Source organism: Rhodobacter sp. P1_C2 (assembly GCF_056406375.1).
The window spans coordinates 281,567-324,548 of record NZ_JBFUAG010000006.1 but is presented as its reverse complement, the minus strand read 5'-3'; the positions used below and the strand labels follow the sequence as shown (position 1 = coordinate 324,548).

Genomic DNA, 42,982 nt, shown 5'->3' with positions numbered 1-42,982 from the left:
CGGCCTCGACCTCGAGGTAATCGTCGGTGATCAGCGCCTCGACGCCGTAATCTCGCGCCAGGGCACGGATCGGACGGGCCATTTCGCGGTTGAAACAGCCAAGGCCTGCCACCTCGAACCCCATCTCGTCGCGGGCGATGCGGGCGGCGGCGGCGACATGGGTGCCGTCGCCGAAGAGGAAGACGCGCTTGCCGGTGAGATAGGTCGAATCCACGCTGCGCGTCCACCAGGGCAGGCGCAGGCGCGCGGTATCGGTCCTGACCGGAAGGCCGGTGATCGTGGCGACCTCGGCCAGAAAATCCCGGGTGGCGCCGACGCCGATGGGGGTGATCTTGGTATAGGGCTGCTTGCAGGTCGTCTCGAGCCAGCGGGCGGCGGATTCGGCATGTTCGGGGTACATCAGCACGTTGAAATGGGCGGCGCCCAGGCGGGCGATGTCGGCGGGGCGCGCGCCCATCGGGGCCACGACATGCACGCCGATCCCCATGTCGGACAGCAGGCTTGTCAGTTCGGTGATGTCGTCGCGGTGGCGAAAGCCAAGTGCGGTGGGGCCGATCAGGTTGCAGGTGACCTCTGCCGTCCGCTCCATCGGGCGGGCGAGGGCGCGCACGATCTGCAGGAAGGTCTCATCCGTGCCGAAGCCTTCCTTGCGCTGGTAGCTGGGCAGGTCGAGCGCGATCACCGGCAGGCCGAGGTTCATCGAGGCGGCAAGGCCTGCGGGATTGTCCTGGATGAGTTCCGCGGTGCAGGAGGCGCCGACGATCAGCGCCTCGGGGTGGAAGCGGTCCACGGCCTCCTGGCAGGCGGTCTTGAAGAGGCTGGCCGTGTCGCCGCCCAGATCGCGGGCCTGAAAGGTGGTATAGGTGACCGGCGGGCGATGGTCGCGCCGTTCGATCATGGTGAAGAGAAGGTCGGCATAGGTATCGCCCTGCGGCGCGTGGAGGACGTAATGCAGCCCCTTCATCGCCGTGGCCACCCGCATGGCGCCGACATGCGGCGGGCCTTCATATGTCCAGAGCGTCAGCTTCATTCTGCGACCTCCAGCCGGGGGGCCAGGGGCGCAAGCAGGGCGCGGCGGCGCAGGGGGCGGGCGAAGAGCGCAGCCAGATCGCCGGCCTGTTCGTAGAAATGGACCGGGGTGAAGACCAGCTCGATCGCCCATTTGGTCGCAAGCCCCTCCGCCTCCAGGGGATTGGCAAGGCCCAGCCCGCAGACGGTCAGATCGGCGCGGGCGGCGCGGGCGCGGGCGAGTTGCCGGTCGACATCCTGGCCCTCGGACAGGGTCGGGCCCCTGGCCAGAAGGGCCAGTTCGGGCGCCATCACCTCGCGGTGCAGGAAGGGGGTGCCGACCTCCAGCGCCGTCATGCCGCACTCGCGGGTGAGAAAGCGGGCGAGGGGCAGTTCCAGCTGGCTGTCGGGGAAGAAGAAGATGGTCTTGCCGGTCAGGCTGCGCGCCGCGGCGGCCACGGCCTTCTCGGCCCGACCGCGGGGGGCTGCGGTGACGGCGGCGAAGAGGTCGGCCGGCACGCCGAATTCGGTGGCGATGGCCTGCAGCCAAAGGCTCGTGCCCTCGGCGCCGAAGGGGAAGGGGGCCGCGATGCGGCGGGCGCCGCGCCGTGAAAGGGCCGCGGCGGTATCGCCGAGGAAGGGCTGCAGCAGGGCGAAGACGGTGTTCGGGCCGACCGCAAGACCTTCGGCGCTGCGCCGGGCGGGCAGGCAGCGGACCCTTGTGATCCCCATCGCCTTCAGCAGGGCCAGGGCCTGATCCTCGACCACATCGGGCAGGGCGCCGACCAGCAGCAGCTCTTTTTCCGGCGTCGCGGCCAGGGTCGGCACCATCGCGGCAAGGCAGGCATCCTCGCCCTGGGTGAAGGTCGTCTCGATCCCCGAGCCGGAATAGTTCAGCACGCGGACATGCGGGGCATGCCTGACGCTCATCCGTTCGGCGGCGCGGTGCAGGTCCAGCTTGATGACTTCGGAGGGGCAGGAGCCGACGAGGAACAGCTGCCGGATGTCGGGGCGGCGCGCCAGAAGGCGGTCCACCTCGCGGTCAAGCTCGGCCTGCGCATCGGCGAGGCCGGCCAGATCCTTTTCCTCGAGAATCGCCGTGCCAAAGCGGGGTTCGGCAAAGATCATCACCCCGGCGGCCGATTGCAAAAGATGGGCGCAGGTGCGCGATCCGACGACGAGAAAGAAGGCGTCCTGCATCTTGCGGTGCAGCCAGATGATGCCGGTCAGACCGCAAAACACCTCGCGCTGGCCCCGCTCCTTGAGGACGGGGGTGTCTGTGCAGCCAAGGGCGGGGGCGGGGGTGGTCATGTCCGCACCGCCAGGTCCTGCGCGCCGCGGTCCTGAGGGGCCGCCTCCTGCCCCGCCATGTCCAGCCGTGCCAGGCGCAGCTTGAAGACGAACTGCGCGGCATTGACCGCATAGGTCGCATAGGCCGCCAAGGCCAGGATCATCAGGCCCAGCGGGCTCAGCGCCCCGGTCCAGAGCGCCAACAGATAGGCACTGTGCAGGGTGATCACCGCGAAGGAGAAGACATCCTCCCAGAAGAAGGCGGGGGCCAGAAGATATTGACCGAAGACGACTTTCTCCCAGATCGCGCCGGTCACCATGATGAGGTAGAGAAAGCCGGTCTTGACCAGGATCGAGATCGTCGCCGCCTCGTAGCCCGCGCCGGTGACCAGATAGCGCAGCACCAGCGCCAGCGAGGTCGCAAAGGCCAGGAATTGCAAGGGCGCCAGAATCCCCTGCACCAGGGTCCATCCCGTGGCATCGCGCCGGGCACGCTCGGCAGCCGTGTAAAGCGGGGTTCGGGCTGGTTTGCTGGGGCGAATCTTTGGCATGGCTTGCCTTTCAGACGGCGTCTCCTGACGGCAACCCTAGTCCCTCGATTCTCAATGTGTCAATTAGAACTTACACAATTTGAGTTGACACTCTTATGGGGCCCGACCGGGATAGCCCACCCCTCTGCGGCAAAAAATCCCGTGTATTGTGATGTGTTTACAGAGACTTGAATTTTCACCGCCAGCCGTTTATCTTCGGGAGTGTCAATTTTCTTTGACAATTTCGCGAAGCTAGGGAAAGGTTAACCCAAGGGATGACCCTGATCGTGCGGACAGACTCAAGCTGCGATCTTGTGGGTGACCCTGTGGGGGTGCCTTCGCATGCAAGAATTCCGCCAACAAGATCAGCATCGCACACCGCCAGGCGACATCGCGGGCGTCACCTACTTTGCCAGCCAGGTCGTCTCGCTTCTGGCGGACCGCAGCGCAAGGGCGGTTTCGGGCCTGCGCGAACCCCTGGTGACCGGCTTGATCCAGGCCTCGCTGTCGGGAACCACCCATGCCTTTGCCGCCTTGCTGGGCGAAGTGCGCCGCTCGCGGATCACGCTGGCGGCCATGGCCGACCTCTACATCCCCGAGGCGGCGCGGCGGATGGGGCACGCCTGGCACGAGGACGAGCTGTCCTGGATGGATGTGACGATCGGGGTCGGGCGGCTGCAAAGCCTTCTGCGCGAGATCGGCACGGCCTGGGTGGCGGATCAGGCCGGGGATGCCGGCAGCGGCACGGTGCTTTTGCTGCTGCCCGACCGCGAGCATCACACCCTGGGCCCGATGGTGGCCGTGGGCCAGATGCGCCGCTACGGAGTTTCGGTCTGCCTCAGAATTGCACCAAGCTTCGAAGAATTGCGCAATCTCGTGACAACGCGGCAGTTCGACGGGATTTTGATCTCGATTTCGACCAAGGACAAATTGGATCCGGTGGCCCGGACCATAAAGTATCTCAGAACAGTCATGACCAATCCATGCCCGATCGTCGTGGGCGGGGCCGTGATGGCAAAGGTGGAGGATCCGGCAGCATGCACTGGGGCTGATCTTTCCTCCAATGACATCGGCGCTGCGCTCGAGGCGATTGGCCTCAAGTTCGACGCCTCTTGCGTGCTGCGGCGCGCGTAACACACCGCTGTCCCGAAGTGATGGGTGGGCGGCAAGAATGGCGATGACTCTGGTGAACACGGACTCGAATCATTTTCTTGCGGGCATGGCCATGCCTTTGGTGGATCCGGAGCTTTTGTCCGAGATTGTCGCGACTGCGGCCGACATTTCCCTGCTGGTGACCGATGAGGGCCGCGTCGGCGCGGTCATGGTCAACCCGCACCACCCGGCGTTCGGCAAGCTGGATGATTGGGTCGGGCAGCATTTCTTCGATATCGTGACCGAGGAAAGCCGGCCCAAGTTCGTGCGGCGTCTGGAAGCCGTGATGAAGCCCGGCGCGAAGTCCATGGCGGTGGAGATCAACCATGTCGGCCTGTCGATGTGGGAGTTTCCGGTCCGCTACGTCATGCACTGCATCGGCAAGGACAAGACGGTGCTGATGCTGGGCCGCGACATGCGCCCGATTGCCGAGATGCAGCAACAGCTGGTCATGGCGCAGATCGCGCTGGAGCGGGACTACGAGACCCAGCGCGAGATGGACACGCGCTACCGGGTGCTGATGGAAACCACGCTGGATGCCGTGGTGCTGCTTTCGATGAACAACGGCCGGATCGTCGACCTGAACGCCTCCGCGGCGGCGCTGCTGGGCGGCGCACGGCTGGAACTGGTCGGCGCCGCCATCGCGCAGGAATTCGAAGGTCGCCGTCGCGGCGAGTTCCTGGAAAGCCTGACCAACATCGCCTCTGCCGACTCGATCAGCCCGGTGGAGCTGGTGGCGCGCCGGTCGCAGCGCCGTCTGCGGGTGATCCCCAAATTGTTCCGCGCCGCGGGCGAGCGTCTGATGCTCTGCCGGCTGGAGTCGCACGAACAGGCCAGCCTCGCGCTGAACGAGTCGCATGAAAATCTGGAGCGGTTCTTCCACGAGGGCGTCGATGCGATCGTCTTCCTCGATCAGGATGGCGTCATCACCCTGGTCAATGACGCGTTCCTGAAACTGACGGAAAGCAACCATCTGGCCGATGTGCGCGGGCGGTCGATGGCGGATTTCCTGTCGCGCGGTGCGGTCGATCTGCGGGTGATCCTCGACAATGCCAAGCGGTCGCGCCAGCTGCGGCTTTACTCGACCAAACTGGTGAACGAATTCAGCGGGCAAGTCTCGGTCGAGGTGTCGGCCACCTATTTCAGCGACAGGCCGCGCCCCGGCTTTGCGCTGGTGCTGCGCGATTCCAGTTGGGCAGAGCTGGTGCGGCGGCCCGGTCTTGCCGGCAGCGAGGATGGCATGCGCGGCGTGATGGAGCTGGTCGGCTCATCGACGCTGAAGGATATCGTCGCGGAAACCACCGATGTGGTTGAAAAGATGTGCATCCAGACCGCCGTGGACCTGACGCGCAACAACAGGATGGCCGCGGCCGAGATGCTGGGCCTGTCGCGCCAGTCGCTTTATGTGAAGCTGCGGAAATTCGGCCTGCTGACCCGCGACGACGAATAGGCCACGCGAAGGGCAGCGCGGGGCAGATGCACGGGAAGCGCTGAGGCTCAGGCATGCGCAGGGTCCAGCAGGGTGGCGATTTCGGCGCGGCCTTCGGTCAGGTAGATCCGCAACCAGGGGGTGAACCGGGCGGGGTCGTCCTTGATCTGCCGGGTCAGATCCTCCAGTGCGATCCAGGCGGTGTCCATCACCTCGTCCGGGTTCGGCATCAGGGCCAGCGTCAGGGGCGCTTCGGCGACGAAAAGATCGACGACCTCATGTTCGATCAACCCTTTGCCCACCGCGGCCCGGTATTCGATACCACCGACACGGCGCAGCGGCAGGCCGGTGATGCCCAGCTCATCCTCCAGCCGCCGGGTGGCGCAGGCCAGCGGTGCCTCGCCCCAGCGCGGATGGGTGCAGCAGGTGTTGGTCCAAAGGCCCGGCGTGTGGTATTTGCCGAGCGCCCGGCGTTGCAGAAGCGTGCGCGCTCCGTTCATCACGAAGACCGACACGGCCGGATGGCGCAGGCCACGGCGATGCGCCTCGATCTTTTCGACCGGCATCAGGTGGCCATCGACGAAGGCGGGAATGATCTCTGTCATACATGCTCCGGCGCGACCCAGCCCATCAGGTGCCTGAGGTTCTTGAAGCCGATCTTCAGATGCGCGAGCGGGCGGGCATTGACCAGCTTCTTGTTCATATAGGCGTCGAAGGTCAGCTTCTGCACATCGAGGTCATGGCAGAGGCTGACGAAACGCTCGCGCCGTTCGTCCGACTTGTAATAGGCGTCCTGCATCGAGCGCAGGACCTTGAAGACGGTCCCATGCTCTTTCATGAAAAGCTTGCGGGCCAGGCGCAGTTTGGCCGGGCGCCCGGTGGCAAGGCAGGCCTGGGCTGCGGTGGCGGCGACACGGCCACCCACCATGGCGTAATAGATCCCCTCGCCGGAGGAGGGCGCCACGACCCCGGCGGCATCGCCCGCAAGGATCACATCCCGCCCATTGTCCCAACGGTCCATCGGGCGCAGGGGGATCGGCGCACCCTCGCGGCGCAGGGTCTCGCAGCCCGCAAGGCCCGAGGCGGCGCGCAGATCGGCGGTGGCCTGTTTCAGATCGACCCCGTCGATCCCCGTGCCCATCCCCACGCTGGCCTCTGCGCCATGCGGGAAGACCCAGCCATAGAAATCCGGGCTGATCCGGCCATCATAGATCACATCGCAACGCGTCGGATCATAGCTGTTGGAGGCGGCCGGTGCGCGGATGATCTCGTGATAGGCGATGACATAGGGGGTCTTGTCGCCGCCCGGCACCTCGGTCCTCGCCACGGCAGAGCGCGCGCCATCGGCCCCGATCACCAGCCGGGTCGCCAGCCGCATCTCCTCGCCCGAGGCCTTGTCGCGGTAAAGGACATGGGTGCCGGTGTTGTCACGCTCCAGCCGCAGATAGGTGCCTGTGAGGCGCTTCGCCCCACCCGCCACCGCGCGCAGCCGCAGGAATTCGTCGAAATGTTCGCGGTCCACCATGCCGACGAAACCGCCCTCGATCCGGATATCCACCGCGCGCTGCGTCGGAGAGATCATGCGCGCCGTCTGGATTTGCGCCACAAGCTGCCCCTCGGGGATCGAGAAATCCACGATGAGGCGGGGGGGAATGGCGCCGCCGCAGGGCTTGATCCGCCCGGCCCGGTCGAGAAAGGCCACCTTCACCCCGGCGCGTGCCAAGTCATTGGCCGCCGTCGCGCCAGAGGGTCCGCCGCCGATGACGATGACATCAAACATCCTATTCTCCTGGAACCAGGGCGCCCGGAAGGGGCTGGCGCCGCGCCTCGATCACGACCGCTGCCATCCATGTGGCCAGGGCGAAAAGCCCCGCTTCCACCAAAAAGACCAGCCCGAAGGCAGAGGGCGTCGGCATGAGGTGCCGGGCCAGATCGACCGCCCCGGCGCCGAGCACGCCACCCAGACCGGCCGCCACCGCCTGGGCCGCCCCCCAAAGGCCCATGCGGGTGCCCTCGCGCTCCTCCCGGCCCTCGCCGGCCAGCGCCATCATCGCGCCGATGGCCGCCACCGCGAACATGCCGTTGAAAAAGCCCAAGGCCATGGTGGCGGGCTGGATCAGGCTGGCGCCCTGGGCCATCTGACCCGCAAGTGCGATGGCCAGCAGCGCCAGCGCCGATCCGGCGCAGCCGGTCATCACCCAGGCGCGCAGGGAGCCGAGGCGAAGCCCGGTTGCCGCGATCCCCACGGTCAGCATCCCGAAGAACACCCCGCCGTTCTGCGCGCCGGACAGCTGGGTGGACTGGCCCGGGGTAAAGCCGAAGGCGAGGCCGGCATAGGGCTCCAGGATCAGCTCCTGCATGAAATAGGCGACCATCGACAGGAAGATGAAGAAGGTGAAGTTGCGCGCCCGGGGTTCGGCCCAGATCTGGGCCAGGCCCTCGCGCAGGGGCAGCGCCCGTTGCGGCTCGGCTCCGCCTGCGTGACGCGCCTCGATCCCCCAGACAGCAAGGATGGTCAGGGTGACGGCAGCCACGCCGACCAGCGCCACAAGCTGCAGGAGCCTTGTCTGCGAATAGGGGTCGAGCGCCTTGCCGATGAGCGTGGCCGTCACGGCGATGCCGAAGATCATCATGAGCCAGGTGATCGTGGCCGCAGCCGCCCTGCGGCGCGGATGGGTATTGGTCGCCAGAAGCGCCAGAAGCGTTGTGCCCGAAGCGCCGGCTCCGGCGCCGATCAGCACATAGGCCAGGAGCGAAACCGCCAGCCCCGGGTAGAACATCCGCCCCATCAGCACGAAACCCGCCGCCGCCAGAAACCCGCCAAGCGCCAGGATCGCCATGCCGAGGATGATGAACCTCGTCCGGTTGCCGCCTGTGTCGGACCGGTAACCCCAGTTCGGACGGGTGATCTGCACGGCATAATGCAGCCCGACCAGCAGCCCCGGCAGCACGGCAGGCAGGGACTGTTCCACCACCATCAGCCGGTTCAGCGTCGAGGTGCAGAGCACGACGATCGCGCCAAGGCACATCTGCACCGCGCCAAGCCGAAAGATCGACACCCAGGACAGATGTTTCATGGCATGGCCTCCAGGCTGCGCAGGGCAAAGGCGGTGATCATCATGCCGCTGACATACATCCCGATGCCGGTGGCGTTGTACCAGGGCGCCTTGCCCTTGGGGTCTTGCAGCAGCGTGCCCATGGCGCGGATTTGCCAGAAGAGCAGCAGCGCGACGAAGATGGCGTGATAGGGTCGCCCCCAGACGAAGAGAAAGGCAATCACCAGCGCCTGCGCCAGCCCCATGACGGTGCAGGCCACCCGCGCCGCCACCTCTGGCCCCAGGGTCACCGGAAGCGAGCGCACTCCATAAAGCCGGTCGCCCTCCAACGCCTTGAAATCGTTGAGCGTCATGATGCCATGCGCCCCAAAGGCGTAAAGCAGCGCCATGGTGCAGACCTGGAACGAGGGCATGGCCTGCGACAGGACCGCCGCCCCGGTGAACCAGGGCAGACCTTCATAGCACAGGCCCACCAGCCCCGGCCCCCACCAGCCCGACCGTTTCAGCCGCACCGGCTCCGCCGAATAGGCCCAGGCGGCCAGCACGCCCGCCACGGTGGCGACAAAGCCCCAGCGCCCCAGCAGCCAGCCAAGCCCCAGCGCCAGTGCCGACATGGCCAGCGCAATCCAAAGGCCCCAGCGCCCGGGAATGCGGCCTGACGGGATCGGGCGATGCGGCTCGTTCACCGCATCGACATGGCGGTCGCACCAGTCGTTCGCCGCCTGCGACATGCCGCAGACGACCGGCCCGGCAAGGATGATGCCCAAAAGCACCATCGGCCAACTGGCCCAGCCTGACGCGCCGACCGAGACGATGCCGCACAGATAGGCCCACATTGGCGGAAACCATGTGATGGGCTTGATCAGCTCCAGCATGGCCCTCGGCTGCGGGCGCGGCAAGACGTGTAAGTTTTCTGATACACTCATGTGTAAACTGTGCATTACATTGTTGAGTCGATCAAGCGCCGAGTTGCAGGGAGTTCATCCTCTGGTCCTTCACCCGTCGCGGCGCGAGTCCTGCGCTGCGGGACAAGCCGGCGGGGCGATGGTTCTTGCAGGGCGCCAAGTCGCTCTGGACCCGCAGAGAATGCAATTCGTTTTGGCTGACGAAGAAGCGCAGTTTGTGCCCTTTGACGGTAAAAGTTCGAAAGCCGGGTGGCGCCAGACTGCTTTCCTGCCAGTCCACTCTGTGTTAAGTGTGTAGAAACAACCTCTTGCGGGAAGGTGCTTTGCGGCATTGCAGTTCAGGACGATGCCCTTGCACAATGCCGGCGGAGGAACGGATCTCAGCGCCCCCTAGGCTTGGGGCAAGTCTGGCTTGGCGGCGCCTGCGCCATCAAGGGCCAATGGCGGGCCGGTGCCGCCGCAGGAAAGGATTGATCTTTGACCATCGAACCGGCCGTGATCGCCCGTCTTGCCGAACTCCTCGGGGATCGTCTTTCGACCAGCGCGGGCGAGCGTGACCATCACGCGGGGCACGAGACCCACCACCTGCCGCAGCTGCCCGATGCCGTGGTCTGGCCCCTGACGACGGACGAGGTGGCGGAAATCGTCCGGATCTGCACCGCGGCCAAGGTGCCGCTGATCGCCCACGGCCTCGGCTCCTCGCTCGAGGCGCATGTGGCGGCGGTGCGCGGCGGGGTTTCGGTCGACATGATGCGGATGAACCGGGTCCTGCGGGTCTCCACCGACGACCTCGACTGCACGGTCGAGGCCGGGATCACGCGAGAGGCGCTCAACGCCGCGCTGCGCGATACGGGGCTGTTCTTTCCGGTCGATCCCGGCGCCAATGCGACTTTGGGAGGCATGTGCGCCACCCGCGCCTCGGGGACCAGTGCGGTCCGCTATGGCACGATGGCGGAGAATGTGCTGAACCTGACCGTGGTCACGCCGCAGGGCGAGGTGATCCGCACGGCGCGGCGGGCGCGGAAATCTTCGGCGGGCTATGATTTGACCCATCTGTATCTGGGGTCGGAGGGCACGCTTGGCATCATCACCGAGGTGACCCTGCGCCTGCAGGCGCGGCCCGAGGCGCTTCTGGCGGCCGTCTGCACCTTTCCCGGCCCGCAAGAGGCCTGCCGGACCGCGATCGAGGCGATCCAGTACGGGCTGAACCCGGGGCGGATGGAATATCTCGATGCCGGGGCGGTGGCGGCGGTCAACGCCTTCTCTCACCTGTCAGAGGTGGTGGCGGATACGCTCTTCGTCGAGTTTGGCGGATCGGCGGCCGAGGTCGAGGGCCGGGTGGCAAGTTTCCGCGCCCTGGCCGAGGCCAATGGCTGTGCGGGCTTTCGCTGGGCCCGCGCCGAGGAAGAGCGCAACCGCCTGTGGAAGGCGCGTCACAGCGCCTATAACGCCACGCTGGCGACCCGGCCCGGCTCGCGCGGTTGGCCGACCGATGTCTGCGTGCCGATCGGGGCGCTGGCGGAATGCCTGTTGCACGCCAAGGCCCTTCTGGCCGATTGCCCGGTGCCCTATGCGATCATGGGCCATGTGGGCGATGGCAATTTCCATGTCGTCTTTGCGCTGGACCCCGAGCGCCCGGACGAGGACGCCATCGTGACGCGGATCAATGCCGCCATGGTGCAAAAAGCGCTGGAGGTCGACGGCACCTGCACCGGCGAACATGGCGTGGGCCTGGGCAAGGCGAAATACCTGGTGGCCGAACATGGCCCGGCGCTGGCGGTGATGCGGCGGATCAAGGCGGCGCTGGACCCCGAGGATCTGTTCAACCCGGGCAAGATCCTGCTTGGGCAAGGCTGAAGGCCGCCCCGGCAGGGGCGACCTGTTCGCAGCGCCTCAGGCGACCAGCGCCTTGCCCTTCAGGTGGTCTTCCAGGAAGGGCAGGCTGTCCTGCCCCCAGAAAAGCTCCTCCCCCACGCGGTAGGAGGGCAGGCCGAACACGCCGGCCCGGCGCGCCAGATCCAGGCTTTCGGCCTTGCGGCGGGCAACCTCCGGCCCCTTGGCGAAGGCCTCGAGTGCGGCAAAGTCCTGCCCGGTCGCAGCGGTGAGGCGGGCGCGGGTGTCGGGCGCGCCGATATCCTCGGCCCGGCCCCAGAAGGCCTGATGGAAGGCGCGGGCAAGGGCCAGCCAGTCGCCGCCGCCCAGATGGGCCGCCACGACAAGATCGCTTGCCGGGGTGATATCGGACAGGCTCTCGCGGCCCTCGAACGCCAGCGTCACATTGCGCCGATGCGCCCAGCGTTTGAGGTCGGTGACCCAATAGGCCTTGCGGGCGGGGGGGCGGTTGCGGGAGTAGATGCCGCCGTTCTCCTCGATCAGCGGGATGACATGCGGGACGATCTCTGCCCCCTGCGCGCGGGCGAGGGCCAGGAAAGGCTCCAACCCGATATAGGCCCAGGGCGAGCCCAGGCCGAAAAAGTAGTCGATCTTCTGTGTCATTCCTTGGTCCGTCCTTTGTGGGTCTTTTGCGCGGCCTGATCGAACAGGGCCAGCGCACATGCTTTGGCCTCAAGCATCGGCGTCCCGCCGCCATGGACCGCGGGGCGTGCCAGTGCCCCGTCGTAAAGCAGGGCCAGATGGGCACCGATCCGGTCCGGCTGTGCCAGGTCCGCACGGGCCACGATCCGCGCGCTTTCGCCATGCTCGGCCGCCGCGAGGCCAAAGGCACAGGCGCGAAACGCCGGGTTGCCAGCTTTCTGGATGATGCGGTCCATGCCCACCGCGCGGATGCCGATGCGAAAGAAGAGGTTGCTCGCCACGTCGAGGATATGGCTGGCGAGGGTGGAGCGGAGGGCGGTGGTCATTGCGCCGCCACCGCGTCAAGCGCGCCTTTCGCCTGGGCCAGCGACACCAGCCTGTCGAGGGCAAGGTCGCCCGGCTTGCCGCCCTGTGCCGCAAGACCATCGGCCAGACGTTGCGCGGCCTCGTTCCAGGGTGCGGCCAGCCCCAGCAGCCGGGCCTGCAGCACGATCTCGCCGTTGAGGAAGTCGACCTCGTGGCGCGCGCCGCGCACGAAGCTTTGCCAGGTCGATTGCCCGCCCGGATCGTCGGGATCGCGCTGCACCTGCCAGCCGGCGAGGCTGACCTTGCGGTCCCCTTCGGTTGCCGGATCAAAGCCTGCGGCGCGCAGCACCGCCTCTGCCTCTTGCGAAAGGGCATCGGCGACCCGCAGTGCCGCGGTCGGGGTGGCGGCGAAAAGTTCCACCACGTTGCGGACGTTGTAGGTCAGTTTCTGCGCCTTCCAGCGCAGGATATCGGCCCGCTCTTCCACCAGCGCCCCGGCCCGGGTGAGGTCTGTCGCCAGCCGGGCCGAGACCCCGTCGCGACCCTCCGGATAGCGCCCGATGGTGATGGCGGCAAACTGCGGGCTGGCCAGAACCCGCACCTTGCCGACCTCGGTATAGATCGCCGGCGTGCGCACCACGGCGGAATAGAGGTGCGGGAAGCGGCGGGCGACGATGCGTTCGGCCTCCAGCCCGTTTTGCAGGGTCACCACGGGCAAGGAGGTGGCGAGGGGGACTTGCGCCAGCCGCGCGGTCAGATCCTCGACATCCTGGGCCTTGACGGCCAGCAGCAGGATATCGTCGGGCGCAAGATGCAGGCTGTCCAGATCGGTGAGGTTCAGCGCGATCTGGCGGGTGGCGTCGGGGCGACGATAGGACAGGCCGTGGCGCCGCAGATGCTCCAGCTGGGCACCGCGTCCGACCAGCATGTTGGCAAGTCCGGCTTGCGAGAATTGGGCGGCAAGGGCCGAACCCACGGCACCGGCGCCGAGGATCACATAGGTCATCGTCAGACCGCCTTTCGCAGGGGATCGGGCTGCGCTTCGGCGCCAGAGGCCTTGAACCGGGCAAAGGCGCTGCGGCCGAGGATGGAGAGGACGGTATCCTCCTGCGGCGCATGGATCAGCACGGCCTGGATGTTGCGGAAGTGCCGCTCCAGCCCCAGATCGGCGCTGAGGCCGGGATTGCCGAGCGCCTTGACCGCCAGCGCCACCGCCTCTTGCAACTGCCGCCCGACGATCATCCGCGCCCGCATCAGATGCAGCGCGTCGTCGCGGTGATGGTAAAGCGCGTCGAAGAGGAAGGTCCGCGCCGAGCCGACCAGCAGGTCGATCTCGCCGGCGATGGTGATGATCCGCTCGGTCTCGGCAATCGGGCGGCCCAGGTTGGCGGGGACGCGGTCATGGGCAAAGCGGGCGAAGGCCTCGGCGGCGGCCTCGGCGACGCCGAGGTAGATCGAGGTCAGGCCAAGGGTCAGCACCGCGTGGCCGAGGTTGTCCTGCTGGCCCTTGCCCGCCTCGACAAGGTCAAGCACATGGCCTGCGGGCACCGCCACATTGTCATAGACCACGTCATGCGACGCGGTGGCGCGCATCCCCAGACTGTTCCAGGTCTTGACGATGGCAACGCCGGGCGTCTCGCCGGGGACGATGAAGGTGCCGACGCGGGCCGGGGTTTCGTCGGTGGTGGCCCAGACAAGGTGATGCGTCAGCCCTTCCGAGCCGGTGACGAAGCGTTTCACCCCGCTGATGGCCCAGCCCGTTGCGGTGCGCCTTGCCCTCGTCTGCGGCAACCCGCCCCGCGCGGGGGAACCGAGGTCAGGCTCGACCCGCGCGGCGTTCAACAGGATCGGGCGGCTGCGGCCCTGTTCGACGATTTGTCGGTAATAGTCCTCGGGCCAGTGGCCGCGCTCGGCCTGCGCCAGATGGTTGGCCAGCGTCATGGTGACGATCAGCGCCACCGAAGGGTCGGCGGTGCCGATCTGGGCGATGATGCGGACGAGATCCTCGATCGTGCCACCCGGCCCGCCATAGCGGCGCGCCACGGTGGCCTGCAACAGGCCGGCGTCCTGCAGGGCCGCTATCCCCTCGACAGGGAAGCTGCCGGTGCGGTCGGCCTCCTTCGCGGCGAGGGCGATGCGGGCCAGGGTATGGGGCGGGACGGTGAAGGGTGAGAGGGTCACGGCAGCTCTTTCTTGCAAGGGAAGGCCGGGGTCGGCGGGTCTGGCGACCCCGGCAAAAGGCTCAGGCGGGCTCGTTGACTTTCGCCCGGGCGGCCTCACGCTCGGCCAGACCTTCGCGGACCAGGGGCAGGACGTAGCGGCCGTAATCCACCGCATCGTTGTAATTGTCGTAGCCGCGGATCGAGATCAGGTCGGCCCCCAGATCGACATAGTCCAGAAGCGAGGCGGCGATGGTCTCGGCCGAACCCACGAGGGCGGTCGAGGCGCCGGAGGCGTTGGTTGCGGTGACGGTCGGATACCAGAGCGCGCGGTCCTGCACGTCGCCCCGCTTGGCGATTTCCAGAAGACGCTGGGAGCCGACGTTCAGCGGCGCCCCGGCGCTGGCGGGTTTGCGCGCCAGACCCTTGTCGCGGGCGGCGTTGAGCTGGTCCAGCACGGCATGGGCCTTTTCCCAGGCCAGCTCATCCGTGGCGCCGATGATCGGGCGGAAGGTCACCCAGATGCGCGGGCGGTCGCTGCGGCCGGCGGCGGCGGCGGCTGCATTGACCTTGTCGATCTGCTCGCGGGTTTCCTTCAGCGGTTCGCCCCAGAGCCCGAAGATATCGGCCAGCTCGCCCCCGACGCGGTAAGCCTCGTCCGAAGAGCCGCCGACCGAAACCGGGATCGGCTTGACCGGGCGGACCTTGCTGGCGAAACCCTTGAACTGGTAGAATCTGCCCTCATGGTCGAAGGGCTCGGTCGAGGCCCAGGCCCGGCGCAGGATGCGGATATATTCGGCCTGGCGGGCGTAGCGGTCTTCCTTGTTCAGGAAATCGCCCTCGCGCGCCTGTTCTGCCGGATCGCCGCCGGCGATGAAGTGGACGACGATGCGCCCGCCGCTCAGCTGCGACAGGGTGGCCAGCGCCTTGGCGGCCACGGTCGGATAGACGGTGTTGGGCCGCAGCGCCACGATGGCATTGATCTGCCGCGTGTTGGCAAGGATCGTCGCCGCCACCGTGAATGGGTCGAAGGAGGAGGAGTGGTAGGGCACCAGCGTGTAGTTGAAGCCGTAGTCGTCCAGCATCTTGGCATAGCGCACCAGATAGGCCGGGTCGATCGCCGCCTCGGGCAGCGGCGCGATATCGGTCGAGGCATTGGGGAAGGTGACGGAGATGAATTCGGTCGGCATGGGGGTCTCTTTCGTAGGACAGGTTCCCGCGGGCGAGGGGCCGCCCGCCGGTGGTTCAGGCGGGCTGCCAGCCCAGGGCGGGGGCCACGGTTTCGGCAAGATCAGTCAGAAGCCGCAGGTTCTGTGCGAGGTCGAAGCCGGGCGGCAGGAAGAAGATCAGCTCGTCGGCAAGGCTGAGGCCGGGGTCGGCCAGAACCGCTGTCGTCACCGCCTCGGGCGTGCCGTGCAGGACGGGCGAAATCTGCGCGCCTTCGGGGGCGTTGGTGCGGGCGGTTGGCTCCAAAGCGCCTTGGGGGCGCGAGGCGGCGATTCCTTGGGTGCGGCGTTCGTGGTCATAGGCGGCGTAGGTGTCTCGCAGCGCCGGTGTCGTGCCGGGCAGGATCGAGGCGGCAACGGCGACGGGGGGCGGGGGCGTGCCCCAGAGGCGCGCCCAGGTCTCGCGGTAGGTGGTGATGATCCGCGCCTGATGTTCGGGGAAGCTTTCGCCGGGGGCCTGACCGTGCTGGACGGTGCCGGTGGTCAGGGGCAGGCCAAGTTCGGCGGCGTGGATGGCCGAACCGAGGCTGGACACGCCCTGTCTGATCCTGCGGTGCAGCGTCGGGCTATGCGGGGTCACGCGCAGTTCGGCGCCCAGCGGCGCGCCCTGACCCTCGGTGTCGACCCGGTGCAGCACCTCGCCGCGCAGGGCGGCCAGAAAGCGGGCCTGCCGCCGCTTGGCCTCGGTCCGCGCATCGGTTTCGACGGTGCCGAAGACCGCATCGAAGGCCGCCGTGGCGCCGGTGGAGACGGCAAGCTCCAGCCGCTCGCCGACCAGAAGGTCGGTGGTGGCCGCGGCCTCGGCCAGCAGGATCGGGTCCTGATAGCGCAGCGGGATGACGGCAGAGCCAAGGGTGATGCGGCTGGTGTGCTGGCCCACGGCGGCAAAGAAGGGCAGGGGCGAGGACAGGTAATGATCGAAATGGCGCTGATAGGACCAGCCGGATTGATAGCCCAGCCGCTCGGCCCCTTGATAAAGGGCGATGCCGTTGCGCAGGCCCTGCGCCGGGCCTTCGCTGTCGCTGAACGCCACGCGGGTGTTGAAGCCGAGCCGGGCCTTGCGGCGAAAGCCGCTTTGCGGGATGGGTCTTGCCAGCGTCATGCCGCCACCTCGGGCACCGGGGCGGCACGGCCCTTGGGGATCGCGTCCAGAAGGGCCCGCGTATAGGGCTCCACCGGGCGGTCGAAGATCTCGCTGACCGTGCCATGTTCGACGATCCGCCCCCGGTGCATGACCGAAACGCTATGCGCCAGTTGTCGGACCAGGGCGAGGTCGTGCGAGACGAAGACATAGGTCAGGCCCAGCCGGGCCTGCAGCGCCAGAAGCACTTCGACGATGTCGGCCTGTACAGAGACATCGAGGGCCGAGGTCGGCTCGTCCAGCACGATCACATCGGGCTCTAGGACCAGCGCCCGGGCGATGGCAACGCGCTGGCGCTGGCCGCCCGACAGGTCGGTGGCGCGGCGCGACACGAGCGCCGGGTCCAGGCTGACGCTGTCGATGGCCTCGCGCACCCTTTGGGCACGTTCTTCGCGCGTGCCGATGCCGAAGCGGTCCAAAGGCTCGCGCACCAGGGCCTCGACACGCCAGGTCGGGTCGAGCGAGGTGAAAGGGTTCTGGTAGACCAGTTGGAGATGGCGCCAGGCCTGCCGCAGGCTGGCCGGATCGCGGCCCGAGACCGAATGCCCCGCCACCTTGATGCTGCCGCGGTCGGGCTGTTCCAGGCCCAGAAGCAGGCGGATCGTCGTGGTCTTGCCCGAACCGGATTCGCCGACCAGGGCATGGGTGGTGCCCGCCGGAACCGAGAAGGACAGATTGTCCACCGCCGTCAGACGGCGCCCCTCGACGCTGAAGGTCTTGGAGATGCCGGCGACCTCGATCTTCGCAGCGCTGGTCTTGGCAAAACCCGGATCGCGGAGCCTGGCGTAACGGTCAGCGTTCAGGGCCGGAACATCGGCCTGCAGCTTGCGCGCATAGGCCGAGGCGGGGGCGGCGAAGACCGCGGGCGTCGGCCCGGCCTCCTGCACGGTGCCGCCCTTCAGCACGATCAGCGCATCGGTCCGCTCTGCCGCGATGGCAAGGTCATGGGTGATGAGCAAGAGGCTGATGTCCAGATCCTCCCGCAGCCGCGACAGAAGGTCGAGGATGCGCTTCTGGATCGTCACATCGAGCGCCGAGGTCGGCTCGTCCGCCACCAGCAGCGCCGGGCGTGGCAGGATTGCAAGGCCGATCAGCACGCGCTGCAACATGCCGCCGGACAATTGGTGCGGATAGCTGTCATAGACCCGCGCCGGGTTGTCGAGGCCGACCTTGGCGAAGGTGTCGAGGATCAGCTCCTTGCGGTGCTCCGGTGCGGTGTCGGCCAGAAGCGCCGCCGCCTCTTGCGCCTGCGCGCCGATCCTGCGCACCGGGTTCAGGGCATGGCCGGGGTCTTGCGGCACAAAGCCCAAGGTGCGGCCGCGCAGCGCGCGAAAGCGGCGCTCGGGCAGGGAAAGGATCTCTTGCCCGGCAACCTCGACCCGGCCCCGCGCGTGGCCAAGGCCGGGCAGAAGGCGCAGCACCGCGCGGGCGATGGTCGATTTGCCAGAGCCGGATTCGCCGATCAGCCCAAGGCTCTGGCCGCGGCCGAGTTGAAAGCTGACATCGCGGACAACCTCGGTCCTGCCATAGGCGACGGAGAGGTTTTCCACCCGCAGCAAGGGAAGGTGCGGGGTCAGTTGGTCTTGCGCAGCCATCTGCTGATCCTGTCGAGTGAAAGAACGGTGAGGATGGTGACGAGGGCGGGGGCATAGACCAGCCAGGGCCATTTCAGGTAATCCTTGCCGATGGCGATCAGCAGGCCCCAGTCCGCGGCGGGGGGCGGGTCGCCGTAGCCCAGGAAGGCGAGGCTCGCGATCACCAGGATCGACAGGCCGAATTGCAGCACGGCGAGCGTGATCACCGACCGCGAGGCATTGGGCAGCACATGGCGCGTCAGGATATGCCAGCGCGATCCACCCGACAGGAATGCCGCCTCGACGAAGGCCGCCGCGCGGGTCTTGATCACCTCGGCGCGCATCACGCGGGCAAAGATCGCGACGGCAGAGATGCCGGTGGCGATGGCGGCATTGGTGGTGTCAAAGCCCAGGGCGGTGACGACGATGACGGCCAGAAGAAAGCTCGGCACTGCCAGCAGCACATCGACCAGGCGGGCCAAGGCCACATCGACCCAACCGCCGAGAAACCCCGCCAGAAGGCCGATCAATCCGCCGGCCACCAGCCCGATGCCCACGGCGATCAGCGCGCTGGCGACCGAGGAGGCGGTGCCATAGACCACCCGGGTGAACAGATCGCGGCCGAGGTGATCGGTGCCGAACCAATGCGCGGAACTGGGGCCCTGCAGCTTGTCCGCCGGGATGCCGATGGCGGGGTCAAGGCTGGTGAAGAGGCCCGGCGCCACCGACCATGCCACCACCACGGCGAGGAAGACGAAGGCAAGGGCGACGGTCGGCGGCAGACCGGCGAGGGTGACAGGGTCGGAGCGGGAACGAAAGGTGGAGAGGGTCATGCGCTCACCGGGGCAGAGGGGGAGGTGGCAAGGCCGCCCGCCGCCGGGGCGGTGCCCGGGGCAGCACCCAGCAGCTTCACGCGCGGGTCGAGCAGCGGGTAGATCAGGTCGGCGATCAGGTTGATGGTCACGAAAACCAGCGCCGCGAGCGAGACCACGGCCTGCAGCACCGGCAGATCCTGGGTGACCACCGAACGTTCGACCAGACTGCCGATCCCGGTGCGGCCAAAGACGGTTTCGGTGATCAGGGCGCCGGACAGAACCTCGCCGATGGTCAGGCCCAGAACCGTGACGACCGGCAGGGCAGAGGGTTTCAGGAGGTGCAGGAAGAACAGCCGCGTCTGCCCCACCCCGCGGGCGCGGGCGACGGCGGCATATTCCTGGCGCGCCTCGTTGTCGATATTGGCGACCAGAACCTGCGCGATCTGGGCCGAGATCGGGATGCCAAGCGCGATGGCGGCAAAGAAGGTCGCTTGAGCGCTTTCCGGGTCGATGACGCGAAACAGGCCCAGCTGAAAGCCGAAGACATGGATCAGCACCAGCCCGATCACGAAATTCGGCACCGATAGGAACAGCGAGGGCAGGCCGCGCACCGCGCCCTGACCAAGGGCGCGCGGCAGGAACTGGCTGGCATAGGCGATCGCCGCCGCCAGAACCAGCGCCACCGCCAGCGCCGAGGTGGCCAGGTGCAGGGTCGAGGGCAAAACCTCGGCGATCAGCGTCGCCACCGGGCGGCTGGAGCGCATCGACAGCCCCAGATCCCCGGTGACAAAGCTGGACAGCGCGGACCAAAGCTGCACCAGAACCGGACGGTCCAGCCCCTGCGCCGCGATGATCCGGGCAATCTCGTCCTGGGTGAAGCCGTTCTGCGGGTTCTGCAGGACCGAGGTGATCGGGTCCCCCGGCAGGATCGACACCACGACGAAGGTGAAGACATAGGTCAGGAACAGCGCGACCAAAGCCTGCAACAGGCGCTTGGCGGCATAGGACAGGTAGGGATGGCGCATGCGGGCTCTCCTGCGTCGGAAGGGGATGTCTGCCGGGATCGGTCAGGCGCGGGCGCTCTTGGTCGCGGTGTAGTAGCTGGCATAGGCCACGCCGTTGTAGGCGACGCCCTTCACCTCGGGCGATTGCACATAGATGCGCTGGACCATCTGGGTGCGCGGGATGAAATAGCCCTGATCCAGCAGATAGGCCTGCAATTCGTCCAGAAGCGGCGCGCGGGCTTCGAAGCTGGCGGAGGAGGCGATCCTGTCGCGCAGATCGACCAGCCTGGCGTCGGTTTCGCCCAGGGCAAACCAGTTCTCGCCCTTGTTGGCATCGGTCAGGATGGCGGCCACGATGCCGGGGTCGATGAAGCTGCGGGTGACCTCGTAAGCCGGCACATTGTCGCCGCCATAGCGGACCTTTTCGCCGAAGGTCACCACGTCATAGGCGCGGATCTCGACCTGCCAGCCGATCTTGCCGAGTTGCTGGGCGATCAGCTCGTCCACGGCTTTCGCGGTGGCGAGATAGGGGTTGGAATGCAGGACGATCTTCAACTTCGTGCCGCCCTTGGCCCGGATGCCATCCGCGCCCTTCACCCAGCCCGCCGCATCCAGCAGCGCCTCGGCCTTGGCCGGGTCATGGGCGAGGGCGGCGCTGTGGTCGGTGGCGCCGGGCACGTTGCTTTGGATGAACGAGGTCGGCAGCAGCCAGTCGGGGGTATAGACCGTGTCGATGATCTCTTGCCGGTTGATCGCCACCTGCAGGGCCTGGCGCACCTTGAGGTCGTTGAAAGGCGCCAGACGGGTGTTGATCGCCCAGCCGTTCACAAAGCCCAGATAGCGCGGGGTTGCGACGGTGAAGCCCTCGTCCTTCAGCGATTGCAACTCTTGCGGCGAGGCGTTGTAGGCCACATCGGCCTGACCCGATTGCACCGCCGCCACCCGCAAGGAGGATTCCGCTACGATCTTGTAGGTGATGCTGTCCAGATGCGCCGGGCCGGTCTGGCCCAGGGCGGCGGGCCCCCAATTGTAATCGGGCCGCTTCACCAGCTTGACGAAGTCGCCCTCTTTCCAGCTGTCCACCAGATAGGGGCCGCTCGCCACCGTCTTGGACAGGTTGGCCTGTTCGGAGGCCGGGCTGGCCAGGGTCTTGGGCGAAATCAGGATCGAGCCGTGGTAGCCCAAGGTCGGGATGAAGCCGAGGGTCGGCTTCTTGAAGGTGACCTTGACCGTGGCGGGATCAAGCGCCTCGGCATGGTCATAGGTCTTGGGGAACAGGCCGATCGGGTTGATCCCGTCCTCGGTCCGCCCTGCGTACCAGATATCCAGATTGGCCACGACCGCCGCCGCATCCAGCACCGACCCGTCCGAGAAGGTGACCCCCGGCTTCAACTTCAGGGTGAACTCGGTGGCCGTGTCGTTCTGCGTCCAGCTTTCCGCCAGCCAGGGCGATACGGCGCCCTTGTCGTCGACATAGACCAGCTTGTCGGCCACATGGCCCCAGACATGGCCCTGGAAACTGGAAATCGAAGAATTGTTCGGAATCCAGGTCGGCCCGAGCGAGTCGATCAGGAAGACAAGGTCGCCACCGGCCTCTTCGGCCAGGGCGGCACCGCCAAGCGCGGCAAGGCTCAGTGCGGCAGAGCCGGCCAGAAGGCTGCGGCGGGTCAGGCGAAGGGAGGCGGGAAGCTGTGTCATGGTATCATCCTGAGGGGGAGGGTCTGCGGGGCCTCCGGTGCAACCGGGGCCGGGAGGGGCTGTGGAACGCGTCAGGCCCAAGGGCCCGAGCTTGCGAAAAGGCTGAGCTTTTTCAGGGGCCTGAAGGGGGGTTCCCCTCAGGCCTTTGGCGTGGTGTTTCCTCTTGGCCCGCTTTTTGTCCGGGGGAGGCCGTGGCTTCGGCCTGCCATCCCGGTGTCGAAACCCTCGCAAGCATCAAGCGGTTTCGATGGGTCAAAGATAGACGGACCGGTTCGTATTGTCTATTTTGTAGATCGACAATTACGGGATTGTCCGTGTCGTCGTTTTCGTCAGGACGACAGCTTCATTCTATTAACGATCAAATCGGTCGTGATTATGATTCGACCGCTTCGTCACCGCGTTCCCGCAGCAGGCCGAGGAAGAATCACCTCATGCGGCACCACCGGCGGCGCGTCGGGCAGACGTTCGACCGAGACGAGCGCCAATTGCCCGGCGGAACCCTGGCTCAACCCAGAGGCGCCGATGTCCGATGTCACCGCATTGGGATTGCCGTTCACGCAATGCGGCCCGAGGCCCGGCAGATCGACCGGCGCATACCAGGACCCGGTTGCAAGCTGGATCACCCCCGGACGGACCGCCGCGGAGGGCGCAGCCACGGCCAGAACCCCGCCCCGGTCATTCCACAGCCGGATCGTATCGCCCGCGGCGATCCCCAGCCGCGCGGCATCCTGCGGGTTCAGCCGGGCCACCTCTCGACCCTGTTGCTTGGCGGCCATGCTGGTCGCGCCGAAATCGAGCTGGCTGTGCAGGCGTCCCGCCGGTTGGTTGGCGACCAGCTGGAACGGGTGACGCCTGGCCAGGGCCGCGCCCAGCCATTCGACCGGGGGCTGCCAGACCGGATGTCCGGGCAGGCCCGCCGCCGCCACCTGTTCCGAATGAATCTCGATCCGCCCGGAAGGGGTGGCCAGCGGGGCGCCTTCGGGGTCAAGGTGAAAGCGGCGGATCTCTCCCGCGCCGGGGCGCAGGGGCAGGGGAAGCACCATGCCCTGCCGGAAGGCATCATACTCCGGCGCCTCCAACCCCTGTGCCGCCAGGGCCTGCTGCGTCGGCGCATAAAGGCGGCGGAGCCAGCCTGCCGCATCCAGCCCTTCGGTGAAGGGCGCGGCCACGCCGAGGCGGTGGGCCAGATCGGACAGGATCGCATGGTCGTCCCGGGCCTCGCCGTAAGGCGCGGCAAGCGGCTCCATCGCGACGAGGTAAGGATCGTTGCCGCCGGCGCCGATATCCTCACGCTCGGCGGTGATGGTGGCGGGGAAGATGATGTCGGCATGGGCGGCGCTGGCAGTGCCCATGCTGTCATGCAGGATGATCGTGTCGGGGCGCGCGAAAGCCGCGCTCAGACGGGTCAGATCCTGATGATGGTGGAAGGGATTGCCGCCCGCCCAATAGACAAGGCGGATATCGGCATAGCGCCGCGTCTCGCCCCTGTAGGTATAGGCCTTGCCCGGATGCAGCAGCAATTCGGCGATCCGCGCCACGGGGATGAAATCGCCCACCCGGTTCCGCCCCTGCGGCAGGGTGGGAAGCGGCACCGTCAGGGCCGGCTTGCCGATATTGCCGATCGAGCCCAGACCATAGCAGAAGCCCGCCCCCGGCAAATCTCCCTGACCCAGCATCGCGGCGAGGGTCAGCGCCATCCAGACCGGCTGCTCGCCATTCTCGGCGCGTTGCAGCGAGAAGGTGACGTTGATCAGCGTGCGGCGTCCGGCCGCCAGATCGGCGAGGGCGGCGATCTCTTCGGCCGGAACCTCGCAGATGGCCGCGGCCCAGTCCGGGGTCTTTGCCACACCATCCGAAGCGCCGGTCAGATAGGGCAGAAAGCGGTCATAGCCCCGCGTATAGCGGTCCAGATAGGCGCGGTTGACCTGGCCCGTGCTGTACAGATGATGCGCCATGCCCAGCATCAGCGCCACATCGGTGCCGGGACGCGGGGCAAGGCGGGTCAGGCCGGGCAGATCGGCGAAGTCATCGGCCAGCGGACTGATCGAGACGAAGCGGCATCCCCTGTCCGCCGCCGCACTTAGGGCCTGACCCGCGACATGCTGCGAAATGCCGCCCGGGCTGATGGCGGTGTTGCGCAAGGGCAGGCCGCCAAAGGCGAGCAGCAGTTCGGTATCCGTCGCCAGCTCCTCCAGATAGGGGTGGTCGCGGGTCAGCTTCAGCGGGCTGCCCCAGACCAGCGACAGGATCACCTCTCCCGCCGCCGAGGAATAGGAGTTCACGCTGCCGACATAGCCCCCGAAGGCACAGTTGAGAAAGCGGTGCAGTTGGCTTTGGGCGTGGTGAAACCGCCCTGCCGAGGCCCAGCCGTAAGAGCCGCCGAAGACCTGCGCCCCGGGCAGCGGGCCGGTCTCGGGCAGGTCCGGTCCGGCGCCGAGGCGCCTCAGTTCCTTGGCGGCCAGATCCAGCGCGGTTTCCCAATCGACCTCCACATAGCTGTCCTTGCCGCGGCGGTGGTCGGGTCCGGGACCATCTTCCAGCCAGCCACGCCGCAGCAAGGGGCGGCGCAGGCGGGCGGGATGGGTCAGGGACGCCGGCAGATTCGCCAGAAGCGCGGAGGGTTCGGGGTCGTCGGCAAAGGGATCAAGCTCCAGCTTTCCTGCGGTGGTGCGGGCGCGGAAGGTGCCCCAATGGCTGCTGTGCTGCCGGAAGCGGGGGGAAGAGGTCATGGAAGGCGTCCAGTTCTTTGTGGCGAAAGGGCACGCTGCCGTGGGCTGCGCGTCAAGGGTGTGGATTGTGCTGTGATCCGATGCGTGCTGCCGCCCGGACCTTCGGCCCCCTGCGGACCATTGGTCGGGCGACGGGGACCTGCGGCCGAGGGTCAGGCAGCCCGGCTCACCCGGCGCCCTGATGCGGGCCGCGCAAGCCCAGGATCGGCTGCCACAGATCGGCATCAAGCTGCGAGACCAGCGGCGCGCCGCGTTGGCGGAGGAGGGCCAGGTAGAGGCGTTCGGAGTCCTCGTCCAGCACGCTCTGCACGGCTGGCTGTCTGATCAACCCGCGGCCCCAGCGGCTGAGCACCGGCAGGCCGGTCATCAGGTAGGTCTGGAACCAGCGATCCACCAGGAAGATCCGCCACAAGGTCGGGCAAAACACCACACCCGCGTTCGACAGCGGGCGCGCCACGACCTCGGGCACCTGGGTCAGGCTCTGTTCGATCAGGATCAGACGCTGGCGCAGATGGTGGATGGCGATGTCGTTTTCGACCGAATCCTGCGCATGGGTCACGGCGGACAGGCGGATCTGCAAGCCGCGACCAAGCTCCATCAGGGCCCGCTCGGCGCGGCGCAGGGCCGGGTCGTCGGGATAAAGCGGTTGGTCCGGATGCAAGGCCTCGACGGCCTCGATCATGGCGATGCTTTTGTCGAACGTCTTTTGAGCCCCGCCCGGGATCTGCACCGTCAGCTGCGGCAGATCGGGACGCGACAGGAAGGTGCCGGGGATTTCCTCGACCGTCCAGCCCGTGCCCCGCGCCGCCAAGGCCAGCATCACGCGCTGTGCGACCGGGCAGAACGGGATCGCCCGCAAGTGGAAGGTCGCGGCGGGGGAGGGGAGGGGGCCGCCCACCCGGTCTTTGCGGATGTCGCGGGTCATCCCCGACCTACAGCGAGGCAGAGGCGCGCCCTTTCACGGCAACCGGCGCGGGGTCGTTTCACGTCGCGCCGGACCCGGCCTGCTCCCCGGTCGGGACTTTGACCTGCGCAGCGCGGCTGACCGACACGGCGCGAGGGCAGGCCCGTCATCGCGCGACTGTCAGGCAAAGCACCGCCATAACGGCCAGAAACGATGCAAAGGCCAGGGCCGCTCGCAAGACAACCTGATCCTCGGGATCATCGGCTTGCCGCGATGCCACGAAGATCTCTGCGAAATAGGGGTCGAAACGTCCGTCGATCATGGCACTGGCTCCTTTCATGGGGGGGAAAGACCTTCAGTTGGTGATCTGCAGGGCGAGGCTGTCCTGCGGCGACATGAACCGTTCGGGCATCACCACGATGGTCGTCGCGGCCAGAAAAGCCGCAACCAAGAGCAGCAGCGCGGCATAGTCCGGAACACCCGGTTTGGAACTTCGGAACACACGTTTCATAGGGCAACCCTTTCCAGGCTGTTTTGCGGGGCAGGGACGGGCACCGGGCGCAGGACCATTCCGTCCCACTCATGCTTGACCAGGCGCTGAAAACCGCTGCCAGAGGCGCGGTCGATGTGGCCCGCATTGCTGCCCCGGGCCTTGGTCACATGGCGGGCAGGTCCCATGCCCTTCCAGAGATAGTAGCACCTTGTCATCTGCGGGTCCCTTCTGATCCGACTCATCACAGTTAAGTCTAGCAGGATTGTCGTGATTATGAATTCCAAAGATCGCCGCAAAAGAGAACGCCCTGCTTCATTGCGCCGGATCAGAGGAAAAACAGACCACGCTGCCAGACCTTGCTGCGCCAACTCGGATTGTCGGAGGATCTGCGCGGTGTCGTTGTTTTGGGGCGCGCCGGGTGGCCAAGGGCAAAAACCGCTCCATATTCCCGTGACCTTTCTTAACAGGTCTGCCCGATGCCCAAGATGCGCAAGAAATCCGAACTTCCGACCAAGACCTGCGCGGTCTGCGGCCTGCCCTTTGCCTGGCGCAAGAAGTGGGAGCGGGATTGGGACCATGTCACACATTGTTCAGACCGCTGCCGCAAGGCGGGCAAATCCGGCCAAAGGGCCACCCAATGACCCGGCACCTGCGTTTCATCCTTGGCGATCAGTTGACGCGCGACCTTTCGGCGCTGCGCGACATTGACCCGAAAAAGGATGTCGTCCTGATGGTCGAAGCCGCCGCCGAGGCGCGCAACGTGCCGCATCACAAGCAGAAAATCGCCTTCGTCCTGTCGGCCATGCGCCATTTCGCACAAAGCCTGCGGGAGGAAGGGGTACAGGTCGATTATGTCCGGATGGAGGACCCCGACAACGAACAGGACCTTGGCCGCGAGCTTGCCAAGGCCGTGCAACGCCACCGCCCCCTGTCCATCGTGGCGACGGAACCGAGCGAGTGGCGCGCGTGGCAGATGATGCAGGCCTGGGAGCCCGGCGCGCCGGTGGAGGTCCGCGCGGATGACCGCTTCTTTTGCTCTCGCGCCGAATTCGCAGCCCTGACCAAGGCGCGCAAGACCGGCCGGATGGAGTTCTTCTACCGCGAGATGCGCCGCCGCACCGGGCTTTTGATGCGGACCGATGGGCCAGAGGGCGGGCAGTGGAACTTTGACCCCGAAAACCGCAAGGCCCTGCCGCGGGGCCATCGCCCGCCAGCGCGCCGCAGGTTTGCCCCCGATGCCATCACCGCCGAGGTCCTGACCCTCGTCGCCAGCCGCTTTGGCACCCATTTCGGCGATCTGGAGCCCTTTGGCTGGGCCGTGACCCGCGCAGATGCCCTGCAGGCGCTGGATCATTTCATCACCGACTGCCTGCCCGGTTTTGGCGATTATCAGGACGCGATGAAGACGGGAGAGGACTTCCTCTATCACGGCCTGATCGCGCCCTACCTGAACCTCGGCCTGCTGACCGCGCGCGAGGTTTGCGCCCGTGCCGAAGCCGCCTATCACGCCGGCGAGGCGCCCCTCAACGCCGTGGAGGGCTTCATCCGTCAGATCCTCGGCTGGCGGGAGTTCGTGCGGGGCATCTACTGGGCGGAAATGCCCGACTATGCCCAGTCCAACCACCTGAACGCCACCCGCGATCTGCCTGCGCTTTATTGGACGGGTCAGACCGATATGCGCTGCATGGCCGAATGTATCGGCACCACCCGCCGCCACGCCTATGCCCACCATATCCAGCGCCTGATGGTCACCGGCAACTTTGCCCTTCTGGCCGGGATCGCGCCGACGCAGATCGAGGAATGGTATCTGGCGGTCTATGCCGATGCCTTCGAATGGGTGGAATTGCCGAATGTCCATGGCATGGTGATGCATGCCGATGGCGGGCGTCTGGGGTCGAAACCCTATGCCGCCTCGGGCGCCTATATCGACCGGATGTCGGACTACTGCAAGACCTGCGCCTTCGATCCCAAGGTCAAGCTGGGACCGAAAGCCTGCCCGTTCAACTACTTGTACTGGAATTTCCTCATCGAGAACGCGGGCACCCTGCAAGCCAACCCGCGCTTGTCGCTGCCCTATGTGACCCTGTCGAAAATGCCCGCCGAACAGCGGGCCGAGATAACGCGCTCCGCAGCCGCCTTTCTGGCAGCGCTTCAGACGCCTCTGGCACCGGCCCAGTCAAGTCTGGACCTGCGCTGGTGACGCAGGCTGGACTGCGGGACCGGCCCGTCAATCGCGCCTAGGTCCGCCGTCAATTCCCTTGTCCGCCACGGCGCGATAGTGGCTCGCCTCAAGCCAGGCCGGGTTTTCGGCATACATCTCGCGGATCAACCGCTTGACCAGACCAAGATCGCGCGACACGTCGCCTTTGCGGTGGCTGAGGATGACCGGAGAGACGGCGCGCGGTCCCTCGATCGGGCGATACATGACGTCCGACCGCATCTGCCGGGCCGAGGCGGGAATGATGCAGATGCCGGAATCGGCCGCGACGAGGCCAAGCGCGGTCTGGATCTCGCGCACCTCCAGCACCTCGGACGGATAGACGTCGTCATCCTGCAGCAGTTTGAGAATCTGGTCGGCGTAGCTGGGACGCGGCTCCTTGGGATAAACGATCATCTTCTGGCCCGACAGCGCGGCCAGCGGCAAGGGCTTGCCGGCCTCCTCGGCCAGCGCGGTACCCGGCGCCAGTGCCGCCACCAGACGCTCCTCGCGCAGGACCGTGGAGGAGATATTGGGATCGCCGTGGATCAGGCGGCCGAAGCCCAGGTCGATCCGCCCTTCCTTCAAGGCCGGAATCTGCTGGATCGACAGCATCTCCAGCAGCTGGATGTCCAGTTCGGGGGCGTTCTGGCGCAGCTTTCTGACCAGCGAGGGCAATCCCCCGTAAAGGGTGGAGGCCACGAAGCCGATCGACAGGACCTTGTTGCGGTTCAACCCGACCCTGCGGGTGGCATCGGTCATCTGATCGACCCGCCCCAGCACCTGCAGGGCCTGTTCATAGAACAGCCGCCCCGCGTCGGTCAGCGTGATCGGGCGGGTCTTGCGCAGAATGAGGGTCACGCCCAGTTCCTCTTCCAGAAGCTGGATCTGCCGGCTGAGCGGCGGTTGCGCGATATGCAGAATCGCCGCCGCGCGGGTGAAGTTGCGCTCGCGCGCCACCGCCGCAAAGTACCGCAACTGTCGCAGATCCATCGCCAGCCCCCTTGCACGCCCGTGGACACCCGCATTCTTCAGGTATTCTGCAGCGCAGAAAGCCGCTGAATCCGCGCGTATTTCCCTTCATAATACCCTGAGGGTATGATTTCAAAGCCAAATAGTGTTGGACCAATGGCAAGGGTCGGCTGCACCTTCCGGCCATGAACCACGCATATGTCCCCCTCGCTGCCCTCTCCACCGCCGCCCCTGTCGTGACACGGGTCGAGACGGTGATCCTGGATCTTCCGACGATCCGCCCCCACAAGCTTTCGGTCACGACGATGACCGGGCAGGTGCTGACCCTGGTGCGCATCCATTGCAGCGACGGTATCGTCGGCTTTGGCGAATGCACGACGATCGGGGGCCTCGCCTATGGCGGCGAAAGCCCCGAAAGCATGAAGACCAATATCGACACCTGGTTTGCTCCGGTGATGATCGGTCAGGATGCGACGCGGGTTCAGGCGTTGATGGCGCGCCTTGGCCGGATGGTGCGCGAGAACCGCTTTGCCAAGTCCGCCGTGGAAACCGCGCTGCTGGATGCGCAGGGCAAGCGGCTGGGCCTTCCGGTCAGCGAGCTTCTGGGCGGGCGGCAGCGCGATCGGCTGCCGGTGGCCTGGACCCTGGCATCGGGCGACACCGCCCGCGACATCGCCGAGGCGGAGCGGATGCTGGATCTGCGCCGCCACCGCGTCTTCAAGCTGAAGATCGGTGCGCGCGCGATCCGCGACGACATCGCCCATGTCGCCGGCATCAAGACCGCGCTTGGCGACCGGGGCGCCGTGCGGGTGGACGTGAACATGGCCTGGTCGGAGGGCGAGGCCGCCTATGGCATGGCCGCGCTGGCCGATGCGGGCTGCGAGCTGGTCGAACAGCCGGTCGCTTCGACCGCCGCCCTGACCCGCCTGATGCGCCGCTTCCCCGTGGCGCTGATGGCCGATGAAGCGCTGACCGGCCCGGAAAGCGCCTTCGACCTCGCCCGCGTCCAGGGCGCCGATGTCTTCGCCGTCAAGCTGGAACAAAGCGGCGGTGCCTTCAACGCGCTGCGGGTCGCGGCCATTGCCGATGCGGCCGGGATCGGGCTTTACGGCGGCACCATGCTGGAAGGCCCGGTGGGCACGGTGATCTCGGCCCATGCCTTCGCGACCTTTGCCAACCTGCAATGGGGCACGGAACTCTTCGGCCCGCTGCTCCTGACCGAGGACATCCTGACCCAGCCGCTGGAGTACAGCGAATTTGAACTGACCGTGCCCACCGGCCCCGGCCTTGGCGTGACGCTGGACGAGGACCGCCTGGCCTTCTTCGCCCGCGACGGCATCCGCAAGACGATCAGCCTGCCCGGAATGGTTTAAGCCATGCTGTTTCATGTGACGATGACCGTGAAGATCCCGCGCGACCTGCCCGCCAACGAACGCGCCGAAGTATTGGCCCGTGAAAAGGCTTATTCGCAGGATCTGCAGCGCCAGGGCAAATGGCGCCACATCTGGCGGATGGCCGGGCACTACGCCAACGTCAGCATCTTTGACGTAAAGGACAACAGCGAGTTGCACGACATCCTGTCGGGCCTGCCGCTGTTCCCCTTCATGGAGATCGCCGTCACCCCGCTTCTGCGTCATCCCTCGGCCATCCGGGAGGACGACAGCTAAGACCGATCCGCGGGCCGAAGAGGGCCGCCCGCCCCAATTTCCAAACGAATCCAGGAGGAGAAACCATGACCGTCACCATTTTCGACCGCCCCGACATGCAGGCGTTTCTGAAGGAACTCAGCGGGTTGAACAGCAACGGCGGCAACCCGCGCATGAAAGAGATCGTGCATCGTCTGATGTCCGACCTCTTCCGCGCCATCGACGAGCTGAACATCACCCCCGACGAATACTGGGCCGGTGTCGCCTGGCTGAACGATCTGGGCGCTGCGGGGCAGGCGGGTCTGATCTCGCCCGGTCTGGGGATCGACCATTTCATCGACGAAAGGCTGGACGCCATCGACGCCGCCCTGGGCATCGAAAACCCGACGCCGCGCACCATCGAAGGCCCGCTCTATGTGGCAGGCGCCCCGGTCTCGCAGGGTTTCGCCCGGCTTGACGATGGCCGCGACACCAATGGCCACACTCTGATCATGCATGGCACGGTCCTTGGCGCCGACGGCAAGCCCTTGCCGGGCGCCCAGGTCGAGGTCTGGCACTGCGACACCCGCGGGTTCTATTCGCACTTCGACCCGACCGGCATCCAGTCCGACTTCAACATGCGCCGCACGATCATCGCCGACGAGAACGGCCGTTACAAATTCCAGAGTATCCTGCCCAGCGGCTATGGCGTGCCCCCCGGCAGCCCAACCGAAAAGGTGCTGAGCGCCCTTGGCCGCCATGGCCAGCGTCCGGCGCATATCCACTTCTTCATCAGCGCCGAGGGGCATCGCAAGCTGACCACCCAGATCAACATCGAAGGCGACCCCCTGATCAACGACGACTTCGCCTATGCCACCCGCGAAGGGCTGGTGCCGAAGATCATCGAGCGGACCGACGAAGAGAGCATGCACAAGCACAATCTCAACACCCCCTTCGCCGAGATCGTCTTCGACATCCACCTGACCGCCATGGTCGATGGCGTCGACAACCAGATCAACGAACAGCGCCGCCGCGCCGCGGCCTGACCTCACGGCCTTCCGGCGGCCCTCCTGGAGGGAAGGGTCGCCGGAACGCCAGACCCGACCCCCGATTCAATCTTTCATCATCGCTATCTGGCAGGGGCATGGCCGCGACACGCGCCTCCCCTGGGGAGGAGAACTCATGCCCGCGATCATCGAAGAAGCAAGCAACCTCGCACAGTTGCTCGACATCGCCGTCCAGGACGACAGGCAAGCTGGTCTGTTCCGCTGCCGCCGCGACATCTTCACCAACGAGGATCTCTTCGCGCTGGAGATGAAGCATATCTTCGAAGGCAACTGGGTCTATCTGGCCCATGAAAGCCAGATCCCCGAGGTGAACGACTATTACACCACCTGGATCGGCCGCCAGCCGATCGTCATCACCCGCGACAAATCCGGCACGCTCAACGCCGTCATCAACGCCTGCGCCCACAAGGGTGCGATGCTGTGCCGTCGCAAGCAGGGCAACAAGGGCAGCTTCACCTGCCCCTTCCACGGCTGGACCTTCGCCAACACCGGCAAGCTGCTGAAGGTCAAGGATGCGAGGACGACCCAATATCCCGATCAGTTCGACAAGGGCGGATCACATGACCTGACCCGGCTGGCGCGCTTTGAAAGCTATCGCGGCTTCCTCTTCGGCAGCCTGAACCCCGGTGTCGCCACGCTGGACGCCTTCCTCGGCGAGACCAAGGTCATCATCGACCAGATCGTCGATCAGGCCCCCGAGGGGCTGGAGGTTCTGCGCGGCAATTCGACCTACATCTATGACGGCAACTGGAAGCTGCAGATGGAAAACGGCTGCGACGGCTATCACGTCAGCTCGGTCCACTGGAACTATGCCACGACGATGGAGCGGCGCAGCGAAACCGGCACCAAGGCGGTGGATGCCAACAGCTGGAGCAAGTCGGTCGCCGGCGTCTATGGCTTCGAGAACGGCCATATCCTGCTCTGGACCCATACGAAGAACCCCGAGGTCCGCCCCGTCTTCAACCGCCGCGCTGAAATCGCCGCGCGTCTGGGCGAGGACAAGGCCGGCTTCATCGTCAACCAGACGCGCAACCTCGGGATCTATCCGAACGTCTTCCTGATGGACCAGTTCAGCACCCAGATCCGCGTCATCCGCCCGCTGGGCGTGGACAAGACCGAGGTCACCATCTTCTGCTTTGCCCCGAAGAATGAATCCGCCGCGGACCGCGCCACCCGCATCCGCCAGTACGAGGACTTCTTCAACGTCTCGGGCATGGGCACCTCCGACGACCTCGAGGAGTTTCGCGCCTGCCAGACCGCCTATGCCGCGCCCTTGTGGAACGACATGTCACGCGGAGCCCCCCTGTGGGTCGATGGTCCGGACGAAAACGCCCGGCGCATGGGGCTGAACCCCATCCTCTCCGGCGCCCGCAGCGAGGATGAGGGACTCTTCGTCTGCCAGCACGGCTATTGGGCCCGGACGATGCGCCAGGCCCTCGCCGCCGAAGGCATGACCGAAAAGGCAGGAGAAGTCGCATGAGCCTCGATCACGGCACACTCACCACAAGCGTCGATTACAACGCCATCTGCGCCTTCCTCTACCGCGAGGCGCGCCTTCTGGACGACCGGCAATGGGACGAATGGCTGACCTGCTATGCGCCGGACGTGACCTACTGGATGCCGGCCTGGGACGACAACGACCAGACCACCGAGGACCCGCAGTCGGAAATCTCGCTGATGTATTATCCCAACCGCGAAGGGCTTGAGGATCGGGTGTTCCGCATCAAGACCGAACGGTCCGGCGCCTCCACCCCCGAACCGCGCACCGGCCATTCCGTGCTGAACGTCGAGGTCTTGGCCGCCCGCGGCGCCGAGGTGGACCTGCGCTACAACTTCCACACGCTCAATCACCGCTACAAGGTCACGGACCAGTTCTTCGGCACCATGTTCGTGACCCTGCGCCAGACGGAGGACGGGCTGCGCATCGCGGCCAAGAAGATCGTCCTGAAGAACGACTACATCCGCCAGGTCATCGATGTCTACCACGTCTGACCGCCAGCCCACGCACAACCGCAAGGAGGAGGCGCGCATGTGCTACACGATCGCATTGAACTTCGAGGACGGGGTGACCCGCTTCGTCGATTGCAAGGCAGGGGAGAAGGTTCTTGACGCCGCTTTCCGCAACAAGATCAACCTGCCGATGGACTGTTCGGACGGCGTCTGCGGCACCTGCAAATGCCGCGCCGAAAGCGGGGCCTATGACCTCGGCGCCGATTACATCGAGGATGCCCTGACCGAGGTCGAAGCCGCCCAGGGCCTTGTCCTGACCTGCCAGATGGTGCCCTCGTCCGACTGCGTGATCGTCGTGCCGACGACCTCGGTGGCCTGCAAGACGGGCCAGCAGAAGTTCAAGGCCACCGTGGCCGGGATCACCCCGCAGCACGACGCGGCCGTGGTTCTGGAACTGACCGTGGCCGATGGCGATGCGGCCCCCGCCTTTCTGCCGGGGCAATATATCAATATCGCCGTGCCGGGCAGCGCCGATCATCGCGCCTACTCTTTCAGCACGGCGCCGGGTGAGCGGGGCCTGGGGTTCCTGATCAAGAAGATCCCCGACGGGCTGATGGGCACCTGGCTGGCCCGCGCCAAGGCGGGCGAGACGCTGACATTGACCGGCCCGTCGGGCAGTTTCTACCTGCGCGAGGGCGAAGGGCCGCTCTTGTTCCTCGCGGGTGGCACCGGCCTTGCGCCCTTCCTGTCGATGCTGGAGGTTCTGGCGCGCGCCGGGTCGCGTCGCCAGATCCACCTGATCTATGGTGTGACGCGCGATCTGGATCTGGTGCTTCTGGACCAGATCGCCGCCTATGCCAGAAAGCTTGCGAACTTCACCTTCGCCACGGTGGTGGCGGACCCCGCATCGGATCATCCACGCAAGGGCTGGGTCACCCAGCACATGCCGGGTGAGATGCTGGCCGATCCGGGGGTCGAGGTCTATCTGTGCGGGCCGCCGCCGATGGTCGATGCGGTGCGCCGCTATCTTGACGACAACAAGGTCAAGCCCGCCAGCTTCCATTACGAGAAGTTCACGCCGAACGCGCCCCTGAAGGCCACGGCATGACGGGGCCCATCTTCGCCGGGCGCTTTGCGGGCAAGGTGCTGGTGGTCACGGGGGCCGCGCAGGGCATCGGCCGCGCAATCGCCCTGCGCGCTGCGGCCGAAGGCGGGCGCGTGCTTTTGGTCGACCGCGCCGATTTCGTGGCCGATGTGGCGGCCGAGGCGGGCCATCAGGCGGCGGGTTTCATCGCCGACCTTGAAACCTGGGAGGGGGCCGCCTCTGCCATGCGCCACGCGGCAGAGACCTTCGGCGGCATCGACATCCTGATCAACAATGTCGGCGGCGCGATCCGGATGCGCCCCTTTGCCGCCTTCGAGCCGCCCCAGATCGACGCCGAGATACGGCGCTCCCTGATGCCGACGCTGTACGGCTGCCATGCGGTCCTGCCGCATCTTCTGGCGCGCGGCGGCGGGACCATCGTCAACGTCTCCTCCAATGCGACGCGCGGCATCCACCGGGTGCCCTATGCGGCGGCCAAGGGCGGCGTCAATGCGATCACCCAGTCGCTGGCGATGGAGGTGGCCAGCCAGAACATCCGCGTCGTGGCCACCGCCCCCGGCGGAACCGAGGCCCCGCCCCGCCGCATCCCGCGCAATGCCGCAGGCGACAGCGCCGCGGAACGGCAATGGATGGCCGAGGTCGTGGACCAGGTGAAGCAATCGGCCTTGATGCACCGCTACGCGACCATCGCGGAACAGGTCGCGCCGATCCTGTTCCTGGCCTCGGACGAGGCATCCTACATCACCGGAACCGTTCTGCCCGTCGCGGGAGGCGACACCGGCTGACCGCGACCCGAACCACAAACAGGGAGGAGACATCAATGCGCATGATCGATGTGAACGAGGCAATCGACCAAAGCCCGTTCGGAAGTTTTCAATGGATGGTGGTGGCGCTCTGCGGGGCGCTGCTGATCGTCGATGGTTACGACGTGTTTGTCGCGGGCACGGTTCTGCCCGCGCTGATCAAGGAATGGGGCCTGACCAAGCCGCAGGCCGGCGCGTTGCAGGCCTGGGCCCTGTTCGGCATGATGTTCGGCGCCCTGACCCTGGGTCCGCTGGCCGACCGGATCGGCCGCAAGAAGGGCGTTGCGATCAGCTTCCTGCTGTTCACGACGGCAACCGTGGTGACAGGTTTTTCCCAGACGCCGGAGGGGTTCAAGATGTTCCGCTTCATCGCGGGCCTCGGCTGCGGCGGGCTGATGCCCAATGCCGTGGCGCTGATGAATGAATATGCCCCGAAACGGCAGCGCGGCACCATCGTCGCGCTGATGTTCTCGGGCTATTCGGTCGGCGGCATGATCGCCGCCAGCCTCGGCATCGTGCTGATCCCCGATTTCGGCTGGCGACCTATGTTCCTTGTCGCGGCCGTGCCGCTGCTGCTGGTCCCGATGATGTTGTGGAAGCTGCCGGAATCGCTGGGTTTCCTGATCCGCCAGGGCAAGCAGGATGAGGCAAGGCGCATCCTCGCCCTGATCCGCCCGGCAGATCTTCCGGCGCCGGGCGACCAGCTTGTCCTTGCCGAAGCCAAGGGTCGCGCGGCCTCGGTCATCGACCTCTTCCGTCAGGGTCGGACCCTGCGCACCCTGATGCTGTGGCTGTCGTTCTTCTGCTGCCTCCTGCTCGTCTATCTGCTGTCGTCCTGGCTGCCCAAGGTGCTGCAAGAGGCCGGCTATGCCGAACGCGCCAGCCTTCTGAGCCTCTTCTCGCTGAACTTCGGCGGAATGGCGGGGGCGATACTCGGGGGGCGACTGGGTGACCGGTTCGGCCTGCCCAAGGTGGTGGTGGCCTATTTTGCCGCCGCAGCCCTGTCGATCGCCCTGATCGGCGCCAATCCGGTGCCGGGGCTGCTGTTCCTTCTGGTCTTTGTCGCAGGGGCCACGACGATCGGCACGCAGATCCTGCTTTATGCAAGCGTGGCGCAGCTTTACGACCTCTCCATGCGCTCGACCGGTCTGGGCTGGGCTTCCGGTGTGGGGCGCATTGGGGCCATCGTCGGGCCGACCTTCGGCGGCGTGCTCTTGGCGCAGGACTGGCCGTTGGGGCAGAACTTCCTGATCTTCGCGGTCCCCGCGGTGGTTTCGACCCTGGCCATGGGGGTCTATGCCCTGAGCCACGGCCGCCGGCCCAAGGCAGCAAGGCTGGCCTCTGCCTGACAACAACTCCTCAAGGGCGCGCGGCTTCGACCGCGCGTCACATCCCCAGGAAAGCCTGACCATGCCCGAACTGCACCTGCCGACCCACCGTCTTCACTACCGCATCGACGGCGGGGCAGGGGAGAAGCCCTGGCTGACCTTCTGCAACTCCCTTGGCGCCGATTTGCATATGTGGGACGCCCAGATCGCCGGGCTTTCGGACGACTTCCGCATCCTGCGCTATGACCGGCGCGGACATGGCAGGTCCGGGGCGCCGCAGCCTCCTTATACCCTGGCCGATCTGGGCGGGGACGTGATCGCCCTGCTCGACGCGCTCGGCATCGCGCGCACCCATTTTTGCGGCCTCTCCCTCGGTGGGCTGACCGGGCAATGGCTGGGCCTCCACGCCGGCGCCCGCATCGACCGCATCGCGGTCTGTGCCACCGCCGCACGGATCGGCACCGCCGAAAGCTGGACGGCGCGGATCGAGGATGTGCGGAGGAACGGCTTGCAGGGCCTGGTTCCCGCGACCGCGGAACGCTGGTTCACCCCCGCGTTCCGCGCCGCCCGCCTCCTGGAGCTGGATGCGATCCTGAGGAGCTTTGCCGCCACATCGCCAGAAGGCTATGCCGGATGCTGCGCCGCCCTAGCCGGGGCCGATCTGCGCAAGGAACTGGGTCAGATCGCCAATCCGGTCATGGCGATCTCCGGCGCGGACGATCCGGTCTGCCCCCCCGCCGATCTGGCCGCGATCGCCGTGGCCGTGCAGGATGGGCGCCACATTTCCCTGCCGGGACGGCATCTGGTGAACCTGGAATCTGCGGGGCCGTTCAACACCGTCCTGAAAGACTTCCTGAGCGCGTCCGGCATGTGACGACAAGACCGCAAGAGACAAAGCGTCTGGGTGGCTGGCATTCCGTCTTTTGCGTTTCGTTGGGCCTGCTTGCGCTGAATCCGGTGCCCCCTCGAGCTTCGTGCACGCGCTTTACCGAAGCCGCATGGACTGGACCGAAGTGTCGGCAGCCGGGCGGATCGCGATCCTGCCCAGGACCTCAGTCCACCGAGATTTCCGGCCCGGCGATATGAACGGCCAGCAGGCAGCCATCGGGCGTATAGGAGCTGTGTTCCGACCCGTCGCGATAGAAGACCAGATCGCCGGCCTTCAGGATGCGGCCATCGGATTCGTGCAGTTCGCCCTCGAGGATCAGGAATTGCTCGTGGCCATTGTGACGGTGGCCGCGCGTCGTCATGCCAGCGGGCATTCGGTAGACGTGAAAGCCGGTGCCCAGTGGCGCCTCCATGTTCAATTGCAGGACACTGTCCCCCAAAGCCACGCCATCGGGATAGACGAAGGGCTCGAAACTGGCGGTGTGGATGTTGGCGATCTTGCGGTCGGCTTCAATGATGGGGCGCATGGGATTTCCTCAGGCTTGGTGGACGGTCTGGCCTTGAAACAGGGTCTGCAGAACCTCTGTCTCGGCGATTTCGTAGGGGTCGCAGGTAAAGATATCACGGTCGAGGAGGATGAGGTCGGCCGAAAAACCGGGCGACAGCCGCCCGGTGAAATGTCCACGCCAGGCGGCTGCGGCGGCATGGGTGGTGTAGCCGAGGACGGCCTCGGTCCGGGTCAGGCGCTGTTCGGGCAGGAAGGGTGCTGCGCGCCCCCGGCTGCGTGGCGGTTCGCGCGTCACGGCGGTGCCGATGATCGCAAAGGGGTTGAGCGTCGTCACCGCCCAGTCGGAGTTGATGCAATAGGGCGCGCCGGCGTCGATCAGGCTGCGGAAAGCATAGGTCATCGGCGCCCGCGCCGGGCCGATCATCGCCATCGTGTCATCGGGTATGATCGGGTCATTGCTGGCCCAATAGGGCTGCATATTGGCCATCACGCCAAGTTCGGCGAAACGCGGCAGGTCGGCGGGGTCCAGAAGCTGCACATGGGCGATCTGGTGCAGCGAAGGCCAGGCTCCATTGGCGGCGCGCGCTGCCGAAAAGCCATCCAGAGCCGCCCGGCTCGCCGCATCGCCGATGCAATGGACATGAATCTGGAAGCGCTCGGCATCGAGCGCGGTGAAAAGCGCGCGGATCTGGTCAGGGTCGAACATCAGCCCGGCATTGCCGCCCGGGGCATCGGCGTAGGGCTGCAACAGGGCGGCGGTGCGGTTTTCCAGCCCGCCATCCAGAAAGAACTTGGCGGCGTTGAGGTGGAAATCGGGCCCCGGATGCGCTTGGCGGAGTGCTTTCAACCGGGCCAGCACACTGGCGACCGTATCGGCGCTGGTGACTTGCATGGCCCCGGCCACGCGCAGGGTCAGATCGCCTGCCGCCCGGGCTGCGGCATAGATCCGGGCGTGATGCGACTGGATCCAGGGGTCGATGATCCCGGTGATGCCATGCCGGTTGGCCAGCGCCTGCCCGGCCAGAAGCCCCGCGCGCAGGGTTTCTTCCGAACTGCGTGGCAGGCGTTTGGTCGCCCAGTTGATCGCCTCTTCATGCAGCATGCCGGTGGCAACGCCATCGCGGCGCACGATATGGCCATTGGGCGGGTCCGGGGTTTCCGCCGTGACCCCAGCCCGCGCCAGCGCGACCGAGTTCAGGCAGGCGTTGTGGAAATTGCCGTCGTAGATCAGACAGGGCCGGTCGGGCACCACGGCATCCAGCACCTGCCGCGTCAGGTTGGCCTCTCCGAAGAAGCCGCATTGCCAGCCGGCGCCCCAGACCATCTCGCCCTGCCAGCGCGCCGCATGGGCGGCCAGCGCGGCCTGAAGCTCGGCAATCGTCGTCGCATCATAAAGCGGGGCGGTCTCCACCAGATCGGTGCCGCCATTCAACAGATGGATATGGGCATCCTGAAAGCCGGGCAGGATCAGGCGGCCGCCCATATCCTCTGGCACGGCACCGCTGGCCTTTGCGGCAGCACCGAGGGCCGCGACCTTGCCATCGCGCAGAAGGATCGCATCGGTTCGCGGCATTGCGGCGTCCATGGTGCGGATATCGGCATTGATCAGCAGGCGCTCAGCGGTCATTCTGGCCTCGCAAGAAGAAGGTGTCGCGATGGATCGACTGGAATGGCTGAACCCGCCCGCGTTTTCCAGCCTCGGCGAGGGAGTGCTCAACCTTGTCACCGGCGAGGGCGGCGATTTCTGGCGCGACACCTTCTATGGCTTTCGCCATGACAACGGGCACGCCAAGCTTGCGGCGACCGAGCCTGCGTTTTCCTGCGAGGTCACCTTCACCGCCGACTATCAGGCGCAATATGATCAGGCCGGCCTGATGCTGCGCGCCGACGAGGCGCACTGGATCAAGGCGGGGGTCGAGTTCGTCAATGGTACCGCATGGTTGGCCTGTGTCGTCACCACGGGTAAATCCGATTGGTCGCAGATGCCTTTGCCGGGGTTTTCCGGCAGTTTGAGCCTCAGGATCACGCGGGTCGGCGATGCCGTCTGGATGCAGTACCGGCTTGCAGAGGCCTGGCAGATGTTCCGTCTGGCCTATTTCCCGCCCGAGCTTGCGGTCAGTGCCGGGCCGATGGCCTGTTCGCCCAGCAGGGCTGGTCTGGCGGTCAGCTTCCGCGACTTCTACCTCGGGCCGCCACGGGCCGAGAAACCCTATTGACCTAGCCAAGACGCAAAGCCTCCAGTTCGGGCCAATCCGCTGCGGGCAGAACCTCGGCCGGTTTGTCGACATCACTGGTCCAGCCGAAAAAGCCGAGGAAGGGCAGGGGCCCCACCTTGGTCAGATGCGGGCGGAGCGGGTCGTTCCAGACCGGTGCATGGGCGGGTTTGAGGATCAGCGGACGCCCCGGGCCAAAGCGCCAGCCATGCGGGCCGGTCAGGGGGGCGTAAAGCTCTGCCGCAGGATGGCAGTGATCGCGGTACAAAAGATGCGGCGCGATGAGGAACAGGCCAAAGTCAAAGCCCTCGGCCCGGATGTTGGCCGCTTCACCGATCAGCGAGGCATAGGCGTGGCCCGCGGCAAAGTCCGGGCTGATCTCGGCCTCGGGATAGGCGTCATAGGGGGTCCAGGTCAGATGCGGTGCCGCCTCGGCAATGGCAAGGGCGAGCGCCGGATGCGTCTTGGCCAAGGGGGCCAGGGCAGCGCCAAGATGCGTCGCCACCACGGCGTTCGGCCTTGGGCTCAGCGTCACGGCACCGCCGCGCCACCGGTTCAGGCCGCGCCGCACCTCGGCCACGCCGGGGCCGGGCAGGGTGGAGATGTAGCGATCCGCCTCTTCGATCAGGCGGTGGACCAGAACCTCTGCCGTGGCGGGGGCGGTCAGAGGGGCAAGCCCGGCCTCCTTCAGCAGCGCGTCGGGGTTCTGGCCATCCCGGGCGGAGGATATGCGGTAGATCTCCAGCGCCTCCGCCCCGATCTTGCCGGACTGGTACAGCGCCATCGCCGCGGCATACCGCGCCCGACCGGAGCCTTTGGGGCCAAGGGGAAGGGTCAGATCGCTCATTCGTTGGCCCTGTAGGCCAGCCGCCGGTCCCTTTCGCGGCGCCGCTCGGCGCGGTTCATCACGGCCCCTGCCGTGATCACGCAGACCCCCACCACCAGCACGATCAGCGAGGCGAGGGCGTTGATGTCCGGCGTCACCCCCAGCTTGACCTTGGACCAGATCATGATCGGCAGCGTCGTCGTCCCCGGCCCGGTGGTGAAATTGGTGATCACCACATCGTCCATCGAGATGGTGAAGGCCAGAAGCCAGCCCGACAGGATCGCGGGCGAGATCACCGGCAGCGTCACGTCCCGCATCACCTGCCAGGGACGTGACCCCAGATCCATCGCCGCCTCTTCGATCGCGCGGTCGGCCGACAGCATCCGGCTTTGCACGATGGTGGTGACATAGACCATCGAGAAGGTGATATGCGCCAGCGTCACCGTGGTGAAGCCACGCTGCGCCGGCCAACCGATGTACTGCGCCATCAGGATGAAGAAGATCAGCAGCGAGATCCCGGTGATCACATCGGGCATGATCAGGGGCGAGGTGACGAGGCCGGAAAACAGCGTCCGCCCGCGGAACCTTTTGAACCGCGCCAGCGCGATCCCGGCCATGGTCCCCATGATCGTGGCACAGGTGGAGGAGATCAGCGCGATTTCCAGCGACAGTTTCAGCGCCGCCCCGACCTGGCCATTGGCGAACAGCGCCGCATACCACTTGGTCGAAAACCCGCCCCAGACCGTCGCCAGACGCGAGGCGTTGAAGGAATAGACGATCATCGACAGGATCGGGATGTAGAAAAACGCAAAACCAAAGCAAAGCGCGGTGATCAGGAAAGTGTTGCTGCGCCTCATTCGGTTTTCTCGCGGCTTTGGGCGCGGGCCTCGAAATGGCTGTAGATCATCATCGGCCCAACCATCAGGATCAACAGCGCCACCGCCACCGCCGAAGCCATCGGCCAATCGCGGGCCGAGGCGAATTCGTCTGAGATCACCCGCCCGATCATCGGCGAAGAGCTGTCCCCCACCAGCGTCGGGATCACCAGTTCACCCGCCGCGGGGATGAACACCAGCATGCCGCCGGCGATGATGCCGGGCACCGATTGTGGCAGGGTGACATCGCGGAAGACGGCGAAGGGGCGCGAGCCAAGGTCCATCGCCGCCTCGTCCAGCGTCGGGTCCAGCCGTTCAAGGTTGGCGTAAAGCGGCAGGATCATGAAGGGCAGGTAGGTATAGACCATCACCAGAACGACGGCGAAATTGCTGTGCATCAGGGGCACGGAATTGACCGCCCAGCTTTGCGGCACCAGCCAGTTCCAGCCCTCGGTCAAGAGCCGGTTGAACCAGGAATTCGACCCCATCAGCCCCATCCAGGCATAGACCCGGAGCAGGAAAGAGGTCCAGAACGGCAGGATCACCAGCATCAACAGGATGTTGCGCCAGCCCTTCTCGACCCGCGTCAGCCCCAGCGCCATCGGATAGCCGATCAGCAGGCACAGGACCATCGCCACCACCGCATTGCCCAGCGAGGTCACAAAGGCGCG

42 protein-coding genes (1 of these 42 only partly in view) are annotated in these 42,982 nt (G+C 66.3%); 15 read left to right on the top strand and 27 right to left on the bottom strand.

The window, feature by feature from the left end; genetic code table 11:
* The 3 genes from AC1DZT_RS12365 to bchF all read right to left on the bottom strand — a co-directional run.
* Nucleotides 1–1,030: ferredoxin:protochlorophyllide reductase (ATP-dependent) subunit B (locus AC1DZT_RS12365; protein ID WP_478006941.1), on the bottom strand; the 1,030-nt coding region annotated here is incomplete at its 3' end.
* Entirely contained in the window at nt 1,027–2,319 is a 1,293-nt protein-coding gene (locus tag AC1DZT_RS12360; protein ID WP_478006940.1) for a ferredoxin:protochlorophyllide reductase (ATP-dependent) subunit N, read from the bottom strand. The genes AC1DZT_RS12360 and AC1DZT_RS12365, both read right to left, overlap by 4 nt.
* On the bottom strand, nt 2,316–2,849 hold the full coding sequence (bchF, locus tag AC1DZT_RS12355) for a 2-vinyl bacteriochlorophyllide hydratase (RefSeq protein ID WP_478006939.1): 534 nt from the start codon (nt 2,847–2,849) through the stop codon (nt 2,316–2,318). The genes AC1DZT_RS12360 and bchF overlap by 4 nt, the downstream gene beginning before the upstream one ends.
* A 321-nt stretch (nt 2,850–3,170) precedes the next feature.
* Between bchF and AC1DZT_RS12350 the strand changes: the two genes are divergently transcribed.
* Both AC1DZT_RS12350 and ppsR read left to right on the top strand, forming a co-directional pair.
* A complete protein-coding gene (locus tag AC1DZT_RS12350) occupies nt 3,171–3,962 on the top strand; it encodes a hypothetical protein (RefSeq protein WP_478006938.1) in 792 nt (263 codons plus the stop codon).
* 91 nt (nt 3,963–4,053) lie between these two features.
* A complete protein-coding gene (ppsR, locus tag AC1DZT_RS12345; RefSeq protein ID WP_478006937.1) occupies nt 4,054–5,430 on the top strand; it encodes a transcriptional regulator PpsR in 1,377 nt (458 codons plus the stop codon).
* A 47-nt stretch (nt 5,431–5,477) separates the two neighbouring features.
* Here ppsR and idi read toward each other — a convergent pair whose 3' ends face one another.
* From idi to chlG, 4 genes are read right to left on the bottom strand one after another with little or no spacing between them, the layout of a single operon-like run.
* Nucleotides 5,478–6,014: an isopentenyl-diphosphate Delta-isomerase gene (idi, locus tag AC1DZT_RS12340; protein ID WP_478006936.1), complete on the bottom strand. Its 537-nt coding sequence runs from the start codon at nt 6,012–6,014 to the stop codon at nt 5,478–5,480.
* Nucleotides 6,011–7,189 (bottom strand): geranylgeranyl diphosphate reductase, encoded by a 1,179-nt coding sequence (locus tag AC1DZT_RS12335; protein WP_478006935.1) that lies wholly within the window; start codon nt 7,187–7,189, stop codon nt 6,011–6,013. Before AC1DZT_RS12335 ends, idi begins: the two co-directional genes overlap by 4 nt.
* Nucleotide 7,190: 1 nt before the next feature.
* Complete coding sequence (locus tag AC1DZT_RS12330; RefSeq protein ID WP_478006934.1) at nt 7,191–8,486, bottom strand: BCD family MFS transporter; 1,296 nt, start codon at nt 8,484–8,486, stop codon at nt 7,191–7,193.
* Nucleotides 8,483–9,391 (bottom strand): chlorophyll synthase ChlG, encoded by a 909-nt coding sequence (gene chlG, locus AC1DZT_RS12325; protein WP_478006933.1) that lies wholly within the window; start codon nt 9,389–9,391, stop codon nt 8,483–8,485. Before chlG ends, AC1DZT_RS12330 begins: the two co-directional genes overlap by 4 nt.
* A 456-nt stretch (nt 9,392–9,847) precedes the next feature.
* Between chlG and AC1DZT_RS12320 the strand changes: the two genes are divergently transcribed.
* Nucleotides 9,848–11,227, top strand: a complete 1,380-nt coding sequence (locus AC1DZT_RS12320) for an FAD-binding oxidoreductase (RefSeq protein ID WP_478006932.1) — start codon at nt 9,848–9,850, stop codon at nt 11,225–11,227.
* Between the two features lie 36 nt (nt 11,228–11,263).
* On the opposite strand, the gene AC1DZT_RS12315 is transcribed toward AC1DZT_RS12320, so the two are convergent.
* The 14 genes from AC1DZT_RS12315 to AC1DZT_RS12250 form a co-directional block, all read right to left on the bottom strand.
* On the bottom strand, nt 11,264–11,866 hold the full coding sequence (locus AC1DZT_RS12315; RefSeq protein ID WP_478006931.1) for a DsbA family protein: 603 nt from the start codon (nt 11,864–11,866) through the stop codon (nt 11,264–11,266).
* Nucleotides 11,863–12,231 (bottom strand): hypothetical protein, encoded by a 369-nt coding sequence (locus tag AC1DZT_RS12310; RefSeq protein WP_478006930.1) that lies wholly within the window; start codon nt 12,229–12,231, stop codon nt 11,863–11,865. Before AC1DZT_RS12310 ends, AC1DZT_RS12315 begins: the two co-directional genes overlap by 4 nt.
* Entirely contained in the window at nt 12,228–13,217 is a 990-nt protein-coding gene (locus AC1DZT_RS12305; protein WP_478006929.1) for a ketopantoate reductase family protein, read from the bottom strand. The genes AC1DZT_RS12310 and AC1DZT_RS12305 overlap by 4 nt, the downstream gene beginning before the upstream one ends.
* Nucleotides 13,218–13,219: 2 nt before the next feature.
* Entirely contained in the window at nt 13,220–14,392 is a 1,173-nt protein-coding gene (locus tag AC1DZT_RS12300; protein WP_478006928.1) for an acyl-CoA dehydrogenase family protein, read from the bottom strand.
* A 61-nt stretch (nt 14,393–14,453) separates the two neighbouring features.
* Nucleotides 14,454–15,560 (bottom strand): LLM class flavin-dependent oxidoreductase, encoded by a 1,107-nt coding sequence (locus AC1DZT_RS12295; protein ID WP_478006927.1) that lies wholly within the window; start codon nt 15,558–15,560, stop codon nt 14,454–14,456.
* A 55-nt stretch (nt 15,561–15,615) separates the two neighbouring features.
* The gene (locus tag AC1DZT_RS12290) at nt 15,616–16,698 is read right to left on the bottom strand and encodes an LLM class flavin-dependent oxidoreductase (RefSeq protein ID WP_478006926.1); all 1,083 of its coding nucleotides are present in this window, start codon (nt 16,696–16,698) and stop codon (nt 15,616–15,618) included.
* Entirely contained in the window at nt 16,695–18,332 is a 1,638-nt protein-coding gene (locus tag AC1DZT_RS12285) for an ABC transporter ATP-binding protein (RefSeq protein WP_478006925.1), read from the bottom strand. The genes AC1DZT_RS12290 and AC1DZT_RS12285 overlap by 4 nt, the downstream gene beginning before the upstream one ends.
* The gene (locus AC1DZT_RS12280; protein WP_478006924.1) at nt 18,311–19,144 is read right to left on the bottom strand and encodes an ABC transporter permease; all 834 of its coding nucleotides are present in this window, start codon (nt 19,142–19,144) and stop codon (nt 18,311–18,313) included. The genes AC1DZT_RS12285 and AC1DZT_RS12280 overlap by 22 nt, the downstream gene beginning before the upstream one ends.
* Nucleotides 19,141–20,151 carry an ABC transporter permease gene (locus tag AC1DZT_RS12275; protein WP_478006923.1) on the bottom strand — a complete coding sequence of 337 codons (1,011 nt, stop codon included), beginning with the start codon at nt 20,149–20,151 and terminating at the stop codon, nt 19,141–19,143. Before AC1DZT_RS12275 ends, AC1DZT_RS12280 begins: the two co-directional genes overlap by 4 nt.
* A 42-nt stretch (nt 20,152–20,193) precedes the next feature.
* The gene (locus AC1DZT_RS12270; protein ID WP_478006922.1) at nt 20,194–21,828 is read right to left on the bottom strand and encodes an ABC transporter substrate-binding protein; all 1,635 of its coding nucleotides are present in this window, start codon (nt 21,826–21,828) and stop codon (nt 20,194–20,196) included.
* 392 nt (nt 21,829–22,220) lie between these two features.
* On the bottom strand, nt 22,221–24,557 hold the full coding sequence (locus AC1DZT_RS12265) for a molybdopterin-dependent oxidoreductase (protein ID WP_478006921.1): 2,337 nt from the start codon (nt 24,555–24,557) through the stop codon (nt 22,221–22,223).
* A 166-nt stretch (nt 24,558–24,723) separates the two neighbouring features.
* Complete coding sequence (locus AC1DZT_RS12260; RefSeq protein ID WP_478006920.1) at nt 24,724–25,482, bottom strand: glutathione S-transferase family protein; 759 nt, start codon at nt 25,480–25,482, stop codon at nt 24,724–24,726.
* A gap of 145 nt (nt 25,483–25,627) precedes the next feature.
* Entirely contained in the window at nt 25,628–25,783 is a 156-nt protein-coding gene (locus tag AC1DZT_RS12255; RefSeq protein ID WP_478006919.1) for a hypothetical protein, read from the bottom strand.
* A gap of 33 nt (nt 25,784–25,816) precedes the next feature.
* Nucleotides 25,817–25,972 (bottom strand): hypothetical protein, encoded by a 156-nt coding sequence (locus tag AC1DZT_RS12250; protein WP_478006918.1) that lies wholly within the window; start codon nt 25,970–25,972, stop codon nt 25,817–25,819.
* A gap of 458 nt (nt 25,973–26,430) precedes the next feature.
* Between AC1DZT_RS12250 and AC1DZT_RS12245 the strand changes: the two genes are divergently transcribed.
* Both AC1DZT_RS12245 and AC1DZT_RS12240 read left to right on the top strand, forming a co-directional pair.
* Nucleotides 26,431–26,595 (top strand): DUF2256 domain-containing protein, encoded by a 165-nt coding sequence (locus tag AC1DZT_RS12245; protein ID WP_478006917.1) that lies wholly within the window; start codon nt 26,431–26,433, stop codon nt 26,593–26,595.
* Complete coding sequence (locus tag AC1DZT_RS12240) at nt 26,592–28,154, top strand: cryptochrome/photolyase family protein (RefSeq protein ID WP_478006916.1); 1,563 nt, start codon at nt 26,592–26,594, stop codon at nt 28,152–28,154. The genes AC1DZT_RS12245 and AC1DZT_RS12240 overlap by 4 nt, the downstream gene beginning before the upstream one ends.
* A 27-nt stretch (nt 28,155–28,181) precedes the next feature.
* Here the strand turns inward: AC1DZT_RS12240 and AC1DZT_RS12235 are convergent, their stop codons facing one another.
* On the bottom strand, nt 28,182–29,144 hold the full coding sequence (locus tag AC1DZT_RS12235; RefSeq protein WP_478006915.1) for a LysR family transcriptional regulator: 963 nt from the start codon (nt 29,142–29,144) through the stop codon (nt 28,182–28,184).
* Nucleotides 29,145–29,308: 164 nt separating this feature from the next.
* Between AC1DZT_RS12235 and AC1DZT_RS12230 the strand changes: the two genes are divergently transcribed.
* From AC1DZT_RS12230 to pcaD, 9 genes are all read left to right on the top strand, one after another.
* Nucleotides 29,309–30,496, top strand: coding sequence for a muconate/chloromuconate family cycloisomerase (locus AC1DZT_RS12230; RefSeq protein ID WP_478006914.1), 1,188 nt, complete (start codon nt 29,309–29,311; stop codon nt 30,494–30,496).
* 3 nt (nt 30,497–30,499) lie between these two features.
* Nucleotides 30,500–30,790: a muconolactone Delta-isomerase gene (gene catC, locus AC1DZT_RS12225; protein ID WP_478006913.1), complete on the top strand. Its 291-nt coding sequence runs from the start codon at nt 30,500–30,502 to the stop codon at nt 30,788–30,790.
* Between the two features lie 65 nt (nt 30,791–30,855).
* Entirely contained in the window at nt 30,856–31,794 is a 939-nt protein-coding gene (catA, locus tag AC1DZT_RS12220; RefSeq protein WP_478006912.1) for a catechol 1,2-dioxygenase, read from the top strand.
* 136 nt (nt 31,795–31,930) lie between these two features.
* Nucleotides 31,931–33,295, top strand: a complete 1,365-nt coding sequence (locus AC1DZT_RS12215; protein ID WP_478006911.1) for an SRPBCC family protein — start codon at nt 31,931–31,933, stop codon at nt 33,293–33,295.
* Entirely contained in the window at nt 33,292–33,807 is a 516-nt protein-coding gene (gene benB / locus AC1DZT_RS12210) for a benzoate 1,2-dioxygenase small subunit (RefSeq protein ID WP_478006910.1), read from the top strand. The genes AC1DZT_RS12215 and benB overlap by 4 nt, the downstream gene beginning before the upstream one ends.
* Before the next feature lie 37 nt (nt 33,808–33,844).
* Nucleotides 33,845–34,873 carry a benzoate 1,2-dioxygenase electron transfer component BenC gene (benC, locus tag AC1DZT_RS12205; protein ID WP_478006909.1) on the top strand — a complete coding sequence of 343 codons (1,029 nt, stop codon included), beginning with the start codon at nt 33,845–33,847 and terminating at the stop codon, nt 34,871–34,873.
* Nucleotides 34,870–35,655 (top strand): benzoate diol dehydrogenase BenD, encoded by a 786-nt coding sequence (gene benD / locus AC1DZT_RS12200; RefSeq protein ID WP_478006908.1) that lies wholly within the window; start codon nt 34,870–34,872, stop codon nt 35,653–35,655. Before benC ends, benD begins: the two co-directional genes overlap by 4 nt.
* A gap of 35 nt (nt 35,656–35,690) precedes the next feature.
* Nucleotides 35,691–37,022 (top strand): MFS transporter, encoded by a 1,332-nt coding sequence (locus AC1DZT_RS12195; RefSeq protein WP_478006907.1) that lies wholly within the window; start codon nt 35,691–35,693, stop codon nt 37,020–37,022.
* A 61-nt stretch (nt 37,023–37,083) separates the two neighbouring features.
* Entirely contained in the window at nt 37,084–37,875 is a 792-nt protein-coding gene (gene pcaD, locus AC1DZT_RS12190) for a 3-oxoadipate enol-lactonase (protein WP_478006906.1), read from the top strand.
* Between the two features lie 178 nt (nt 37,876–38,053).
* On the opposite strand, the gene AC1DZT_RS12185 is transcribed toward pcaD, so the two are convergent.
* The gene (locus AC1DZT_RS12185; protein WP_478006905.1) at nt 38,054–38,416 is read right to left on the bottom strand and encodes a cupin domain-containing protein; all 363 of its coding nucleotides are present in this window, start codon (nt 38,414–38,416) and stop codon (nt 38,054–38,056) included.
* Nucleotides 38,417–38,425: 9 nt separating this feature from the next.
* Nucleotides 38,426–40,024 (bottom strand): amidohydrolase, encoded by a 1,599-nt coding sequence (locus AC1DZT_RS12180; protein ID WP_478006904.1) that lies wholly within the window; start codon nt 40,022–40,024, stop codon nt 38,426–38,428.
* A 28-nt stretch (nt 40,025–40,052) separates the two neighbouring features.
* Here AC1DZT_RS12180 and AC1DZT_RS12175 point away from each other — a divergent pair, with 28 nt between their 5' ends.
* Nucleotides 40,053–40,613, top strand: coding sequence for a DUF1349 domain-containing protein (locus AC1DZT_RS12175; protein WP_478006903.1), 561 nt, complete (start codon nt 40,053–40,055; stop codon nt 40,611–40,613).
* Nucleotide 40,614: 1 nt separating this feature from the next.
* Here the strand turns inward: AC1DZT_RS12175 and AC1DZT_RS12170 are convergent, their stop codons facing one another.
* The 3 genes in view from AC1DZT_RS12170 to AC1DZT_RS12160 are tightly spaced (each overlapping or abutting the next) and all read right to left on the bottom strand, a layout consistent with a single transcriptional unit that may run on beyond the window.
* Complete coding sequence (locus AC1DZT_RS12170) at nt 40,615–41,457, bottom strand: dimethylsulfonioproprionate lyase family protein (RefSeq protein WP_478006902.1); 843 nt, start codon at nt 41,455–41,457, stop codon at nt 40,615–40,617.
* On the bottom strand, nt 41,454–42,293 hold the full coding sequence (locus AC1DZT_RS12165; protein WP_478006901.1) for an ABC transporter permease subunit: 840 nt from the start codon (nt 42,291–42,293) through the stop codon (nt 41,454–41,456). Before AC1DZT_RS12165 ends, AC1DZT_RS12170 begins: the two co-directional genes overlap by 4 nt.
* On the bottom strand, nt 42,290–42,982 hold the 3' portion of the coding sequence (locus AC1DZT_RS12160; RefSeq protein WP_478006900.1) for an ABC transporter permease. It continues 219 nt past the right edge of the window; 693 of the gene's 912 nt are visible here — the last part of the coding sequence; the start codon falls outside the window, past its right edge; the stop codon is at nt 42,290–42,292. Before AC1DZT_RS12160 ends, AC1DZT_RS12165 begins: the two co-directional genes overlap by 4 nt.

Coding starts and splice junctions, on each gene's coding strand:
- AC1DZT_RS12360 (WP_478006940.1), bottom strand. CDS start 2,319: ATGACCACCCCCGCCCCCGCCCTTGGCTGCACAGACACCCCCGTCCTC.
- bchF (WP_478006939.1), bottom strand. CDS start 2,849: ATGCCAAAGATTCGCCCCAGCAAACCAGCCCGAACCCCGCTTTACACG.
- AC1DZT_RS12350 (WP_478006938.1), top strand. CDS start 3,171: ATGCAAGAATTCCGCCAACAAGATCAGCATCGCACACCGCCAGGCGAC.
- ppsR (WP_478006937.1), top strand. CDS start 4,054: ATGCCTTTGGTGGATCCGGAGCTTTTGTCCGAGATTGTCGCGACTGCG.
- idi (WP_478006936.1), bottom strand. CDS start 6,014: ATGACAGAGATCATTCCCGCCTTCGTCGATGGCCACCTGATGCCGGTC.
- AC1DZT_RS12335 (WP_478006935.1), bottom strand. CDS start 7,189: ATGTTTGATGTCATCGTCATCGGCGGCGGACCCTCTGGCGCGACGGCG.
- AC1DZT_RS12330 (WP_478006934.1), bottom strand. CDS start 8,486: ATGAAACATCTGTCCTGGGTGTCGATCTTTCGGCTTGGCGCGGTGCAG.
- chlG (WP_478006933.1), bottom strand. CDS start 9,391: ATGAGTGTATCAGAAAACTTACACGTCTTGCCGCGCCCGCAGCCGAGG.
- AC1DZT_RS12315 (WP_478006931.1), bottom strand. CDS start 11,866: ATGACACAGAAGATCGACTACTTTTTCGGCCTGGGCTCGCCCTGGGCC.
- AC1DZT_RS12310 (WP_478006930.1), bottom strand. CDS start 12,231: ATGACCACCGCCCTCCGCTCCACCCTCGCCAGCCATATCCTCGACGTG.
- AC1DZT_RS12305 (WP_478006929.1), bottom strand. CDS start 13,217: ATGACCTATGTGATCCTCGGCGCCGGTGCCGTGGGTTCGGCCCTTGCC.
- AC1DZT_RS12295 (WP_478006927.1), bottom strand. CDS start 15,560: ATGCCGACCGAATTCATCTCCGTCACCTTCCCCAATGCCTCGACCGAT.
- AC1DZT_RS12290 (WP_478006926.1), bottom strand. CDS start 16,698: ATGACGCTGGCAAGACCCATCCCGCAAAGCGGCTTTCGCCGCAAGGCC.
- AC1DZT_RS12285 (WP_478006925.1), bottom strand. CDS start 18,332: ATGGCTGCGCAAGACCAACTGACCCCGCACCTTCCCTTGCTGCGGGTG.
- AC1DZT_RS12280 (WP_478006924.1), bottom strand. CDS start 19,144: ATGACCCTCTCCACCTTTCGTTCCCGCTCCGACCCTGTCACCCTCGCC.
- AC1DZT_RS12275 (WP_478006923.1), bottom strand. CDS start 20,151: ATGCGCCATCCCTACCTGTCCTATGCCGCCAAGCGCCTGTTGCAGGCT.
- AC1DZT_RS12270 (WP_478006922.1), bottom strand. CDS start 21,828: ATGACACAGCTTCCCGCCTCCCTTCGCCTGACCCGCCGCAGCCTTCTG.
- AC1DZT_RS12265 (WP_478006921.1), bottom strand. CDS start 24,557: ATGACCTCTTCCCCCCGCTTCCGGCAGCACAGCAGCCATTGGGGCACC.
- AC1DZT_RS12260 (WP_478006920.1), bottom strand. CDS start 25,482: ATGACCCGCGACATCCGCAAAGACCGGGTGGGCGGCCCCCTCCCCTCC.
- AC1DZT_RS12255 (WP_478006919.1), bottom strand. CDS start 25,783: ATGATCGACGGACGTTTCGACCCCTATTTCGCAGAGATCTTCGTGGCA.
- AC1DZT_RS12250 (WP_478006918.1), bottom strand. CDS start 25,972: ATGAAACGTGTGTTCCGAAGTTCCAAACCGGGTGTTCCGGACTATGCC.
- AC1DZT_RS12245 (WP_478006917.1), top strand. CDS start 26,431: ATGCCCAAGATGCGCAAGAAATCCGAACTTCCGACCAAGACCTGCGCG.
- AC1DZT_RS12240 (WP_478006916.1), top strand. CDS start 26,592: ATGACCCGGCACCTGCGTTTCATCCTTGGCGATCAGTTGACGCGCGAC.
- AC1DZT_RS12235 (WP_478006915.1), bottom strand. CDS start 29,144: ATGGATCTGCGACAGTTGCGGTACTTTGCGGCGGTGGCGCGCGAGCGC.
- AC1DZT_RS12230 (WP_478006914.1), top strand. CDS start 29,309: ATGAACCACGCATATGTCCCCCTCGCTGCCCTCTCCACCGCCGCCCCT.
- catC (WP_478006913.1), top strand. CDS start 30,500: ATGCTGTTTCATGTGACGATGACCGTGAAGATCCCGCGCGACCTGCCC.
- catA (WP_478006912.1), top strand. CDS start 30,856: ATGACCGTCACCATTTTCGACCGCCCCGACATGCAGGCGTTTCTGAAG.
- AC1DZT_RS12215 (WP_478006911.1), top strand. CDS start 31,931: ATGCCCGCGATCATCGAAGAAGCAAGCAACCTCGCACAGTTGCTCGAC.
- benB (WP_478006910.1), top strand. CDS start 33,292: ATGAGCCTCGATCACGGCACACTCACCACAAGCGTCGATTACAACGCC.
- benC (WP_478006909.1), top strand. CDS start 33,845: ATGTGCTACACGATCGCATTGAACTTCGAGGACGGGGTGACCCGCTTC.
- benD (WP_478006908.1), top strand. CDS start 34,870: ATGACGGGGCCCATCTTCGCCGGGCGCTTTGCGGGCAAGGTGCTGGTG.
- AC1DZT_RS12195 (WP_478006907.1), top strand. CDS start 35,691: ATGCGCATGATCGATGTGAACGAGGCAATCGACCAAAGCCCGTTCGGA.
- pcaD (WP_478006906.1), top strand. CDS start 37,084: ATGCCCGAACTGCACCTGCCGACCCACCGTCTTCACTACCGCATCGAC.
- AC1DZT_RS12185 (WP_478006905.1), bottom strand. CDS start 38,416: ATGCGCCCCATCATTGAAGCCGACCGCAAGATCGCCAACATCCACACC.
- AC1DZT_RS12180 (WP_478006904.1), bottom strand. CDS start 40,024: ATGACCGCTGAGCGCCTGCTGATCAATGCCGATATCCGCACCATGGAC.
- AC1DZT_RS12175 (WP_478006903.1), top strand. CDS start 40,053: ATGGATCGACTGGAATGGCTGAACCCGCCCGCGTTTTCCAGCCTCGGC.
- AC1DZT_RS12170 (WP_478006902.1), bottom strand. CDS start 41,457: ATGAGCGATCTGACCCTTCCCCTTGGCCCCAAAGGCTCCGGTCGGGCG.
- AC1DZT_RS12165 (WP_478006901.1), bottom strand. CDS start 42,293: ATGAGGCGCAGCAACACTTTCCTGATCACCGCGCTTTGCTTTGGTTTT.